Here is a 54,775-nt window from a genome sequence, read left to right as displayed (position 1 = left end):
GCTCGCCATCCACCTCGCCCAGATCGAGGCCGGCGCAGAAATGGTCGCCTTCGCCGTGGAGGACCACCGCGCGGATCGCCGCAGGCAGGCCGGACACAGCCCGCGACAGGCCCGCCACCATGTCTTCGCTGAGGGCATTGCGCTTGGCGGGGCGTGCCAGCCGGATGACGGCGATGGCTCCGTCGGTCTGGACGTTCAGACCCGGGCAGGATGAAAGGTCAGGCACGGACGCCGCTCCCACGGAACCATTATTGGTTATTTGATATAACTATTTTCCAGCGCGAGGCTTGTGTCAATGGGGAAAGGGCCTATACCGCTCCCGGTCGCGCCGCGACCGGGGATCACGAGGTGGTGATGGCGCTCGATCTGGGGCCTCTCGACGGCCATGTCGGCTACCTCCTGCGCCGGGCGCAGCTCGCCGTCTTTGCCGATATCGGCGCGGTGCTCGCTGCACACGGCATGTCGCCGGCGGACTATGCGGTGCTCACCGTCATCGACAGCAATCCCGGCGCCGGACCCTCGCAGGTCGCCGAAACGCTGGGCATCCAGAAGACCAATTTCGTGCCCCTGATCCGCCGGATGGAAGCGCGGGGCCTGGTGCTGCGGACGCCGTCCGCCCGCGACAGGCGATCCGTGGATCTGACACTGACGGATGAAGGAAAGACCTTCCTCGCCACCCTGCACGCCATGGCACAGGCCCATGTCGATCGCGTCCGCGACCATCTCGGCCCGGCCGAATATGAAGCGCTGCTCGCGCCGCTGCAGCGGCTCGCGACGCTCATGCGGCCGTTGTGACGGTAGCGCGGGCGACGGGCGTCGTCCGCTGGATGCCAGGGCTGCCGTCCGCCTATTCGGCGGCCGCGTGGAGCTTCGTTCCGGCCAGCTCACGGAAATCCGGCATCGGCGCGAGCCAGCGCCGTGACAGCGCTTCGGCGCGGGTCGACCAGGTGAAGTCGTCGCGGCCATGGACACGCCAGAGCACCTGATCCGAAAGCTCCAGCAGCGCGAATGCGCCCGCCGGTTCGCCCGCCGTCGCGAAGGTTTCGGTCAGCGACTGCAGCGTCAGATGGGCGATGCCGTCCACCATGGTCAGCGTGTTCCAGTGGACGTGGCCGGAGATCCAGACGACCGGCACCTTCGCAAGGCGCAGCGCCGCCCGGACGCGCTCGGCCGTCGGATAGGTCGAGAAGCGCGCATTGTTCTCGAACCAGCGGTTGCCGACCTGCGAATGGCCGGAGACCGGGACGTGGCTGACAATGGCGAGCGGGCGGTCGGCGGCGCCGATGGTCGCGGCGAGCCACGCGAGATCGGCATCCTGCAGCGCGAAGCCGTCTGGCCGGTGCAGCTTGGCGTCGGCGCGCCAGACGACGATGCGCCAGGCGCCGATATCGATGGTCTCATGGCCGACCTGCCTGCCAAGAATGGCGTCGTTGTCGGCGACCTCCAGATGGTCGCGGTCGTGGTTGCCATCGAGATGGAAGCGCCGCTGGGCGATGGGGGCGAAGGCCTCCGCCACTTCCTTCTGCAGCACGAGATCGCTCTCCCGTGCCTCATCCGAGATGCGGTCGCCGAGATCGAGGACAATGTCGGGATCGGCTTCGGCGACGAAGCGTCGGAACTCTTCCATCAGACCGAGTGCGGCCGGACCCGCCTTCGAGAAGGACGGCTTGCCGTGGTGGATGTCGGTGACGATGCAGAGGCGGGCGGCGCGGGTCATGGGCGGTTCTCGACGGGCAGGGGACGGAGCAAGGCCCGTCCCGCCGGGGCGGGACGGGCCAATGGCGTGGATGGAGATCAGCTGGCGCGGCGCGGCAGCAGGGGCTGCACGGCGGCCGCCATGGCGGTCAGCGCCTCGTCGGCGCCCTTCGACTTGTTCACCACCGACTGCAGATGATCGTTGATGACGTCGGTGATGCGCAGGGCGTTCTGGCCCGGGAAGGCGTACCAGCCGTTGATCACGTCCTGCTGGCGGATGGCGACGAGGTGGTTCGGATTGTTGCGATAGAAATTGCCGAGCATGTCCTCGCGCTGTGCCGGGATGGTGGTTCCCGGCATGTAGCCGGTGGCATTGACCATCGCCGTCGCGCCGATCGGGCCGGTGGCATATTTGATGAACTTCCAGGCCGCTTCCTGGCGGGCGCGGTCCTTGGTGAACATCATGGCGACATTGCCGCCGGCGGGCAGGCGCGGATTGGCGGCCGAGAGCGGGAATCGGCCACAGACCAGCTTGAAGCGCCCGCCGATCTCGCGGTTGTAGCGGCCGAGCTGGGCGGTGGACTGCATCGACATGCCGAGGCGGCCTGAGAAGAAGTCCTGGAAGGCCGTGTCCGGGCGGATATCGGGCATCTTGCCCTCGTCCACCATCTTGCGCAGCACGCGGATAGCCTTCTGTCCCGGCTCTTCGCTGAAGGCGACGCGGCTCTCGTCGGCATTCAGCATCGTTCCGCCATGCGACATGACAAGGGCCTGCCAGGCCCAGTTGCCGGTGATGGTCCAGTCATAGAACAGGCCGGTGCGGTTCTGGGCCGGAGCCTGGATGGCGGCGGCAAGGCGGATGACCTCGTCCCAGGTGGTCGGCAGCTTGTCCGGATCGCCACCGGCGGCCTTCAGCAGGTCGACGTTATAATAGAGGATCGGCGTCGACATGGCGAAGCCGATACCGGTCTGCTTGCTGCCGGTCTGGCCGAGCGACAGAAGCGAGGGCGAAAAGCCGAGCGAGGCAGTCTCCGGATCGGCGTCCATGAAGGGCTTGAGATCGACAGGGATCCGGCGCTCGTCGAGGGTGCGCTGACGGTTGAGGCCGTGGAAGGCAATGTCCGGCAAAGTGTTGGTGACGACGTCGCGCAGGTTGCGCTGGAGGATTTCCTCATAGCCCACCTCCGGCGCGCGCAGCGTCACCTTGATGGTCGGGTTGGCCTTCTGGAAGTCGGCGACGATCTTTTCCATCAGGTCCTTGAACAGGACCGGAATGGAGTACTGCACCTGCAGTTCCACCGGCGTGGACTGGGCGCGCAGATAGGAGGGCAGGGCCACCGTAGCGGCGGCGCTGGCAATGAATGTGCGGCGGGACGTGGTCATGGTCGCTCCAGGGGTCAGAGGCATGCATCAGGAAAGGGCGAGCCGGGGGCCGGCATCGCAGGTCGTCGGAGCGGCCGCCGGGGGATGCTCGGCCGTCCCGTAGATCGTCGTGAAGGCTGCGGTGTCGAAGGCGCTGGCTGGCCCGTCGAGGACGACCCGTCCGGCCCTCAGGGCGACGACGCGGTCGGCAAAGCGGCGCGCGAGGTCGACCTGATGCAGCGCGCAGAGAACCGCGATGCCGCTTTCGCGCGCCACCGTCCGCAGAACCGTCAGGACATTGTCCGCCGATTGCGGATCCAGGCTTGAGACCGGCTCGTCAGCGAGCAGGATGCGTGAGCGCTGCGCCAGGACCCGGGCGATGGCGACCCGTTGCTGCTGGCCACCGGAGAGGGAATCGGCGCGCTGATAGGCCTTGTCCAGGAGCCCGACGCGATCGAGGCAGGCGAGCGCCAGTTGGCGGTCCTCACGCGGGAACAGGCGGGTGACGACCCGCCATGTCGCGACATGCCCCATGCGGCCGGCGAGCACATTGTCGATCGCCGACATGCGGCCGATCAGGTTGAATTGCTGGAAGATCAGGCCGACGTCGCGGCGCGCCCGTCGCAGTTCGCTGCCGCCGAGGCCGGCGAGATCGCGTCCGAGGACCTCGACCGTCCCCTTGTCCGGGGCGACGAGCCGCGTCACGCAGCGGAAGACCGTCGACTTGCCGGCACCCGACGGGCCGACCAGGGCAACGACCTCGCCCGGCCGGAGGGCGAGCGACACGTCGGCCAGCGCCGTCGTCGCCCCATAGGTCTTGGTGACGCCGGTAAGGGCGAGAACCTCCGCCATCAGACGAGCCTCCGCCGGAGCCAAGCCGAGAACTGGTCGATGGCCGTGACCATGACGAGCACGATGACCGAGAGCGTCAGCAGCTTTTGGAAGTCGAGCAGGTCGATCGCCGCCTTGATCTCGATACCGATGCCGCCGGCACCGACGATGCCGAGGATGGTCGAGGTGCGGACATTGGCCTCCCAGACATAGAGGGAGACCGAAGCGAGGTTCGGCAGGACCGAGGGCAACATGGCATAGGTGACGATCTTGGTGCGGTTGGCGCCCGACAGCGCCGCGGCCTCGAGAGGCGCCGGCGGAATGGTCTCGATGGCCTCGGCATTGAGCTTGGCGATGACTCCCAGCGAATGGACGATCATCCCGAGCACGCCGGCGAAGGGACCGAGGCCGACAGCCGCGACGAAGAGGATAGCGAACACGACGGTGTCGATGCCGCGGAAGGCGTTGACGACCGCTCGCACCGGAACGGACAGCAGCGGCGATGGCGTCATGTTGCGGGCGATGAAGATCGACAGGGGAAAGGCCAGCAGCGTCGCCACCGTCGTCCCCACCGTCGCGATCGCCACTGTCTCCAGGGCGCGGTAGACGAAGGCGTCGAAGTCGCCCGTATAGGGCGGCCAGGCCGTCGAGGCCCAGGCCCAGAGCCGCGGCAGGCCGGTCACGAGCTTGGCGGGGTCGACCTCGGCGATCCGCACTGAGGCCACCACGAAGGCGACGACGGCAATCCCGACCGCCACCCGCGCCAGGAAGGCGCGGGACCATAAGGTGACCGGCGGCTCCACATAGGAGCCGTCGGTGCGCCGGGTCGGGGTCGCCGAAGGGGTCATGGTCAGGAGGTCCGGATGACGCCGAGATCGCGGCCCATCTTCTCGAGGACCTCGTAGGGTGCGTGGGTGGCGGTCACGAAGCCGGTATAGGGCCAGGGCAGGAGCTTCTTCTCCTCGTCGGAGAGACCGGCGAGCGCCGCCGCCAGGACCTCGGCGCGGGCCTGCGGGAAGCTCTTCGACACGACCACGCACTCGTTCGGCAGCGGATCGGATTCCCAAACAACCGTGTTGGACGTCGCCTGGATCGTGCCGTTGCGGATCATGGTATTGCGATGGGTGTCCCAGCCAGTGGCGAGGTCGACCTGGCCGTTGACGGTCGCCATCTGGGCGGCGGCGGCGGAAGCACCCTCCGCATAGCGACCGAAGAAGGTCTTCGGCTCGATGCCCTTCGAGCGGAGGAAATGGGTCGGCACGAGCCAGCCCGAGGTCGAGCCGACGTCGAGCATCTGCATCGACTTGCCCCTGGCGTCATCCGGGAATTTGGCGATGGTGAGCCCGGGACGGCCGACGATGATGGCCTTGTAGGTGGGGATGCCGTTGACCAGCATCGTGTTGATGATGCGCGCCTCGCCGCGCACCTTGGCGAGGATGTAGCCCCACGGGCCCATCTGCGCGACGTCGATCTGCTCGTTGGCGAGCGCCGTCGCGATGCCGGCCCAGTCGTTGGCCACCTGCAGTTCGAGGTTGAAGCCCGCCTTGTCGGCGATGGCCTTGTAGACCGGCTCCCAGACGCGGCGGGTGTCGGCCTGGGTCGGCTGCTGCGGGCCGAGGCCGATCTTCAGCGTCGGGCGGGCCTGTGCAAGGGCGGGGGCGGCGATGGCGGCGCCTGCGGCGGCGAGAAGGATGCGGCGATCGATCAGGGTCATGACAGGTCTCCTTGGGGGGTCGAGATCACTTGACGGCGGTCATGGTGACGCCGTCGATGAACCAGCGCTGGGCAGCGAGGAAGGCGATGACGAGGGGGGCGGTGATGGCGGTGGCCGCCGCCATGAGCGGGCCGTAATTCGTGCCGGCCTCGGCATTGGCGAAGAAGACGACGCCGAGCGGCGGGGTGGCGAGGTGCTCGGACTGCACGACGATGAGCGGCCAGAAGAACTCGTTCCAGTTCCACACCAGCGACAGGACACCGAAGGCGATCACCGCTGGCATGGCCGTCGGCATCATGATCCGCCAGACGATGGCGAACTCGCCGAGCCCGTCGAGACGGGCGGCGTTGATGAGATCGTCCGGCACGGTGAGGAAGAACTGCCGCATCAGGAAGATGCCGAAGACCGAGATGGTCGAGGGCAGGATGATGGCGGCATAGGTGTTCAGCAGCCCGACCTGCCAGAGCAGGATGTAGAGCGGGATGGCGGTCACCTGCGGCGGGATCAGCAGGCCGAGCAGGACCAGCATGAACATGGTCTCGCGGCCGCGCCAGCGCAGCTTCGCCAGCGCATAGGCACAGGGCAGCGCCGTCAGCAACTGGCAGGCGAAGATGGACCCGGTGACGATGAAGCCGTTGAGGATGTAGCGGGCAAGCGGCTGCTTGGTGAAGGCATCGGCATAGTTCTGCCAGGCGTGCCACTGTTTCGGCAGCAGCGTGAATTCCGGTGCGAAGATCTCGCCCGACGGCTTCAGGCTGACCGAGATCATGATGACGAAGGGGGCCAGCATCAGGAAGGCGCCGAGGCCCAGCACCGCATGGCGGAAGAGCTGGAAGCCGAGGCCGGTCGCGGCGATGGAGCGCGTGCGCATGGGGCCCCTCAACCGTAATGGGTGTTGCGTTCCTGGAGGCGCACCTGGATGACGGTGACCAGCAGGACGAAGCCGAGGAAGACGACGGTGAGGGCCGCCGCATAGGCCGAGCGCAGGAAGGAGAAGCCCTCCTGGTACATCTGGAACAGCAGCACGTTGGTCGCCTTGTTCGGGCCGCCGTCGGTCAGCACCTGCACCGTGTCGAAGACCTGGAAGGCGCGGATCGCGGTGATGGTGACGACGAAAAGCATGGCCGGGCCGAGCATCGGCCATGTCACCCGGCGGAAGCGCTCGAAGGGGCCGTCGGCACCGTCCACCGCGGCGGCCTCGTAGAGATCCTTCGGGATCGCCTTCAGCCCGGCGATGAAGAGCACCATCGACAGGCCGATCGCCTGCCAGATGCCGATCACGCCGAGGGCGAAGAGCGCAGTGTCCGGGTTCTTCAGCCAGTCGGTCGTGGGAATGCCGACCAGGGCGAGGGTCCTGTTGATGGCTCCGACCGTCGGATGGAAGGCGAACTGGAAGACCAGGGCCATGGCGAGCAGGGTCGAGACCACCGGCAGGAAGAAGGCGGCGCGGTAGAAGCCTCTGAGGCTCTCTCCCGCCTCGATCAGGATGGCGGCGCCGAGCCCGAGAAAGACCGAGAGCGGCACCACGAAGGCCACATAGGTCAGGGTGTTGCGCAGGGTCTTCCAGAACACCGCGTCGCCGGCCATCTCGCGGTAGTTTTCGAGCCCCGCCCAGGCGATCTCCGGCATGCCGAAGGTCCAGTCGGTGAAGGACAGCACGAAGACGGCGACCGTCGGCCCCAGCAGCAGGATCCAGATCAGCGCGAAGGCCGGTCCCGCCAGCACCCAGGCGGCGAGCTGCTCGGCCGTCTCGCCCGCCCGCGCGTGCGCGCGATGGTCGAGGCGTGTCGGTGCGGCGAGGGCGAGGTCAGACATGGACCGTCACCCCCCGCGCGGCCGGCGTCAGAGCCGGGGTGGACTGGCGGACCGCGATCCGCTTTCCGTCCTTGCCGAAGACCAGGACCCGGCGCGGGTCGGTCGACAGCGCGACCGGGTCGCCCTTTTTCAAGGCCGCTGCCGCCGACGGTTCGATCCGCGTGACGAGAGGCCGGGTCAGCGGGCTGGCGACGACATGGACCAGCGTCTCGGCGCCGAGCATCTCGACATGACGGATCGTGCCGACGAGGGCGATGGCGTCACTGGCGGCCCCGCGCGTCACCATCAGCGCCTCGGGGCGGATGGCAACCGTCACTTCGGCACCCGGCTGGCCCTCGACCGTGACCGGCCAGGGCGTCCCGATCACCTCGACGCGTCCGTCGGCGCCGATCCGGCCCGGCAGCGTGTTGATCTCCGGCGTCCCGATGAACGTGGCGACGGCGAGATCCTGCGGATCGTCATAGATGACCTGCGGCGGGGCGACCTGCAGAAGGTGGCCCCCCATCATGACAGCCACCCGGTCCGACATGGTCATCGCCTCGGCCTGGTCGTGGGTGACGTAGACGAAGGTGGCGCCGAGCGAGCGGTGAAGTTCGGAAATCTCGGTGCGCGCCTGGACGCGCATCTTGGCGTCGAGGTTGGACAGCGGCTCGTCCATGAGGAAGGCCTTGGGCCGCCGCACCATGGCGCGGGCGAGCGCCACGCGCTGGCGCTGGCCGCCGGAGAGCTGGGCCGGCTTGCGGGCGGCGAGATGGCCGATGCCGAGCCCATCGGCCACGGCCTTGACGTCCCGGTCGATGCCGGCACGGGCTGCCCGCGCCCCTGGCATGAAACGTCCCGCCAGGGGCAGACGCTGGAGTGCCGACAGGCGCCGCATCTCCAAAGGCAGGGCGATGTTCTCCGCCACCGTCATATAGGGGTAGAGGGCATAGGACTGGAACACCATGGCGACGTCGCGGGCCTTCGGCGGCAGGTCGTCGACCATGCGGTCGCCGATGAGGACATCGCCGGAATCCTGGGTCTCGAGGCCGGCGATGATGCGCAGCAGCGTGGTCTTGCCGCAGCCCGAGGGACCCACCAGCGTCAGGAATTCGCCATCGGCGATGTCGAGCGAGACGCCGTGCAGGATCTGCGCGTCCTTGAAGCTCTTCCGGATGTTCCGAAGCGATATGCCGGCCATCGTCCCGCCTCCGCCGTCGAGGCGACGGCTTCACTTGTCGCCTTTAAGCCGACAAGTTAACGGGCGTGTGACGGTTCGCCGGAAATGCCGCAGTGCGGCGAAGCGCTTCAGAGAGTGTCGATGCGCAGGATGAGGCTGCCGCTGGGGATGACGGCATTGCCATAGAGCAGCGGCCGGCTTTCGGCGTCGCTGTCGACATACATCATCACCAGAACCGGGGCATCGAGCGGGATGGCCAGCGCTTCCGCCTCGCGCGGCCGGGGCATCCGGCAGTCGATCCACGTCGAGGTGCGGAAGAACTGGTCGACGCCGAATTCTGCCAGCGCCTCGGTGAAGCTGCCTGTCCGGCGCACCGCCGCGTCGATCCCGGCAAAGCGGACATGTTCCAGCACGTGGTAGGAATAGATCAGGAGGGCAGGGGCAGCGCCGCGCACGCTCTCGACGAGCAGAAGGGGCGTTCCCTCGGCCAGTCCCAGCAGCCCGCCGACGGAGGAACTCGCCGCCCGCTCGCTGGCATCGATCACGCGTGCCGATGGCGCCGCATTCATCTGCCGCTCGATCTCGCTCCATTTGGAATCGCGGTTGATGCGATATTCCGGCGGCCGGTCCTCGACGAAGACGCCGCGCCCGCGCCGCGCCCGCACCATGCCCACCATGGCGAGATTGGCGAGAGCCGTCCGCACCGTGTGGCGGTTCACGGCGAACCGCTCGGCGAGGTCGTTCTCCGAGGGCAACTGGTCGCCAGGACCGATCAGGCCGGAGCGGATCTCCGCTTCCAGTTCGCTTTGAATGAGCCGCCAGACGGGAAAACGGTTCTTGCCCATCAGGGTCGCATTGGGGAGGGGGCTGGGCCATGAGGCCGTGAGGAAGACGTCAGGCACATGACGCCGGCCGCTCGGGCCGCGCCGGCGCGGACCTTGTCCTATCCGGACCTGTCGGCGTCGGCGCCGAACACCGCGTGGTCGCCGCGTTCGACCCGCGCCTCGCCGCGGATGACGCTGGCGTAGAAGTCGACCAGCCTGTCGGCGCCGGTCGAGGGGGTCGCATCGTCATCATAACGCCCGTTCACGGGATCCCAGACCAGCATGGATTCGGTGGCATAGTAGCGACCGATCCGCGCCAGTTCAGCCTTGGCAGCCAGGGACGGCACGACACGCCCGAGCAGTGCGAGGGCCGCGATGACGGTGTCGAGGACGCCGATCGGTACCCGCCGGTAGCGCTGCGGGCGTCCGGTGAGGGCGAAGAGCGCCTCACCCTGGTCGTGGGGGGTAAGGGCCGGCCCGGGCCCGCCGATCGGCAGGATGGCGTCGTGCTTGTCCGGGTCGTCGAGGCAATCGCAGAGGAAGGCGGCGAGATCGGCGTCACTGATCGGCTTGCAGGCCGTCAGGGTCCCGTCGCCGAACATCAGAAAGGGCTTGCCGGCCTGCACCCGGGCGATCTGACCAGACAGCGACTTGAAGAAGGCGGTGGGGCGGACGATTGAATAGGTCAGCCCAGAGTCGATCAGCGCCGTCTCGAAGGCGAGCTTGGCCTGCTGGAAGGCGAGGAGCGGCTTCTGCACGCAGATCGCCGAGAGCAGGACCATCTGGCCGGCGCCCGCCTGCCGGGCGATGGCGAGAACGTTCATCTGTGCCGCATGGTCGATGGCCCAGGCATCGTCCGGCGCCCCGGTTCGCGATGCGAGGCACGAGACGACCACATCGAAGCGGTCGTCCGGAGCGAGGAGGGGGCCGGGATCGGTGATGTCGCCGAAACGGATCGTCGCGCCCGCCAGGAGGCGCGCGATCTGCTCCCCGTCCAGACGCCCGCCGACCCCGGCGCGCGGCCTGACCAGGCACGTCACGGCATGTCCGCGTGCGACGAGGGCCGCCGCGGTTGCCTGGCCGATCGTGCCGGTTGCGCCGAACAGCAGGACGCGTCGCGGCCGCGGTGACGCGGCTGCGGCGGGACGGGTTCCGGTAGCAAGGGAGGCGTGAGGAGGTGGGTCCATGAGGGTCGTGTGATCAAGGCTGGTTCGGTGGCGGGAATCAAGCCGGGCACCGCCCACCTGAACGCTGGCGGTGCCCTCCGGTTCACCCGCATTCAAGACGTGCCGCAAGTCATCGTCTGGTCAGCCACAAGGAGGAAACGCATCGCCATGATCATGCCAGACTCCGGCATGGTGAACCGCCGGGCGCTGCTCGCCACTACGCCGGGCGCCGCCGCCGTGATGGTGACCGCCGGGCTCGCTCCCGCCGCCGCGCAGCCCTTGCCGTCCATCGCCCCGGTGACGGCCCCCGCCACCACCGCCATCTCGGTCGCCTCACCGGAGGAGATGCAGTGGGGCTGGCGCCGCCGGATGTCGCGCCGCTGTCGGATGTGGCGCCGCCGCCGCTATGACTGGTGACGATGCGCCGGTCGCCCGGCCAAGGACACGAGGTCCGCCGTCTCAGGATGGCGGGCCTCTGCGTTTGGGGAGCTCACATCGTGTCGGGTGTCTGGATCGGATCTTCCGGTTGCGGCGGAATGGGAACCGGCTCCGGCTGGTCGGGCTGGGGCGGGACAGGCGGCGGGCCTGGTTGGGGGAAGGGCTCGGGCATGGGCGGCTGCGGAGTGCCGAAATAGCATGTACCGAGAAGGATGGGCGAGTTCTGCATCATCGTGGTGGCCTCCGGGGTGACGCGTCAGGACAACGCCCGTCACAGGCCATCGTTCCGCGACCGGCGCCCGGTCCGGCAGCCATGCACCGTGCATCACCGGCATGTCTCGCCGGATTCCGGCGCTCAGAAGATCACCGGCTCGGCCACCGGCCCGCCGAAGCTCTCCTCAAGGAAGTCGAAGTCGCAGCCCTCATGGGCCTGCTTGATGTGCTTGGTGAAGATCCAGCCGTAGCCGCGCTCGTAATGGGCTTTCGGCGGCTGCCATGCGGCCTGGCGGCGTGCAAGTTCCTCGTCCGTGACCCGCATGTTCAGCGTGCGCCCGTCGACATCGAGATCGATGATGTCGCCGGTCTGCAGCAGCGCCAGCGGCCCGCCGATATGGGCCTCCGGTGAGACGTGCAGGATGCAGGCGCCGTAGCTGGTGCCGGACATGCGCGCATCGGAGATGCGGACCATGTCGCGGATGCCCTGTTTCACCAGCTTCTTCGGAATCGGCAGCATGCCCCATTCCGGCATGCCCGGCCCGCCATGCGGCCCGGCATTGCGCAGGACCAGAACCGTATCGGCGGTGACGTCGAGATCGTCGCGGTCGATCGCCGCCTTCATGCTGGGATAATCGTCGAAGACGAGGGCGGGGCCGCTATGCTTGAGGAAGCGCGGCGCGCAGGCGCTCGGCTTGATGACGCAGCCGTCGGGGGAGAGGTTGCCCTTCAGCACGGCCAGCGCGCCTTCCGCATAGATCGGGTTCTCGATCGTCCGGATGACATCGTCATTGTGGACTTCGGCACCGGCCAGATTCTCCGCCAGCGGCCCGCCGGTCACGGTGATGGCATCGAGATGAAGGTGGCCGGTCAGCCGCGTCATCAGCGCCGGCAGACCCCCGGCATAGTAGAAGTCCTCCATCAGATAGGTATCGCCGCTCGGCCTCACATTGGCGAGGACCGGCACCTTGCGGCTGGCCTTGTCGAAATCGGCGAGGCTGATGTCGACGCCGGCCCGCCGCGCCATGGCGATGACGTGGATGATGGCATTGGTCGAGCAGCCCATGGCCATCGCCACCGTGATGCCGTTCTCGAAGGCCTTGCGGGAGAGGATGTCGGTCGGCTTGAGGTCGTCCCAGACCATGTCGACGATGCGCCGGCCAGAGGCCGCGCACATGCGCTTGTGGTTGGCGTCCGGCGCCGGAATGGCGGAGGCGCCGGGCAGTGTGATGCCGATGGCCTCGGCGATGGCCGTCATGGTCGAGGCGGTGCCCATGGTCATGCAGACGCCGTAGGAGCGGGCGATGCCGCCCTCGACATCGGTCCAGTCGCGGTCGGAAATGTTGCCGGCGCGGCGCTCGTCCCAGTATTTCCAGGCATCCGAGCCTGAGCCCAGCGTGTGGCCCTTCCAGTTGCCGCGCAGCATGGGGCCGGCCGGCACGTAGATCATCGGCAGGCCGGCCGAGGTCGCGCCCATCAGCAGGGCCGGTGTGGTCTTGTCGCAGCCGCCCATCAGCACGGCGCCATCGACCGAATGGGAGCGGATCAGTTCCTCCGCTTCCATGGCGAGCAGGTTGCGGTAGAGCATGGTCGTCGGCTTGACGTTGCTCTCGGACAGCGACAGCGCCGGCAGTTCGATGGGAAAGCCGCCGGCCTGGAAGATGCCGCGCTTCACGTCGGCGACGCGGTCCTTGAAATGGGCGTGGCAGGGCTGGGCGTCGGACCACGTGTTGAGGATGGCGATCATCGGCTTGCCGACCCAGTCCTCCGGCGCGTAGCCCATCTGCATCCAGCGCGAGCGGTGTCCGAAGGACCTCAGGTCGTCGGGGGCGAACCAGCGGGCGCTGCGGAGATCCGCAGGGGTCTTGCGGCGGGTCATGGGCATCTCGTGTTGGGCGTTTCGACAGGGATGATCGGCTCTTCGCGGCCGGGGGCACATCCAAGGACGGGTGGCAGCCAATGGCAAGACGCACTGTCGAGGACAGCGGCGATTCCAGCCAAGCCGGCCATCCCGGGGCCTTGCCAGAAGCAGGATGATCGGTCCAGGGGCATCCTGGCGCCGGTGGGGCACCCGACGGGCAGCCGCATCGCGCTTGCGAAAACTCCCGGCGTGGCTAGGCTCCGCGACGCGCAGGGGGACTCAACGCGGGATCCCGGCGCCCGGAGAATCGACCATGCGCCGTATCGCCCTCGTTGCCGTCGTTGCACTCACCGCGCTCGCGGCAGGCGAGGCCCAGGCCGTCCGCATCCTCGGTCATGGGACCGATGCCTGCTCGGTCTGGCTGCGCGTGCGCACCACCCCGCAGGCGGCCGAATATCGCGAGTGGATGCTGGGCTACCTTTCGGCGTCGGCCTTCCACAAGAACAAGGATATCCTGCGCAACATGACCTATACGCAGGTCCTCGCGCGCGTCACGACCGAGTGCCAGCGCACGCCGACCAGGCGCCTCGACGACGTGCTCGACGCCTTCCTGCGCTGAGGCGAGCCACGCCGGCTGCGTGCCGCTGACGCTCCGCTTGGGAGCAGCGCTGTCGCGCGCCAACATCCGATCATGCAGCAAGTCCTGGCCCTCGGAGCTGTCGAACCGGGACGTTAGCGATTCAGCAAGAGAAAGAGAGACAAAATACGAATGATATTTACGTTATTTTTCCGGTATTTCGCATGTTTTATCTTCTTTTTTTGCACAGTCTCGTTCGGCGATTTCGCCGCGATACGCGTGGAAGCGTTGCGATCATCTTTGCCATTTGCCTGATTGCGATCTTCGGATTCATCGGTTCTGCGGTCGACTATTCGCGCGCCTCGCGCCTCCAGGCCAAACTCCAGTCCGCACTCGACGCGGCGGCAGTCGCGGCCTCGTCCCGCGCCTCGGGCAAGACCGCAGACGAGATCCGGGCGGATGCACTGACCTATTTCGCCGCCCAGTTCAGGGAACCGGGCATACCGACACCTCAGGTCGTCGCCACCGTAACGGATTCGACGCTCGAACTGACAGCCACGTTCCAGATGCCGGCGAGCTTCCTGCCCGTCATCGGGATCGATTCGGTCGGAGTGGGCGCCGTCGCCAAAACCGCCTGGGGCATCACCCGCCTGAGGGTGGCCCTGGCGCTCGACAATACCGGCTCGATGGCGAGTGCCGGCAAGATGGACGCCCTCAAATCCGCGACGCTGAGCCTGCTTTCCCAGTTGCAGGCCAATGCCCGCAACGACGGTGACGTCCTGGTCTCCATCGTCCCCTTCGCCAAGGTGGTCAATGTCGGCACGGCCCATCGCAATGCGCCCTGGATCCGCATGGCGGATGCGACGGTCTGCACATGGTGGGGATGTTCGACGACCTGGAGCGGTGCGATCCAGGATCGCGACAGGAACAATGACATTACCAATGCCACGCCGATCGGCTCGTCGACCTATTTTCCGGCAATGCACGAGAGCTACACCGGCGGCACGCCTGTGGCGATCCAGCCTCTGACGTCGAACTGGGGCCAGTTGCGTTCGACGGTGGCGCAGATGCGGCCACAGGGGAACACCAATCAGGTCATCGGCCTCGCCTGGGCCTGGCAGACCCTGACGCAGGGATCGCCGATGCACGCCCCCGTCGAGGATCCGAAGTTCACCTTCAAAAGAGCGATCATCCTCATTTCCGACGGTTTGAATACGGAAAGCCGGCACTCCAGCCGTCAGAGCGAGATCGACGCGCGACAAGCCCTGCTGTGCCATGCGGTCAAGGCTGCCGGGGTGACGCTCTTCACCATTCAGGTCAATACCGGAGGCGATCCCACTTCGGCAGTGCTCAGAGCCTGCGCCAGTAGCAGCGACAAGTTCACCCTGATGACCAACCCGACGCAACTCCTGACAACGCTGACGGATATTGGCGGCCAGTTGACGCGGCTGCGCCTGACGCGCTGATCGCGCCGCAGCGGAAGACCCCGGACGGATCCGGGGCCTTCGCCAGCGGTGAAGGGCGCGGGCGCTAGCGGCGTGCGAACCGGCCGCCGTGACCGCGCCCACCCATCGCAAAGCCCGGACGGGGTCCCGGACGGCCCATGAACGGACCCGGGCGCGGGCCGGGCCGGCCGACGACGGGACCCGGGCGCGGGCCCGGGCGGGCGACGAAAGGCGCGGGTCGCAGCAGGCGCACCTGGCGGCAGGCCGGATGGCCGGGGTTACGGGCGCAGATGCTGCCGAGCGGGCCGGACGTTGCACCGGCGGGAAGCTGGACACTGCCGGCGAAGGGACCGGGACGGCGGCATCCGGGTGCAAACGGCCGGGTTGCGCATCGCGGGCTGCACCAGGACGGGCGGATGCCTGTCGCGCATGACGGCGGCAGTCCGACATGACCGGGACGGCAGCCGAAGGCCCAGGGATGGCGACGGCAACGGTCGATGATGACGATCCCGCCGCCGGGAATGAAGGCGGGGCCGACGGGGATGATCTCCGGGCCGCCATGGGCGAGGACCGGACCCGAGGGCGCCATGCGGGGCGGGGCATAGCGTGCCACGGGCGCCGGCGGGGCGGCGGTGCGGCAGCCCTGGTTGAATGCGGCCTGGTCCTGTGTCTGCCAGCCGTCACGTGGCGGCTGGTTGCCATGCTGCTCGGGCAGCATCGGCGCCCAGCTCACCTGATGCGGCTCGGCGCGCCAGACCACCCAGCCGGGGCCGAAATTGGCGTCGGCCGCCCAGATCCAACCATGCTGGGGATCATTGGCCCAGCGGCCGTGACGGTGGACGATGGCGCCCCAGGGCGTCGGATCGTTGAACACCCAGGTCCGTTGCTCGCGGTCGAACTGCCAGTGGCAGCGCGGATAGGGCGACCAGCCCGGCATGGCGATCCGCTCGGACGGTTTCCACACCTCGCCATAGAGCGGGTGGGCGTGGAAGTCGCCGAACTGCTGCAGAGTGGCGCGGAAGGCATCCATCGGGCTTGGCATCCGCTGCTGGATGGCGGCACCCGGGCTGCCCTCCTCGGGCGGTGGCGGAGGCGACCCCGTGCCGGGGGCGGTGGCAAGGGCCTGGCCGATCGACAGGCTCATGGCCAGCGCGAGCGTCGAGACGACGGATGCAATGCGTGAATGGAATGTCCGGGACATGACAGCTTTCCTCGCGGGCGCCGGGTGCGCTCCCCATCCGTCGTTCGGCGCGGGGGAAAGGTTCACGCATGGCGGTGAGAAGGGTGGCCTTGGTGATCCCGGTCAGGCCTTTGATCGGACAAGATCTTCGGCTACACACGCTGCATGTGGCTGAACCAGCGAACCGTCGACGCAATCAGGCTGATGGCAGAGCTGTCGGCCCGCTGGCCCCATGCGGTCAAGGCGGCCGAACTGGCGGCCATCACCGGCATCACCTTCCTCAATGTCCAGAAGACGGCCCATGCCCTGTCGCGCGCCGGACTGCTGGAGGCCGAGCGCGGCCGCTACGGCGGTCTCAGGCTGGTGCGGGCCGCCGACGAGATGAAGGTGGCCGAGATCGTCCGCGCCTTCGAGCCGGCGGACTGCCCGGTCAATTTCCTCGACGCCGATCAGACGCGTGACCCCGTATCGACGCTGATGTTCCGCGCCCATCGCGGCTTCTTCCAGCCGCTGGAAGAGACGACGCTCGCCGATATCGAGCCCCGCGCCATCGCCCGCAAGGATGGTCAGGCAGCGCCGCGGGCGAGCCGCATCCCGGCATAGTGCTGCGGCAGGACCACCGGCAGACCGCCAGTGCCGTCCGCCTCGCGGCAGAGGTCCACGCCGAACACCTCGCGCACCGCCGCCCGCGTGATCACCGCCCCCGGCGCGCCGAGCGCATGCAGCCGGCCGCCGCTCATCACCAGGATCCGGTCGGCGAAGGTCGCCGCGAGGTTCAGGTCATGCAGGACGGCGATGACTGCAACGCCCGCGCGCGCAAGGCCCGTGGCGCTCTCCATCAGCGCGATCTGGTGGGAAAGGTCGAGATTGGCCACCGGCTCGTCGAGGAAGAGGACCTGCCGCGTGCTGGTCTGCCGGCCCGCCTGAAGTTGCGCGAAGGTACGGGCGAACTGGACCCGCTGCTGCTCGCCGCCCGAAAGTGTCTGGTAGCTGCGGGCTGCCAGGTGGGCGATGTCGGCGGCATCCAGCGCGTCGGCGATGATTCGCTCGCGCAACGGCCTTGCCAGGGCGCGCCCGACGCTGTCGATGCCGATCCGCACCACTTCGGCCACCGTGAAGGGAAAGGCGAGTCGGCTCGCCTGCGCCATCACCGCGCGCTGCGAGGCGAGCTTCCAGGCGGGAATCGTGGCAAGGGGGACGCCTTCCAGCCGGATGGTTCCGGCCGATGGCGCCAGTTCGCCGGTCAGCAGCTTCATCAGCGTGGTCTTGCCGGCGCCGTTCGGGCCGACCACGACCAGGATCTCGCCGGCCGCGACGCTCAGCGATATCGCGTCTACGGGTTTGTGCCGGCCATAGGCGACACCGATGCGGTCGGCCTCAAGCAGGGTGTTCATGCATCGAGCGTCCGGTCGCGGCGCAGCAGCAGCCACAGGAAGAAGGGCGCGCCGATTGCCGCCGTGAGGATGCCGATCGGCAGTTCCGCCGGGGCGACCATCGTCCGCGCCAGGAGATCGGCTCCGGTCAGGAGGATGGCGCCGAGCAGGGCGGACAGAGGCAGCAGCACCCGGTGATCCGGGCCGAAGAGCAGCCGGATGAGATGCGGCACGACGATGCCGACGAAGCCGATGACCCCGGCTGCCGCGACGCCGGCGCCGACCGCGACCGCCACCATCAGGATCGCGGCGCGCTTCACCGCCTGCACTGGGATGCCGAGGTGATAGGCCTCGGCCTCGCCGAGCAGCAGCGCGTTGAGACCCCGCGCCAGGAAGGGCACGGCGAGGAGGATCGGCAGGATCAGCGGCGTCACCGTCGCTACCTTTGTCCAACTCGCTCCGGACAGCGAGCCGAGCGACCAGAAGGTCAGGTCGCGCAACTGGCGATCGTCGCTGACGAAGGCGAGAAGACCGGTCAGCGCCCCGGCGAAGGCACCGAGGGCGACGCCCGCCAGCAGCATGATCGCCACCGAGGTCCGCCCGTGGCGGGTGGCAACGGCATAGAGGATCAGGGTCGCGGCCAGGCCGCCAAGGAAGGCGCCGAACGGCAGCAGCACGAAGGGCAGCTGCGCGGCGACCGTGCCAAAAAGGTGGTCGCCGAGCACGATGGTGAAACCCGCTGCAAGCGCGGCCCCTGACGACACGCCGACAAGGCCGGGATCGGCGAGCGGATTGCGGAACAGGCCCTGCATCAGCGCGCCGGAGACGGCCAGGGCCGCGCCGATGAGGCAGGCCAGGACGAGCCGCGGCACCCGGATCGACAGGATGATCAGGGCATCGCGCCCGGCGAGCCCATCGCTGTCGCCGGTGGCCCAGGCCGTCATCACCCGCACGACCTGCCCGGGTGCGATCTTCACCGCGCCGCTGCCGAGAGACAGCACAGCCAGCAGCACGAGGAGGGCGACAAAGACGCCGACACCGATGGCCAGCCGCCGCCGCCGCGAGGCGAAGAGTCCCGCGACGGAAGGCGCTTCGGCGGCGATCGTCACGGCCGCGCGCCTGCGTAGACCGCTGCCATCAGGTCGCGCGCCGCTTCCGGCGTGCGCGGGCCGAAGCCGAGCAGATAAAGCCCGTCCATGGCGACCAGGGACCGGGTTCGGGCGGCCGGGGTCGCCGACAGCGCCGCCTGGCTGAAGACCTGCTCGGGGGATGCCGCATGGGCGTTATGCTTCATCATCAGCACCACGTCGGGCGCCGCGGCGATCAGTCCCTCATCGGTGAGCGGCTTGTAGCCCTCCACCGTCTCGGCGGCATTGACCGCACCGGCGAGGCGGATGATCGCATCCGCGCTGCTGCGGGCACCGCCGACCATGACGCGGCCATTCTGCAGCGACAGCACGAAAAGCACCCGCTTGCGCGCGGCGAGGGCGTCGCGCTGCTGTTTGAGTGCGGCAAAGCCGGCCTCGACCCGGGCCGCCAGCGCCTCGGCCCGGTCCGTGGCATCGGCGATGCGGCCGATGGTGCGGATGCGGGCGGCGACGCCGGCCTCGGACGTGTCCTCCGAAATCCGGACGACGTTCACCCCCGCTTCGGCGATGAGTTTGATTGTGTCGGGCGGGCCGGCGCCTTCGACGGCAAGGAGGTCGGTCGGGCGCAGCGACAGCACGCCCTCGGCGGAGAGTGCCCGGACATAGCCGACATTGGCCTTTTCGCGCATGGCCTCGGCAGGATGAAGGCTCGTGGTATCGACGCCGACCAGCAGGTCTTGGCGGCCGAGCGCATAGAGAATCTCGGTGATCACACCGCCTGCGGCAACGATACGGCGCTCGGCGGACGATCCCGGGCGGGCGCCGACCATGAGGCCGACCGCGGCGGTGAGGAGCGTCCGGCGCGACGGCCCCCGGGCGGCGAAAAGGACGGGCCGGGTCATTTGGTCAGGATCAGTTTGTCGTTGGCGGTGACGCGAAGCCGGTAGCGCTCCCCCTTGTGGAGGATGACCGCCTCGCGCCCCGTCCCGAGGATGGCTCCGACCTCGACCACAGGAACCGTCGCGACGCTGCTGCCGGTCGCTGTGAGCAGGTCCATGCGATCGTCGGGAGGATAGCTGGAGGGGGAGGGGATCATCGGATGGCCCAGTTTAGAATGATAACAATCGATCAGATCTCTCTGGAAACATTAAAAAGTGCTTCTCTGTCTCTGATTGTTGACATTGATAGTCAGCATAATTAGCAATCGTCAACAGCGTCGCGTCGGGCATGACCGGACGGCGCCCATGCCAGCCAGCCGGACGCCCCTTGCGTCGAGCCAGCCAGCCTCATGAAACCTCTTCAGGCTCGCGGTCTCGAACATGTTCCTCCGTCACGCTCGTCAGGCGCTCATGGCGTCGGTTTCCCTTCTGGTCCTCACCACCAGCCCCGGTCTTGCGCAGAGCGAGGCGCGGCCGGCCGATGGTCGCACGCCCTCCGCCCAGGACGAGATCACCGTCTCCGCCGAACGCACGCCCTCCACCGTGTTCAACTCGCCCGGCACGGTGACGGTCATCAACGAGCGGCAGATCCAGGAGAACCTGATCCAGGGCCCCCGTGATCTCGTCCGCAACGAGCCGGGGCTTGCGGTGGGCAATTCGCCGCTGAGGGCCGGCACCGGCGGCTTCAACATTCGCGGCATCGGCGAAAACCGCGTGCGCATGGAGATCGATGGAGTCCGCATTCCGGAATATCCGGGTACCAACCTCACTCCAGGCCTCTACACCCGCGACCTCGTCGACTTCGACAGCCTCAAGCGCATCGAGATCATCCGGGGGCCGGCTTCGGCCCTCTACGGGTCAGATGCGATCGGTGGGGTCGTCGCCTTCGTCACCAAGGATCCCGGCGACTACCTCCGCGAAGTGGGCCGCGACTGGTACGCAGGGACGAACCTCTCCTACAACAGCGTCGACCGCTCGTTCTCCCAGACATATACGGGCGCAGCGCGGCGCGGTCCCTGGGAAGCGCTGTTCCAGTATACCCGCCGCGACGGCTCCGAGACGCAGATCAACTCCGCCACCCGCCGGGCCAATCCGCAGAACTTCCAGGTCAACAACTTTCTTGCGAAGCTGATCTACGAGACGCCCGATTCCGGCCGCTGGCGTCTGACGGTCGAATCCTTCAACCGCACCGCGGGCATCAACCTCCTGTCCGACCGCGTCGGCAGGTCACCGGGAGGCGGCCCCCCGACGCCGAACGCCAACCTCATCGCCTCGTCGATCGCCCACGACATCAACCGCCGTTTCCGGGTCAGCCTGGACTGGACGCAGCAACTGTCCTGGGCCCTGGCCGACGAGGTCAAGGTTCTGCTCTATGCGACCGATTTCGATCGTCAGGAGCATCGCCAGCAGCTCCGGCGCACGCCGGCGGCTCCCGATCCGGCGCCCGCCAACCGTCGGCGCATTGCCGATTACGATTTTCGCCAGCAGATCTTTGGCACCGACATCCAGTTTTCGGCCTTGCGTGACTACGGTGGCTGGGAGCACCGCTTTGTCTATGGCGTGAACGTCGATTTCACGAAGACGTCCCGGCCGCGCACGGCGACCGAGACCAATCTCGTGACCAACGTCACCGTCCCGGTCGTGGCCGGCGAAGTCTTCCCCAACAAGAACTTCCCCGATTCGTCGACGATCCAGGCGGCCGCCTTTGTGCAGGACACGATCCGCTTCGGTGCGTTCCGCCTCATTCCGGCGCTCCGACTCGATTTCTATCATCTGACGCCGCATCCCGACGCGGCCTTCTTCAACTCCAATTCCGGCGGCTTCGCCATCGGCAGCAAGTCAGCCTTCTCCGTCTCCCCGAAGCTTGGCGCGACCTATGACCTGAACGAGAACCTGCGCGTCTTCGCCCAATATGCCCGGGGTTTCCGCGCCCCGCCCTATGACAACGCGAACTTCGCCTTCACCAATCTCGTCTCGTTTTACGAGGTTCTTCCCAACTTCAATCTGCGCCCGGAGACGAGCGACAGTTTTGAGGGTGGCTTGAGGGGGCGCTTCGCTGATGGGTCCAGCTTCCAGCTGACGGCCTTCTACAACCATTACCGCGACTTCATCGACCAGGTGACCATCGGAACGCGTCCGAGCGGCGTGCCGGGCTTGCCGATCTCGCAGTTCCAGTTCCAGAATATCCCTTCGGCCCGCATCTTTGGATTTGAGGCGCGCGGCGAGTGGCGGATGACGCCGGAATGGACGCTGACGGGTGCGCTGGCCTATGCCAACGGTCGCAACCTCACCCTGAACCAGCCGATCGAATCGGTCGATCCCTTCACCGCGACAGCGAGCCTGCGCTATGCCAGTCCGCAGAACTGGATGATCGAGGGCCGCGCCAAGTTCGTGGCTGCGAAGACCGAGGTCATCGATCCGATCCCGACCACAGGTGGCGCGCCCCAGCCCGCCCTGAAGCCGGGCGCCTATGCGGTTTTCGATCTGATCGGCGCCTACCAGATCTCACCGAACGTGACGCTGCGGGCCGGGATCTTCAACATCTTCAACGCCCGGTATTTCAACGCCATCGACGTTCGCGGCCTCGCATCCACCAATCCCAATCTTGAGCTCTTCCGGGCTCCCGGTCGTTCGGTGTCGGCGAGCCTGTCCGCCAGGTTCTGAGGTCAGCATGGCGTTCCCTTCGACCGCGCGCAGGACACCGGAACAGGCAAGGGCCCATGCCAGCCGCTCCCGGAGCCGAAGCGCTGTCGAAACGCCTCCGGCCTTGGGACGGGCGGGGCCTGTCAGAGACGTCATGATGCTGGCCATCCCGCCAACCGCGGCCGATGACGGCGATGCCGCTCCGGCCGTGATGGTGGCGAGCCAGTCGGACCCGCGTGCCGAGGTGCCCGAGATCCAGCTGGCGCCACCGGTCACGGGCCAGGCCGACATCCCGCAGATCGCCCATGCAGCCGACGCTCCCGCTGCCCCGGCGCGCACGTCTGCCGCCGCCGGGCGCATCTTGCTGTCGGTCATCGCCTCCCTTGTGATGCATGTCGGCGCCGCCGCGGCGATCGTCTGGTTGAGTTGGGCCGCGCCGCTGCCGATCTCGGCCGGCGAGGAGGGCATCCCGGTGGAACTCGTCGTCGCCTCCGACACCGGCGCTGCCGCGCAGCAGGATGCGGCGAGCGGCCGGCACGAGTCGGGAGACTCCACGACCGACAGTCAGGCAGCGCAGCAGGTCGAGGCCCCGCCCGTCGAGCCGCCGCCCGCGCCATCCGCAAGCGATCCCGTCGAGACGGCCTCCGAGGAGCCGCCCGTCGCCCAGCCAGATCCGCTGACCACGGCCGAGCGCATTCTCGACCAGCTGCCGCTGCCGCCCATGCCCGAGCTCCTGCCGATTGACGACCGGCCTGCCGGCCCGGTCCTGGCGGAGGCCCAGGCCGAGCCCGTGACAGAGGCGCCGGCGCCTCCACCCATGGCGCCTGCAGCACCTGCTCTCGAGCAGCCTCCGGTGGCGGCCGCGCTTCCGCCCCCGCCCGCGCCCCAGGACGCGCCGCCGCAGCCCTCGACGCTGCCCGAAGCCGCACAGATGATCGACACGCCGGAGCCTGCCGAGGTTCAGGCCACGGTCGAACCGCGGCCGGCCGAGCCGCCGCCGGTCGTCCCGGAGACAGCCCCGCAGTCTCCCCCGCCGCCGCCTGCCGTCCAGCAGAGCGAGACGCCCCCTGCGCCACCGGTTCGCCGCGAGGCGACCCGCCCGCCACCGACCCGCCGCGAGGCGCCGACGACGCAGGAGCGCCGCCGCCCGACGCGCCAGGTTGCCGCAAACGCGCAACCGGAACACCCGGCCCGCGCCGCCCCGCAGGCCGAGTCCCGCGCCAGCCTCGCGGAGCGCGGCCAGGGGATCGGCCAGCGCAACCGTCAGCAGTCGAACGCGACGGGGCCATCCGGGGCGTCCAATGTCGCCGCCGTCGCCGCCTGGCGCCAGCGCGTCCTCGCCCATCTCGCCCGCTACAGGGTCTATCCGGAACAGGCGCGCGAGCGCGGAATCCGCGGCCGTACCGGCGTCGCCTTCACGCTCACGGGCAATGGAACGGTGGCCTCCGTGTCGATCGCCTCCTCGTCGGGGGCGGCCATTCTCGATCAGGCGACGCTCACCATGGTGCGTCGCGCCCAGCCCTTCCCGCCGAATCCGGCCGGAGGTTCCGCCAGCTTCACGGCGGGAATAAACTACAGTCTGTATTGATGCCAGCCAGTCCGCGGGACGAGCCAGAAGGAAGACCTGCCATGTATATCGCCATGAACCGTTTCAAGGTCATCAAGGGCGCCGAGGCCGATTTCGAGACCATCTGGCGGACCCGCCAGTCCTATCTCAACGAGCTCAAGGGCTTCGTCGAGTTCGCCCTGCTCAAGGGCCCGGTCCGCGACGACCACACGCTCTACGCCTCGCATACCGTGTGGCAGAGCAAGGCCGATTTCGAGGCCTGGACCAAGTCCGAGCAGTTCCGCAAGTCGCATGCCCGTGCCGGCATGGCCGATGCAAAACCCACCTCCCTCGGCCATCCCGAGTTCGAGGGCTTCGAGGCTGTGCTGGTCGACGATAACCGTGGCAAGCCCTCCCTCGCTGCCGAGTGATGCCATGGCAGTGCAAATGTCTGCGGAACTGACCGCGCCCGAGGACCGTCTGGCGGCCGCGCGGGCCGCACTGGCCGCCAAGCCGGACGGCGTCATCGAGAATGTCGCGCGCGAGCACGGCCTCTCGCCCCGCCAGGTGCTGGCCATGCTCCCCCCCGGCGAGAGCATTGCCGCGCCCGCGGCGGCCTTCGAGGCGATCTGGACTGACGTCACCGGCTGGGGCGAGGTCCTGTTCATCGTCAACACGCCGGACATCGTGCTGGAGTGCCATGGCCCTCTGGTGGCGGGTTCGGCCGGCCACGGCTGGTTCAATGTCCATGGAGACAGCCCGATCGGCGGTCACATCAAGGCGTCGAACTGCAGCGAGATCTGTTTCGTCGACCGCGTCTTCCACGGCCGCCGTTCGCTGTCGATCCAGTTCTACAACGCCGCCGGCGAGGCCATGTTCAAGATCTTCGTCCGCCGCGACAGGGAGCGGGCCCTGCTGCCCGACCAGATCGTGAAGTTCGAGGCGCTCAGGGCGACATACGCCTGAAGACGGTGAACCGAGCGGATGAAGAAGGGCGCGGCCTCGGCTGCGCCCTTTGCCTTTGGTCTTCGCCGATGATGAAGCCGGAACCCGGCAGCCTGCGCTCAGAAATTGACCTTGTCGCCGCCCTTCAGGTCGAGGATCTCGCGGGCATCGTCGGGCGTGGCGATCTCCAGGCCCATGCCCTCGATGATCTGGCGCACCTTGGTCACCTGCTCGGCATTGTTCTTCGCCAGCTTGCCGGGGCCGATCCACAGCGAGTCCTCGAGGCCGACGCGCACGTTGCCGCCCATGGCGAGCGACATCGCGGCGATCGGCATCTGGTTGCGTCCGGCGCCCAGCACCGACCACTGGTACTCGTCGCCGAAGAGCCGGTCGGCCGTGCGCTTCATCATCACCACGTCCTCGTAGTGCCCGCCGATGCCGCCGAGGATGCCGAAGACCGATTGGATGAAGAACGGGGGTTTGATCACGCCGCGGTCGGCGAAATGCCTGAGCGTGTAGAGGTGGCCGATATCGTAGCACTCGACCTCGAAACGCGTGCCGTTATTGGCGCAGGTGGTGAGGATATACTCGATATCGGCCAGGGTGTTCTTGAACATGCCGGCGCGGGAGCCCTCGAGATAGGGCTTCTCCCAGTCGTATTTGAACTCCTTGAAGCGGTCGAGCATGGGGTAGAGGCCGAAATTCATCGTCCCCATGTTGAGGCTCGCCACCTCCGGCGCGTAATGGGCCGCCGGCTTGACGCGCTCCTCGACGGTCATGGTCTGCGACCCGCCGCTGGTGATGTTGATGGCGACGTTCGAGCTTTGCTTGATGACCTTCAGGAATGGGGCATAAGCCTCGATCGACTGGTCGGGGCGCCCGTCCTTGGGGTCGCGCGCGTGCAGGTGGACGATGGCGGCGCCCGCTTCCGCCGCCGCAATTGCGTTGTCGGCGATCTCCTGGGCCGTGATCGGCAGATGCTCCGACATGGACGGGGTGTGGATGGAGCCGGTGATGGCGCAGGTGATGATGACTTTCTTCGACTTCGCCATGGTGGGCTCCTTCGTCGGACTGCGGGAGAAATGAGGATCAGATCGGTTTCTTCTTCGCGCCGCGCTTGTGCGCCTTCAAGGCCGCCAATCGGCCGTCGCGCCATTTCGACAGGCGGGCTATGCGTTCGGGCGACTGCTCGCCCGGCCATTCCGCCATGATCGCGGTCTCGTTCGCCTGGGTGAAGACCTTGCGGCCGGTGAGGCGGGTGAGGCTTGGCCCGTAGCGCTGGTTGTAGTCGGGAATGCCGCCGGGGGCGTTCAGTTCGATGGTCTCGAAGGGTCCCATGAAGCTCCAGCGCAAGCCGAGCCCGTCCCGGATCGTCTTGTCGAGGTCTTCCGGAGACACCACGCCCGAGCCGACGAGATCGAAGGCTTCCGCCATCAGCACCGCCTGAAGGCGGTTGAGCACGAAGCCGTCGATCTCCTTTTTCACGGTGATCGGCACCTGGCCGACCTTCTCGTAGATGGAACGGGCCTTCTCGACCACCTTTGGATCGGTCCACGGCGCCGGGCAGAGCTCGACGATGGGCACGAGATGAGGGGGGTTCACCGGATGGGCGACGAGCACGCGGGAGCGGTGCTTCAGGTCCTTGGCCCAGAGCGAGGAGAACATGAAGGAGGTCGAGGAGACGACGATCGCGGAGGGCGGGGCGAGTGCGTCGATCGCCTTGTGGATGGCGATCTTGTCCTCGACCTTTTCCGGTCCGTTCTCCTGCACGAAGGCACAGCCTTTGAGGGCGTCGGCGAGAGTGGCGCAGGCGACGAGATTGCCAGCGGAGCCTTTCGCGTCCTTCACCAGATCCAGGTCCGCCAGTTCCTTCAGGTTCTTGGCGATATGCGCTTTCGCGGCTTCGGCAACGCCGGGTACCGGGTCATAAAGCGCGGTTGTCCAGCCGTGGCTGCAGAAGACCGTAGCCCAGGCGCGGCCGATCAGGCCCGATCCGACGATGGCGATGGTGGGCATGTCAGGAACCTCGTGTCGTGTTTGTCATCGGGCGCCAAGCGCATGGATTCCCGGGAGCGTCGGCGGATGTGGCGCTTTCCCCTCCTCCCGCTTGCGGAGGGGAGGGGGCAGGGGTGGGGGGTAAGGAAGCGGCACGCCTCAGGCAGGCAGCCAGGATGGTCTCGACCGCGCCGTCGAGGCTTTCGGCAATGTGCTGGTTGGTGACCCGCACCACCGCATAGCCGTGTGCGGCGAGATCGGCGTCACGCCTCTGATCCTTCCGCGCCTGCGCGCCATATCCATGGTGATCCACGTCGATCTCGATGACCAACTTCAGTCCGTGGCATGCGAAATCCACGATGTACGGTCCGATCGGCGCCTGCCGCCGCGGATGGAAGCCGGGAATGTCCAACTGCCGGATGGTATTCCAGATCAGCCGATCCTGAAAGGTCGCTTCCCGCCTCAGCCGGCGGGCGATGGGAATGCGGCGATCGCGGCGTCTGTCCATCGCGGCCCCCCACCCCTGACCCCTCCCTTCCGCAAGCGGGGGGAGGGGAATGGAGCCACTGCTTGGGACGGAGAGCAAGTCTGCTGCCGCGGCCGAGAGAGGGGGCCTTTCCCCTCCCCCCGCTTGCGGAGGGGAGGGGGCAGGGGTGGGAGGCATGAACGCTCCGGCCCGAAGCTTACCGCTGCGCCTCACAGCCACAGCACCTTGCGCCGCAGCTCCTGATCCTCGCGCAACTCCTTCGATGCGCCGTGCCAGGTGACCGCGCCGCGTTCCAGCGCCACCGTGCGGTCGGAGATCGCCAGTGCCAGATCGAGGTGATGGTCGACGATGATGATCGACACCTCGTGCCGCAACTTGTCAAAGGCCTCGAAGAGTTCCTCGGTGATCGCCGGCGACAGCCCCTCGAAGGGCTCGTCGAGCAGCAGAAGCCGCGTGTCGCCCACCAGGGCCCGGGCGACAGCCACCATCTGCTGTTCGCCGCCCGAGAGGAAATCGGCCGAGGTCGACCAGCGCTCCTTCAGCCGCGGGAAGAAGGCGAGGACCCGGTCCTCGTCCCAGTGGCGTCCGGCCCCGGTCCGACGTCGCAGCCGGCCGAGCATCAGGTTGTCCTTCACCGACAGCCCGGCGAAGAGACCGCGTCCCTGCGGCACATAGCCGACCCCGAGTCGCGCAACCTTGTCGGCAGGCAGGCCGGACAGCACGTCGCCGGCCAGCGCCACAGTGCCGGTCGCCGGCGGCGCGATGCCGGTGATGGTCTTCAGCACCGTCGACTTGCCGGCCCCGTTGCGGCCGAGCAGGGCGATGATCTCACCCGTTTTCACATCGAAGGAGACATCGTTGAGGATGTGGCTCTTGCCGTAGAAGGTGTTGACCCTGTCCAGGGTGAGCAGCGTCTCAGGCGTCGCCGCCGAGGCGCGTTCCTTCGCCGCCACCGCATGGGCGCCCGAGCCGAGATAGACCGCCTGGACGCGTTCCGACGACCGGGCCTCCTCGACCGTGCCGTCCACCAGCACGTCGCCGTCATTCATCACCGTCACGTGGTCGGCGATCTGGAAGACGCGGTCGATGTCATGCTCGACCAGCAGCACCGGGATGTCGCCCGAAATGGTCTTGATAATGTCGCCGACGCGCTTGCGTTCGGCCGCGGCGAGGCCCGCCAGCGGTTCGTCGAGCAGGAGGATGCGCGGCCGCGTCGCCAGCGCCAGGGCCATGTCGACGAGGCGTTGGCCGCCATAGGAGAGCGCGCCCGCCTCCGCCTGTTCGATGCCGCCGAGGCCGAGATAGCGGATGAGCGTATCGGTATCTGCGGCGAGGCCGGGCAGGGCACCGGCCTCCGCCCAGACACCGAACCGGCCGGCATGGCGTGCCTGGACCGCGAGCCGGACGTTCTCGTGGATGGTGAGACCGGGAAAGAGGTTGGTGATCTGGAACGAGCGGCCGACCCCGGCCTGGGTGATCGCCTGGGGTGAGAGGCCGCCGACCTCGCGGCCATCCAGCTTCACCGTGCCGCGGTCGGGCGGGAACATGCCCGACAGGAGGTTGAAGGCTGTCGTCTTGCCGGCGCCATTGGGTCCGATCATCGCATGCAGCGTGCGGTCCCTTACCGCGAAGCTGATGCCGCGCACCGCCTTGATGCCGCCGAAGCTCTTGGCAATGTCGTCGACCACCATGACCGCGCCGTCGCCCTGCCGGCCTTCGCGCACGAACTGGGGCGGCACGGGGCCCACCGCCTCGACGCGCCGCGCCGCCATGGCGGCATCGGTCTCGATGCGTTTGCGGAAGGGGGCGAGCACGCGCTCGGCGACGCCGATCAGGCCGGTGGGCGAGAAGACGATGAAGCCGACGAAGAGCAGGCCGAAGAACAGGAGCCAGCTCGAGGTGAAGAGCGAGAGATATTCGCGGAACAGCATGAAGAACAGCGCGCCCAGCGCCGGCCCCATGAAGCTGCGCATGCCGCCGATCACCACCATCGCCAGCAACTCGCCCGAGAACTGGATGGCGATCGTGTCGGCGGAGGTGAAGCGATGGTGGAAGGCCGAGAGGACGCCGGCAAAGCCGGTCAGCGTCGCCGAAATGGTGAAGGCGATCAGCTTGTAGCGGTCGGTATCGTAGCCGACGAAGCGGGCGCGCACCTCGTTCTCGCGCACCGCCACCAAGACGCTGCCGACCGGGGAGCGGTGGAACCGCTGCAGCAGGAAGACCACGGCAAAGCCAATGACCGCGACGAGGATGTAGAAGGCCCAGGGATTGTTGAGATCGGCGATGCCCCAATCCGGCCGGACAACGCCGCCGAGGCCGTTCTCGCCGCCGGTGAGTTCGGTCCAGCGGAAGGAGACGGTATAGGCGACCGCCGTCATGGCGAGGGTGAGCAGCGAGAAATAGACCCCGCGACGGCGGAGGATCAGCAGCCCGAGAAGGGTGGAGACCACGCCGACGAACAGAATGGAAAAGCCGGCAGGCAGCAGGATCTGTCCGGGAAAGAAATGGCGCTGCGCCAGCACGGCCGCATAGGCGCCGATGCCGAAGAAGGCGCCGTGGCCGAAGGAGACGAGGCCGGTATGGCCGACCAGGATGTTCAGCGCCAGGGCTGCGATGGCGAAGATCACGACGTCGGTCGCCGAGGTCAGCGTCAGGCCGATCGACAGCATGAAGACGGGCAGAACGACGAGCGCCGCGATGGCCGCCAGAAGGGTGCGGAAGGTCGGGGTCATCGGATCACTCGAATTTCTGGATGCGTTCGCCGAAGAGGCCGCGGGGGCGGGTGAGCAGCACGAGCACCATCAGCAGATAGACCGAGGCTTCCGTGGCGGCGGGGTAGAAATGCGCGGCGACGCCGCGGGTCATGCCGACGATGGCGGCCGCGGCCACCACCCCCCAGAAGGAGCCGAGGCCGCCGATCACCACGACGACGAAGGCGAAGGTGATGATCTCCTGGCCCATGGCCGGATGGACGCCGGCGATGGGTGCGATGAGCACGCCGGCAAGGGCGGCGAGGCCGACGCCGATCATCACCACCGCCGTCATGTAGGGCTTCAGCGAGATACCCAGCGCGCCGACCATGTCCGGGTTCTGCACGCCGGCGCGCACCACCTTGCCGAAGGCGGTTTTGGTCAGGAGGATCCACAGGCCGAGGACGGCCAGCGCGGTGATCCCCAGGGTGATCAGCCGGTAGCGCGAATAGACGAAGTCGCCGAGGAACACCTGACCGCGCAGCTCTTGCGGGATCGAGAAGGGGATGGGCGCCGCGCCATAGAGAATGCGCAGCGTCTGTTCCGTCACCATCGCGAGGCCGAAGGTGAGGAGAAGGCCGAGGATCGGATCGGCATTGTAGAATCGCCGCAGCAGGAAGCGTTCCACCACCATGCCGATCAGCGCCACGATCAGCGGCGAGGCGACCAGCGCACCGCCGAAACCGATGCGTTCGGCGAGCGTCACGGCAAGATAGGCGCCGATCGCATAGAAGGCGCCGTGGGCAAGGTTCACGATCCCGCCGAGCGAGAAGATCATCGACAGCCCGAGCGCGATCATCAGGTAATAGGACCCGGCAAGCAGGCCGTTCAGGATCTGCGAGAGCAGCGGGATCAGGTCAGGCACGGGATCCGTCCGGATTGCGGGATGGCATGGGTGGCCGGCATGGCGAGAGGGCGTCCTGCGGGGCATGGCGAGAGCGACAGCGGACGCCTTTCGGGTCCGCCAGACGTCAGACTGCACCCCGCAGGGCACATGTCAGAGGGCAGGGCGACCGGAGCGCGGTGGACGCTCCGGTCTTCCGGAGCGTCTCACGCGCGGAACGTGCACTTGTTCTCGTCGTCGGTCGCCGCGATCACCTCGAGGCTCTCGTTGGCGGCCGGAACCGGCGGCGACGAGGTGAAGATGTCGTACTGGTTCTTGATCTGCGCCGCCGGCAGGGCGGTGATCGCGTACATTTCCATCATCATCTGATGGTCCTTGGCCCGGAAATAGCCTTCGCGGGTCTTCAGGAGGTCGAACTTGGCCCCCTTCTCGAAATGTTCGACGATCTTCATGCCATCGGTCGACTTGGTCTCGGCAATGGCCTGGGCCACGATCTTCATCGAGCAATAGTCGCCCCAGGCCTGGTTCTCCGGCATGCGGTTCCACTTCTTCTGGAAACCGGCGACGAAGGCTTTGGAACCGGGCGTGTCGATGAGATGGTGCCAGACCACCGGCCAGGTGCCGCCGAAATTCCCCCGGCCGGCGCCCCAGGCCAGCGCGGTGTCGAAGCCGAAGCCCGCGACCGGGAAAGTCAGGCCGAATTCGGCATATTGCTTGAGGAAGTTGGTGATCTGCGTGCCGGCAAGGTTGAGGCAGACGACGTCGGGGCGCGCCTGGCGGATCTTCAGCAGGAACGGCGAGAAGTCGGCCAGATCGGTCGGGATCAGGTCGTCGCCGGCATGGTTGCCGCCATTGGCCGCCATGTAGCGCTTGGCGACGTTGAGGAGGTCGTGGCCGAAGGCGTAGTCGGCCGTCAGCGAGTACCATTTCTTGCCGGAGACCAGACCGTCACGGATGAGCGACCGGCCCACCGCCTTCACATACATCGAGTTCTGCGCCTCGATGTGGAACATGAAGCGCTGGCAGTCCGAGCCGCGCAGCGCGTCCGAATTGGCGCCGGTGTTGATGAACAGCACCTTCTCGCGCTGGACGACCTGGGCGATGGCCAGCGCCGAGGCCGACGAGATCTCGCCAAGCAGGGCGACGATCTTGTCGCGCTGGACAAGGCGCTCCGCCTTGGCGGAGGCCTGCTGCGGATTCGGGCTGTCGTCGAGGATGAGCTCAAGCCTGCGGCCCATGATGCCGCCGGCGGCATTGATTTCCTCCGCCGCGAGCTGGGCGGCCTGTGCGGCAAATTCGCCCAGCGGGCCGAGGAAGCCGGTGCGTGGCGTGATATGGCCGATCTTGATCGCGTCGGCCTGCGCATAGCTGATGGCGGGGGCACCCAGCGTCCCGAGCGCGGCGGCGCCCGCGGAGGCCTTGATGAGGGTGCGGCGTGACAGGCTCTTGTCGAGCGGCATCGGACGTCTCCTTGGCAGTGGTTCCAGGCCCTATTCACCCAAGCGGAGGCGTTGACCGCCCCTCGCTGACGGCAGCCGACGGGTTGCCGTGATCTGTGATCACAGTTATGGTTTCTCATATGACTGGATTTGTCCAGCCCCCTTCGCGACACTGGAGCGCGATCGCAGGGAACGCGGTCGGGTTTGAACGGAACGCTTGTCATGAGTGACGCGCCATGAGCGTCGCAATAGCCCTCACCACCATCAGACCGCTCGAGCGGGAGACGCTCGGCGACCGTGTCTATGGTCACCTGCGTGAACTGCTCATGGCCGGGCGTCTGGCTCCCGGCGACAAGCTGTCCCTGCGCGGCACGGCCGAGGTCATGGGTGTCAGCATGATGCCGGTACGCGAGGCCGTCAGCCGGCTCGTCGCCGATCGCGCCCTCGAGGTCGCACCGAACCGGGCCGTGCGGGTGCCGATCATGACGGTCAGCCAGTTCCGCGAACTCACGACGGTGCGCATCGAGATCGAAGGGTTCGCAGCCCAAAGGGCGGCCACGGCAGCGTCCGCAGACGATATCGCGCGGATCGCGACGCTGGAATCCGCGTTCCGCGCCCTCAGCCTGCTGGTCCGTCCCGATCTGGCCGAAGCCGTCCGGCTCAACAAGGACCTTCACTTCGCCATTTACGAGGCCACCGGCCTGCCAACCCTCGCCGAGATCATCGGCGCCCTCTGGCTGAAGGCCGGTCCCGTTCTCAATCTCGACCTCGGCGCCAATCCCGACCGGCTCGCCACCGGGGGCGCCGTGCGCTTCCATGCCGATGCCCTGGCGGCGATCCGCGCCGGCGACGGGCCCGCCGCCCGCGCCGCCATCGCCGCGGATATCCGTGGCGCCGCCGACTTCATCATCGCCCGGGGCGGTCTCGCCGCGGCCTAGACACCAAAGACATCAGGGAGACGGTTCGATGGATCTCGGCATCAAGGGCCTGCGCGTCCTCGTCACGGCGGGCGCGGGCGGCATCGGCCGCGAGGTGGCACGCGCCTTCGTGGAGGAGGGCGCGCGGGTCCATGTCTGCGATGTCGACCGCGAGGCCATTGCCGAGCTCGCGCGCACCGATCCGGCGATCTCCTCCTCCTTCTGCGACGTGGCCGACCGCAGCCAGGTCGCCGACCTCTTCGCCACAACCATCGACCGGCTCGGCGGGCTCGACGTCCTCGTCAACAATGCCGGCATCGCCGGCCCCACGGGGCGCGTCGAGGAGATCAATCCGGAAGACTGGGACCGCTGCATCGAGGTCTGCCTCACCAGCCAGTTCAACTGCGCCCGCCTCGCCGTGCCGCATCTGAAGGCGAGCACCAACGCCTCGATCATCAACCTGGCATCCGTCGCCGGCCGCTTCGGTTTCGCCCTGCGCACGCCCTATGCGGCGGCGAAATGGGGCGTCGTCGGCTTCACCAAGTCGCTGGCCATTGAGCTCGGCGAGTTCGGCATCCGCGTCAACGCCATCCTGCCCGGCCTGGTCGAGGGCGACCGAATCCGGCGGGTGCTGGAGGCCAAGGCCCAGTCGCGTGGCGTCTCCTTCCGCGAGATCGAGCAGCAGGCCTCGTCCTATACCTCGCTGAAGACCTTCGTTACCGCGCGCCAGCTCGCCGACCAGATGCTCTTCCTGTGCTCGCCGAAGGGCAAAACCATCTCCGGCCAGGCGCTCTCCATCTGCGGTGACATGCAGATGTTGACCTGACGGGGAGGCGGCGGCGCTCCAGCCGTTGTCGCGTACCTCTCGTTGTGGCCAGGCCAAACGCCGGCACGACGGAAAGCGCTGGCCTTGGCGACATGGCGGTGGCGATCTCCCGCCCTTGGAATCGCCGCCCATCCATGCGAGGTCAGCGGGCGTGACCGTCATCGCCCATGTCTCGGACCTGCACCTGACGCCAGTGCCCTTTCCCCTCGGCGAGGGCCTGAAGCCCGCGCTCGGCTGGATCAACTGGGCGCGCAAGCCCGGTGCCCATGACGGCGCCATCGCCGCGCGGGTGATCGCCGCATTGCGCGCTGCGCGGCCCGATCACGTGGCGCTGACCGGCGATCTCATCGAACTTGGCCTGCCGTCGGAATTTGCCGCCGCCGGTGCCGTCCTCGGCGAACTCGGCGATCCCGAGCATGTCTCCTGGGCCCCGGGCAACCACGATGTCTACACGCGACGCGCCGAGGCGAGGCTTCGGGCGGTCCTTCCCGCCTGGCTGGCGGCACCGACAGGCGAGGGTGATCTGCGCGCCTGTTTCCCGCGTCTGGCGCTGGCGGGTCGCGCCGCGATCGTCACGCTCTGCTCCGGCACCCCGACCTGGCTCTTCTCGGCCGAGGGCGAACTCGGTGCCGCCCAGCTCGCCCGCCTCGACGCCCTGCTCGCCGGCCTCGACCGCAGGGCCCACCTGCCGGTTCTCGCGGTCCATCATCCGCCCCACGCACCGGGACTGTCGCGGCTGAAGCGGCTGCGCGACGGCGCGGCGCTCATGGCGCTGCTCGCCCGCCACGGCTGCCCCCTGGTGTTGCATGGCCACCTCCACCGCGCCTGCGACACGGTCTGGACAGGGGCGACGGGCACGATCACGCTCGCCGGTGCGCCGTCGGCCTCGGCGGCCGGCAAGCATGGCGACGATGCCGCCGGCTTCAGCCTGATCCATGTGGCACCGGACCTCTCCTGGCGCCTGGAGCGCCGGACACTCTCCTGATTTCGCAACCGCCCCCTGCGTTAAGCCGGTTGGCATCGGCGCGGCTTGATGCTCTTGATGACGGCCCCCGCGTCCCGCCCAACCCGGTTGAGACCCATGAACGCTCCCCTCGCGGCCTCTGCGATCGACCCCGTCCTGCTGGACGGCCTGCGCGCGCTCCTCGGCAGCCGCGTCTCGACCTCCGAGTCGGACCGCGCCCAGCACGGCCGCGACGAGTCGCGCCATGCCGCCCGCCTTCCCGATGCGGTGTGCCGCGCAGTGACGACGGAAGAGGTCGCGGCCATCGTCCGGCTCTGCGCCGCCCACGACACGCCGATCGTCGCCTATGGCGCGGGATCGTCGCTGGAGGGCGCCCTGATCCCGGTCAAGGGCGGGGTGTCCCTCGACCTCACCGGCATGAATCAGATCCTCAGCGTCCGCGCCGAAGACCTTGATGCGACGGTGCAAGCCGGCGTGACGCGCAAGCAGCTCAATGCCCATCTGCGCGACACCGGCCTGTTCTTCCCCGTCGATCCCGGCGCCGACGCTACCATCGGCGGCATGGCCGCGACGCGGGCCTCCGGCACCAATGCAGTGCGCTACGGCACGATGCGCGAGAACGTCGTCAACCTCACCGTGGTCCTTTCCGACGGACGCATCATCCGCACCCGTTCGCGGGCGAAGAAGTCGTCAGCCGGTTACGACCTGACCGGTCTCTTCGTCGGTCAGGAGGGCACGCTCGGCATCATCACCGAGGTCACCGTCCGGCTCTATGGCATTCCCGAGGTCATGGCCGCGGCGACCTGTTCGTTCCCCAGCGTCGATGCCGCGGTCGACACGGTGATCCAGACGATCCAGATGGGCATCCCCATCTCCCGGGTCGAATTGCTGGACGACCGAGCCATCGAGGCCGTCAACGCCTATTCCAAGCTCACCCTGCCGGTGACGCCGACCCTCTTCTTCGAATTCGCCGGCAGCCAGTCGGGCGTCGAGGAACAGGCGTCCATCGTCGAGGACCTCGCCAAGGGGGAGGGCGCCAGCAACTGGCGCTGGTCCACCGATGCCGATGAACGGGCAAAGCTCTGGCAGGCCCGCCACGACATCCACTGGGCCATCCGGGCCCTACGTCCGGGTGCCAAGGGCTGGGGCACCGACGTCTGCGTGCCGATCTCGGCGCTGGCCGAGGTCATCCGCGAGGTGCGCAAGGAGACCTCGCAGCAGAGCTTCGGCACCACCCTCGTCGGCCATGTCGGCGACGGCAATTTCCATCTCGGCATGCAGATCGACCCGGACGATCCGGCCGAATGGGCCAAGGCCAACGAGATCAACGACCGGATGGTCAAACATGCCATCGCGCTCGGCGGCACCTGCACCGGCGAGCACGGCGTCGGCATCGGCAAGATGAAGTTCATGCGCGAGGAACACGGCGAGGCACTCGACGTCATGCGCCTGATCAAGAACGCCCTCGACCCCAAGGGCATCTTCAATCCTGGCAAGGTGCTGCCGGCCTGATCGGCTGCTGCGCGGAAAACCGCGCGGAATAAATCGGACTCGGCTGCGGCAAAGTGCTACCGTGTCCTATGTCTCAGACCGATTTCACCGCTGCAGCGGAGCTCTTCGCCAACAAGCGAAAGTCATTCCGCTCCCGCGTCCCGCTCAAATACAAGCGCTTCGACAGCCTCGCGCTGGCGGTTCAGTTCGCGGTCGAGGAACTGGGTGCCGATCTCAACGGCATCAACATCCGCACCGAAAACGACGACGTCTCGGGCGCTGCGATCCGCACGCTCTACGACGATACCGCCTATCCCCTTGAGCGAAAGGCGCTTCGGCAAGCCTCATGACCCATCCCCAGATCGCGCCCGCGCCCGCCGGCGTCGCGGCTCTCGTCGAGGTGCGCAGCATGGGCGGCGTCAATTTCATCCGCCCCGACCGGGTCATCGCCATCCAGACATCGCCCACCGGCACGTCCCTGATCGTCATGGAGGGGGGCACCACCGTCCATTCCTCGGAGACGACCAAGGTCATCGCCGAGCGCATCGCAACTGCCGACAGGGATCGCTAGCCGGTCCCCGCATGGTCATCCCGGCACCGGCCCATCGGCCTTGCGTGCCACCTCCAAGACAACAGGTGAACAGAACATGGCCCAGCACAGGTTCAAGGTCGGCGACGTCGTCACGCTCGGCCGCTCCTTCATCAAGATGCCGGAAGGCCCCTTCGAGGTGATCCGCCTGCTACCCTCCGATTCCGCCGATCCGGCCTATCGGATCAAGAGCCGCTCGGAGTCCTACGAGCGCGCCGTGCGCGAATACGAGATCAAGGCGGCCTGACCGGCCCCTGCATGGCTCCCATGGTCGGCCGGCCTTGCAAGGCTGCCGCCTTCCGCCGCTGACTGTCGCCCGCCACGCGACGCAGCGAACGAGACGGACATGCAGGACCTGACCCCCGAAGCGCTTCTCGAGGCCGTCCGCCGCTGGGTGGCCATCGAAAGCCCGACCCAGGACGTGGCGGCGGTCAACCGCATGGCGGACCATGCCGAGGGCCTTCTGAGGGCCGCCGGTGCGCGGATCGAGCGCATTCCCGGAACGATGGGCTATGCCGACATCCTGATCGGCCGCATCGCCGGCGAGACCGAGGGTCCCGGAATCCTGCTGCTCGGCCATATCGACACGGTCCACCCGGTCGGCACACTGGCGGCGGAGCTGCCCTGGCGCATCGACGGCGACCGCGCCTATGGCCCCGGCATCTACGACATGAAGGGCGGCAACGCGATCGCCATGGCGGCGCTTGCCCATCTCCATGCCGGCGGTCGGCGGCCGCACATGCCGGTCACGGTCATGTTCATTCCCGACGAGGAGGCCGGCAGCCCGTCCTCGCGCGCCCGCATCGAGGCCGAGGCGCGCCGCCACGCCATCGTGCTGGTGGCCGAACCCTCGGGGGAGGGCGGCCGGCTGACCGTCGCCCGCCACGGCATCGCCCGCTACCACCTCAAGACGACCGGCATTCCCGCCCATGCCGGCGCCTATCACGCCAAGGGCCGCAGCGCGATCCGCGAGATGGCCCGCCAGATCCTCGCCGTCGAGGCGATGACCGACTATGGCCGCACCATCACGCTGAATGTCGGGACCATGGCGGGCGGCACCCACGAGAACATGGTGCCGATCCATGCCGAGGCCTGCGTCTATGTGCTGGTGCCGACGGCCGAGGCCGAGGCCGAGGTGCGTGCCAGGCTCCTGGCACTGACGCCGCACGATCCCGACGTGAAGCTGGACGTCACGCTCGGCCTCTTCCGCCCGCCTTACCGCAAGACGCCGTCCATCCAGGCGCTCTACGACCATGCCGCCGCGCTCGCCGGCGAACTCGGTTTTGCGCTCGCCGGCGAGCGCGTCGCCGGCGGCGGATCGGACGGCAATTTCACCGGCGCGCTCGGGGTGCCGACCCTCGACGGCCTCGGGGTGATCGGCGACGGCCCCCATACTCACCACGAGCATCTGCTCGTGTCCTGCCTGGTGCCACGCACCCGGCTCTATCTGCGGCTGTTCGACACCCTGAGGCCGGGCCTCGTCGCCGGTTGAGCAACGTGGGGCGGGCCGGGGCGGCCTTTACTCGGCGGCTGCCGGCAGGGCGAGCCCTGACCACCAGCCGTCGAGCGCTGTGCGCGTGCAGGGCAGCTTGACGTCCATGCCGTCGGCGAAAGCGTCCCATGCCGGCAGGAAGCGCAGGGGAACACCGATCACCAGCGGCATCTCGGCTGCCACCGCAGCGCCGATCTCGGCGATCAGGCCGCCACCTTCCGCTTCCATCCGCCCGAACTTGTTGACGACAACGAGATCGGCCGGCCGCTCCAGGGCCTGCCGCAGCGCGGCCGCTGCCTCCGCCAGCCCTGCCGGATCCAGCCGGCAGGCATTGGCGCTCCCCGGGCCGAGGTCCTGGCAGATGTTGATCCGCCGGCCGGTCCCCAGTGCCTCGAGCTCCATGTCGAGCTCCGCGCAGCCGGCGCCCGCATTGATCTGGATGAGCCCGGCGACCTTGACGCCTGCCGCCTCGCGCTCATGGGCAAACACGGCGAGCAGGGCGTCGCAATCGTCGTCGGGGCCGTAGGTGACGGCGGCAATGAGGCTCATGCGACTGATCTCGGTTGAAACTGCGAGGATGGGACCTGACCGCCGCCAGGTAAAGGTCCGCGATGGGTCGGGTCGCCGGGGCTCGGCAGGAGGGCCAAGTCGTGGTTTGATGGTGCCGACTCAGGGCGGGCCGGTTTCGGCTCCATGGCAGGGATGGATGGACATGCTCAAGATTCCGGTGGTCGCACTCATGGCCGCGATGGTCCTGGTCGTCGCAACCTCAACCAGCGCCGAAGCCCGCCATCGCGGGCGGGACATGCATGGCTGGTGTCGTGCCGACGCGGCCCAGATGATGGGCCTCAGCCGCCGCGCCGTTGTCCTTGAGCGCCAAGTCGTCCGCACTGCCGGCGGACGTTACGAGATCCGCGGCCTCGCCGCCCACGGCCGGTTCGGCAACCGCCCCTTCACCTGCCAGTTCAACCGGCACCGCGTCCTGCAGGGCGCCGTCTGACGCGTCTCACGCCTTGCGGACGAGGAAGGTCAGCGTGCCGTCACCCTTCTGCTGATCCTCCAGCACATCTCCGGTCTCCCTGAGGAGATTGGGGATGTCGATGCCGGCCATCGGGTCGGTACAGACGACAGAAAGGCGCTCGCCGGAGGCGATCCGGCTGAGCGCTTTCCGCGTCTTGAGGGCGGGCAGGGGGCATTTCAGCCCCTTGAGGTCGAGCAGAACCGCGTCAGCCGGGGCGACGCCCCGATCGGTGAGGCCCTGGACGGGGCTGGTCACGGCGCGCCGTCAGCGCGTCGCGGAGGGCGCGCCCATGCCGTCCCAGGACTTGCCGACGAGATTGTAACCGGCCTCGGTGCCGCGCAGCTGCGCGCCCGAGCCGACGAAGCGCGCATCGGCCGTCTGCTGGTAGGTCGTGTTGAGAAGGTAGCCGGCTCCGACCGCCATGACGATGGCGACAGCGAATGCGAGCATGATGGCTTTCATGACGTTCCCCTCTAGGAAGCTCTTGTTTCGTCGCGCATTTTATCATGCGTCTGGAACCGTTCAAGCGTCGTGGCGTCGCGGCCCGCGCTATTCGATCACGATGGCCGGTGGCGGCTTGATGGTGACGTCGCCGGTGCCGGACAGGCTTGCCCAGACCTGCCTCGCGATATCGCGATACACCAGAGAATGCGGGCTGGACGGATCAGTGGCGACGATCGGCCGACCCGAATCGGACCTTTCGCGCAGGGCCATGTCCAGCGGCACCTCGCCGAGGAACGGGACGCCGAGACGCGCCGCTTCCTTGCGCGCACCGCCATGGCCGAAGATGTCGTAGCGGTTGCCGGTGTCGGGCGCGATGAAATAGCTCATGTTCTCGACGATGCCGAGAATCGGCACCTCGGTCTTGCGGAACATGGCGACCCCACGCCGGGCATCGATCAGGGCGAGATCCTGCGGTGTCGACACGATGACCGCGCCGGCCAGCGGCGTCGCCTGCGCCATGGTGAGCTGGGCGTCGCCCGTCCCGGGGGGCATGTCGACCACGAGCACGTCGAGTTCGCCCCAGGCGACTTCCCGCAGCATCTGGGTGATGGCGCTCATGACCATCGGCCCGCGCCAGATCATCGGCGTCTCTTCCTCGACCATGAAGCCGATGGACATGACCTTGACGCCATAGCCCTCCAGCGGCGCGAGGGTTCGGCCGCTCACCACCCGCGGCTTGCCGTGCAGGCCGAACAGCTTGGGCAGCGACGGACCATAGATGTCCGCATCGAGGATGCCGACCCGCAGGCCGTTGGCCGCGAGCGCCAGGGCAAGGTTGCAGGCGGTGGTGGACTTGCCGACGCCGCCCTTGCCGGAAGCGACCGCGATGACGTGCCTGACGCCGGGGATCGTCGCGACCTTCGGGGAGGGCGCCTGCGAGGGACGGCCGGCAGCGACATGGGGCTGGGTGGACGGCGGCGGCCGCATCCCGCCCGCGCCGGGGCCCGGGGCGCTTGGACGGTCGGCGGTCAGAGAGACCAGGGCCTGGCCGACGCCTGGCACGCCGCCGATCGCCGACTGTGCCGCGGCGCGGACCGGCTCCATGGCAGCCGCTTCGGTGGCGTCAATGGCGATGGTCACCATCACCTTGTCGCCGTTCACGAGAATGTCCGAAAGGCGACCCGAGGCGGTCAGCGACTGGCCGCTCGCAGGGAGCTTCACCTGTTCGAGTGCCCGCGCAATTTCTTCGCGTGTGACCATGATGCCCCCATCCGACACGCGGTCACATAGGGCATCCCGCCGGGTTCCGGAAGGGTGGCCGTGGCGTCAAGGCGTCACGGTCAGGCGCAGCACATAGGTATCGAGCGGCATGGCCCGGTTGACCGTCGACAATTCCCGCGGCGGCGAGACCAGTTCCCCGAAGGCGACGAAGCGGCCCTGGACCGGAACGAAGGGGGCGCCGAGATGGGCGGCCGGCGAAAGCCGGTAGGTGGGTGCCGCGGCCCCGACAGCCTCGATCTCGACGACCGGCGCGCCGGTGCGGGCGCAGCCGCGCGGCGAAAGGCAGACGCCGTCGGCAACGACCCGGCTGAACCGCAGCTTGATGACGCGGCCACCTGCACCGGGAACCTCGACGGTCTCACCGCCGCGGATCTCGACCTGCTGCGGCTGTGGTGCCTGGGCCTTGGACGGTCCCGTCACCAGGAGGAGCACCGTGCTCGCGGCGAGGAACATGAGGGTGGGGGCGGCGATCATGGTGAGGTTCGCGATCGTTGGACTGGTCGCAGGCATATGCGGCTCCGGGTGTTGCTCCCGTGTGTCGCCATGACTGCGCGAATGGTTCAACCGCCGATATGGGCTCACCGATGCCACCGCGCCGGGGGTGCGGCGCTCACGAATGCGCGAGCCAGGGGGCGGCGCCGGTGGGCGTCGACGGCCGCGCATGGCAGGTCCGTCCGATTCGGCGGGTTTGTCGCAATTCCATGTTGGACCTGTCACCGAGTCGTGGTAGCAGGCATCGCCAACCCAGAAGCGAGCCGACACCCATCCTCCCGCCGAGTCGAGAGGCGGACAAGGCTTTACCTGCAGCGGAGTTGGCCATGGCCGTCATCAAGTCCATCGAGGAAGCCCTCACCTTCGACGACGTCCTGCTGCGGCCGGGCCTCTCCGACGTCATGCCAGGCGATGTCGACGTCAAGACGCGCATCACCCGCACCATCGCCCTCAATATCCCGCTCATCTCCTCGGCGATGGACACCGTCACCGAGTACCGCATGGCCATCGCCATGGCGCAGGCCGGCGGCATCGGCGTCATCCACCGCAACCTCGATCCCGAGATCCAGGCCGATCACGTGCGGCAGGTGAAGCGTTTCGAGAGCGGCATGGTGCTCAACCCCATCACCATCCACCCCGACGAGACGCTGGCCGATGCCCAGGCGCTGATGCGCAAGCACAATTTCTCCGGCTTCCCGGTCGTTGAGCGCGGCCCCAACGGCAAGGCGGGCAAGCTGGTGGGCATCCTGACCAACCGCGATGTGCGCTTCGCCTCGCGGCCGGACCAGCCGGTCTCGGAGCTCATGACGCGCGACAGGCTCATCACCGTGGGCGAAGGCGTGACCCAGGACGAGGCCAAGCGCCTTCTGCACCAGTTCCGCATCGAGAAGCTTCTCGTGGTGGACGAGCACTACCGCTGCACCGGCCTGATCACCGTCAAGGACATCGAGAAGCAGGTCGCCAATCCCAATGCCTGCAAGGATGAGCAGGGACGCCTGCGGGTGGCCGCTGCAACCACCGTCGGCGAACAGGGCTACGAGCGTACCGAAATGCTGATCGACGCCGGAGTCGATCTCGTGGTGGTCGATACCGCCCACGGCCATTCGCAGAAGGTCCTGGACCAGGTGACGCGCATCAAGCGTCTGTCCAACAAGGTCCAGGTCGTCGCCGGCAATGTCGCGACCGGGGCCGGCACGCGGGCGCTGATCGATGCCGGTGCCGATGCGATCAAGGTCGGCATCGGGCCGGGCTCGATCTGCACCACCCGCATCGTCGCCGGAGTCGGCGTCCCCCAGCTCACGGCCATCATGGAGAGCGTCGAAGCGGCGCAGGCGAGCGGCACGCCCGTCATCGCCGACGGGGGCATCAAGTTCTCCGGCGATCTGGCCAAGGCCCTGGCGGCCGGTGCCGAAGTCGCGATGATCGGCGGCCTGCTGGCCGGCACCGACGAGGCTCCCGGGGAGGTCTATCTGTGGCAGGGGCGCTCCTACAAGAGCTATCGCGGGATGGGGTCCGTGGGGGCGATGGCCCGCGGCTCTGCCGACCGCTACTTCCAGGCCGAGGTCAAGGATGCGCTGAAGCTCGTGCCCGAGGGCATCGAGGGTCAGGTCGCCTATAAGGGGCCGGTCTCCACCGTCGTTCACCAGCTTGTCGGCGGCCTGCGCGCGGCCATGGGCTATACCGGGGCGCGTGATCTCGCCGATTTCCGTGCCAAGACGGAGTTCGTCAGGATTTCCGGAGCGGGCCTGCGCGAAAGCCACGTCCATGACGTGACCATCACCCGCGAGAGCCCGAACTACCCCAATGGCGGCCGCGTCTGAGCCGTGTCGCACGGCCGCCCATTGCAAGCGGCCGGAATCGAAAAAGGCGGCCTCGTGGCCGCCTTTTGTGTCTTGCATGGCGCCCGATCAGTCGCAGACGCGCACGCGCCGGACCTCCGGGCCCCAGGGCGTGTCGACCCAGCGGCGCTCGGACCAGCATTCGCGGTAGGGCTGGGACGCCGCTGCCGCCGCGGCGCCGCCGATGATGAGTGCCGCAGCGCCGGCTCCGACCCAGGGACCCGGACCGCGCCAGCCACGGCCGCGATAGGGACCGTGGCCGGGACGGAAGCCCGGCCGTCCGGCGGAACGCGGACCGCCGCGGAATCCGCCGCCACGAAAGCCACCGCCGCGGCGCTGCATCTCGATCGGCTGGCCATGACCGAGCGTGGCGCCGATGGCCGACCGCTCGGCGGGCGGCGCTGCCGATGCCGTAGAGGGGCTGAGGACTGCGCCGCCGAGCGCGATCGCGCCGATGGCAGCCGAGAGCGCAAGGCTCCTGAAGGAAATCTGACGCATGATGACGTCTCCCCGAATGCGCGGCGGGCTGCCCCCCCCGCCGGTGCTGAAGCGATGGGTCGCACCTCCACCCATCTGATCGGTCAAAGCCGATTGTCTCTTGACCGAACTCGACACAGCATGCTCGGTTCCACGTCGCTGGCAAGCCTGCGCACCGCATCGCAGTGGCGGATGGAAGGTTTTTGATGGGTTCGATGAATGCCGGTAGCCTCTCACTGGTCTGGCCCGTTCTTGCACAGGTCGCGCTGACCATCGTCGTTCTCTTTGTCCTCGGCTATTTTCGCCGCCAGGCTCTCAGTTCACGCGAGGTGCGGCTGAAGGATATTGCCTTGTCGGGTGACACCTGGCCGACCAGGGCCAAGCAGGCCGCCAACAATTTCACCAACCAGTTCGAGACGCCGATCCTGTTCTACGTGCTGGCGATCATGGCGATCCATGTCGGCGCGACGGGCTGGCTGATGACCGCATTCGCCTGGCTCTTCGTCGCCACGCGGATCGTCCACGCCTATGTCCATATCGGGTCGAACGATCTCCGCATCAGGCCGCTTGTCTTTCTCGTCGGCTGCATCGCCCTCATCGCGATGCTGATCGGTGTCTTGATCGCAGCCCTCTGACGAAAGGGACCCCGGTCTCGCGACCGGGGCCGAGGTCAGGAACGGGAGAGGAATCGGCTGCGGCTCACCAGCCGCAGACGTTGATCATGCGGCGCTGCAGGCCATAGGGCGTATCGACCAGGCGGTAGCGGTAGCAACTCGCCCCGACCGTCGCGATGCCGAGCCCGCCGACCCATACGCCGTGGCGCCAGGCACCGTGCCGGCCACGATGGCCGTGATGCCGATGGAAGCCGAGATGACGGCCGCCGAAGTGACGACCGCCGCCGAAATGCATGCCGCCACCGCCGCCGCGATGGAAGCCGCCACCGCCACCGCCGCCGCGATGGCCACGGGCTTCGGCTTCGGCCGTGGCGTAGAAGCTGAGGCCGGCAACGGCTGCGCCCGCGAGCGCCATCGTCTTGAGAGAGAACATGATCGTCGATCCTTGAGCTGGGGTTCGAGGGAGGAAGCCGCCCTTCCACCATGGGTGTCCCCGGCGCCCTGAAAGGTTCATGGAAAAATCTCGGCGGGGCCTGCGCGGCCCCCGGCCATCTGCAGTGCGGCCATTGCTACCTTTGCGCGAAATATCTACGCCAGGTTAAGGGCCTGTTCAGCGCCAGCGCGCATCCTTCCCGCACTCTGAATGCCCAACCTTGGCAAGACATGGCTCATGAAACCGCGATCACGGAGCAGGACATTGCGAGGGCGAGGCAAGCCCGTCGCTGGGACCTGACCTTTCCGGAGCCGATCGAGGCCCTTTTCGAGCACGAGATCGAGTCGCGGCGCGCGCGGATCATGCGGAAGGTCATGCCGCGGACGATCGTCATCTACAATCTGTTCCTGGTGGGTGACTATTTTCTCGTCCCGGACGTTTTCGGCCTGGCGGTGATCGTCCATCTGACGATCGTCACGCCTTGGATGATCGCCGCGACGGTCCTCATCGGACGCACCGAGGTGGCGGCCTTGCGGCACTACCTGGTCGCCAGTATTCCCATCTCGATGGTCGCGGGGATCATTGTCGTCTTCTCGGCTTCTCGTGCGCCCTATGCGGAGCATTACCAGTACTTCGTCATCATGGCGCTGATCTATGCGAACGCCACGCTGAGGCCGAGCTTCCGGCATGTGGTGCTGTGCTCAACCCTCGCCCTTGCCGCACATACAGTCGCCCTGGCCCTGCATCCCGGCATCGATCCCATTATCGCGATCGCAGCCGCGAGCTGCCTGGTCGTTGCCACCTATGTCTCGCTCCTCAACAACGCGTCGATCGAGCGGGACCTGCGCCGCATCTTCCTGCTGCGGCTGTCCGAAAGCCTTGCCGCCAGCGATCTCCAGCGCGCTGCCGCCGACCTCCATCGCATGTCTTTGGTTGATCCGCTGACTGGCCTCGCCAACCGCCGCGGCATCGATGCCCGCGCCGAAGGCATTGCGGCGGCTGCGGCAGGTCCCAAAGCCAGCGTCGCCGTTCTGATGATCGACGTGGATCGGTTCAAGCCCTTCAACGACTGCTACGGACATCCGGCGGGAGACCAGTGCCTTGTCGAGGTGGCGCGCGGCATCCGCGGATCGGTGCGCGACGGCGTGGACCTTGCCGGTCGCTACGGTGGCGAGGAATTCCTCGTCCTTCTGCCGGGCACGGAACCCGAGGAAGCCCTGCGGGCCGCGGAGCGCATCCGCGCCAGCGTGGAATCGCTCGCCCTCCCGCATGCCGCTTCAGAAGCCGGAATCGTCACCGTCAGCATCGGCGTGGCGATCGCGGAGCCGGCGCAGGTCGACGGCCTCAACCGTACGATCGCCGACGCGGATGCCGCGCTCTACGTGGCCAAGCAGGCCGGTCGCAACCGCGTCCGCGCTGCCCTTCCCGGCCTGCACACCCGGCGTCAGCCGGCAGCGGCCAAGGGCGTGCCGGACGCCGCCTGAACGCCGTTGTCCTTGCGGCGGAGGCCCGTCAGCGGCTAACACCACGGGCTCTGGCGGGCGAAGACCCGCCCCGGAGCCGCCGTGACCCCTTCAGCCCGCCTGTCCGCCGCCATCGAGGTTCTCGCCGATATCGAGGCGCGCCGGCGTCCGGCGCCCGATGCCTTGAAGGATTGGGGCCTCGCGCACCGCTTCGCCGGGTCGAAGGACCGAGCCGCGATTGCCAGCCTCGTCTATGACGCGCTGCGCCGCCGCGCCTCCAGCGCCCATGTGATGGGGGAGGCCTCGCCGCGCGCCATCCTGCTCGGGGCGCTGGCCCTGGCGCGCGGCCTGTCGCGGGCCGAGATCGTCGCCCAGTGCAGCGGCGAGCGCTTCGCTCCCGCACCGTTGATGCCGGCCGAAGCCGCGGCCCTTGACCGGCTCGATCTCTCCGACGCCCCGCCGGCCGTCGCCGGCGACTTCCCCGACTGGCTGGCCGAGGACCTGTCCGCTGCCTTCGGCGATGCGGTCGTCAGAGAAATGGCGGCCCTTGCCGACCGCGCCCCTATCGACATCCGCGTCAACACGCTGAAGACCGAGCGCATGCGGCTGATACCTGATCTGGCCCATCTCGGCCCCCAACTCACGCCCCATGCGCCGACCGGGCTGCGTTTCGGCCATGGCGAGGATGGCCGCGGTCCGACGCTGCAGGTGACGCCGGAATTCCTCAGGGGCCTGTTCGAGATCCAGGACGAGGGCTCGCAACTCGTCGCCGCCATGACCGGCGCTGGCCCCGACATGCAGGTGGTCGATCTCTGCGCCGGTGGTGGTGGGAAGACGCTCGAACTCGCGGCGTTGATGGACAATTCCGGCCAGATCTACGCCACGGATTCGGATGCCCGGCGTCTGGCGCCCATCCACGACCGGCTGGCGCGGGCCGGCGTCCGCAACGTCCAGGTCCGCACGCCGAAGGGCAGGGGCGACGAGCCACTGGCCGATCTCGCCGGCAGGATCGACCTCGTCGTCGTCGATGCGCCCTGCACCGGCATCGGCACCTGGCGGCGCAATCCCGACACCAAGTGGCGCGTGCGCCCCGGCGCCCTCGACGAGCGCATGAAGGACCAGGACCTCGTCCTCGCCCGTGCCGAGCGGCTGGTGAAGCCGGGCGGACGCATCGCCTACATCACCTGCTCGGTCATCCCACGCGAGAACGATGCGCGGGTCGCCGCCTTCCTGAAGGCACACCGGGATTTTACCGCCGTCGACCCGCGCGAGGTTCTGGCGCTCGCCCCCGACACCCTGTCCGAGCGCGACGACCTCGTCTCGCCGGCCGGCCTCGGGCTGCAGCTCTCGCCGCTCAGGACGGGGACGGACGGGTTCTACCTCGCCGTCATGCGGCGGCGCCGGTGACCTGGGGCCGCGCCGCGGCGGGTTTCCCGCCCGCCCGCTGACGCCCTGCTGCCATCTCTGTGTTGATGGCGCGGTGCTTGGGCTTGCGCCGTGCCCGGCATGGTCGTAACGCAGAAAAATGAACCAGCACGACACCATCCTCATCATCGATTTCGGCTCGCAGGTGACCCAGCTGATCGCGCGCCGCGTGCGCGAGGCGGGGGTCTATTGCGAGATCCATCCCTTCCAGTCGGCGGAAGCGGCCTATCGCAAGCTGAGGCCGAAAGGGGTCATCCTGTCGGGCGGGCCGGCCTCGGTGACCGAGGACTTCTCGCCGCGTGCCCCGCAGCTGATCTTCGACGAGAAGCTTCCCGTCTTCGGCATCTGTTATGGCGAGCAGACCATGGCCGAGCAGCTCGGCGGCAAGGTCGAGGCCGGCCATCACCGCGAGTTCGGCCGTGCCTTCCTTGACGTGAAGAAATCCTCGAAGCTGTTCGAGGGAGTCTGGGAGCCCGGCTCCCGCCACCAGGTCTGGATGAGCCACGGCGACCGCGTCACCCGTCTGCCCGAGGGTTTCGAGGTCGTCGCCACCTCCGACAACGCGCCCTATGCCGCCATCGCCGACGAGGCGCGCAACTATTACGCCGTGCAGTTCCACCCCGAGGTGGTCCATACGCCGGATGGCGCCAAGCTGATCCAGAACTTCGTCCACAGGATCGCCGGTGCCAAGGCCGACTGGTCGATGTCCGCCTATCGCCAGGAGATGATCGCCAAGATCCGAGCCCAGGTCGGCAAGGGCCGCGTCATCTGCGGCCTGTCCGGCGGTGTCGATTCCTCCGTCGCCGCGGTGCTGATCCACGAGGCCATCGGGTCGCAGCTCACCTGCGTCTTCGTCGACCATGGCCTCATGCGGCAGAACGAGGCCAAGGAGGTCGTCGACCTCTTCCGCGGCCATTACAACATCCCGCTGGTCCATGTGGATGCCGCCGACCTCTTCCTCGGCGAACTCGCCGGCGTCATCGACCCGGAAACCAAGCGCAAGACCATCGGCCGGCTCTTCATCGAGGTCTTCGAGAAGGAGGCCAAGGCGGTCGGCGGCGCGGAATTCCTTGCCCAGGGCACGCTCTATCCCGATGTGATCGAGAGCATTTCCTTTTCCGGCGGCCCCTCGGTCACGATCAAGAGCCACCACAATGTCGGCGGCCTGCCCGAGCGCATGAACATGAAGCTCGTCGAGCCGTTGCGCGAACTGTTCAAGGACGAGGTGCGGGCGCTGGGCCGCGAACTCGGTCTGCCCGACAGTTTCGTCGGCCGCCATCCCTTCCCGGGACCGGGCCTCGCCATCCGCATTCCCGGCGCGATCACCCGCGAGAAGCTCGACATTCTGCGGCAGGCCGATGCCATCTATCTCGACGAGATCAGGAAGGCCGGTCTCTACGACATCATCTGGCAGGCCTTCGCGGTGCTGTTGCCCGTGCGCACTGTCGGCGTCATGGGCGACGGGCGCACCTATGATCATGTCTGCGCGCTGCGCGCCGTCACCTCGGTCGACGGCATGACCGCCGACTTCTACCCCTTCGACATGAATGTCCTCGGCCGCACTGCCACCCGCATCATCAACGAGGTGCGCGGCATTAACCGGGTCGTTTATGACGTCACCTCGAAGCCGCCGGGGACCATCGAGTGGGAATAATTTTTGCCCATCCGAGGGTATCCGAAACTACGCCAGAATACGACGTAACCACCTGAAAAACAAAAATATTCCAGCCGAGACCTATCGAGAGCTATCGGTGGGCATCAAACGCGTCTGTCGTGCCCGCTGACGGACCCTGCCCCCGTTGATCATCCGGAAAATCGAAAGTACCGTCATAGCGACCGAGGCTAATGACGGTACTTTTTTCAGGCTAACACGCTGAAAATAAACAGATATTACCGTGAAAAGCCTCCAAAAAACCGCGTGACGGTACTTTTCCGCGAGGAGGCCCAGAATGTTGACGGATGCGGCACTCAAGTGCCTGAAACCAAAAGCCAAAATGTACAAGGTGACCGATCGTGACGGCATGTATGTGCGTGTCGCGCCGACAGGCGGCATCTCGTTCAGGCTCGACTATCGGCTGAACGGCAGGCGGGAGACCGTCCATCTCGGCAAGTACGCCCGAGATGGGATCTCGCTCGCCCGGGCGCGGGAATTGTGCCTGGACGCGAAACGCATGATCGCCGAGGGGCGGTCCCCCGCCATCGAGAAGCAGCGGGAGAAGCGCCGGATCAAGGAGGCCAAGAGCTTCGGCGAGTTCGGCGAGAAGTGGCTGACGGGCGCGCCCATGGCGGACAGCACGCGCGCCATGCGCCGCGCCATATTCGAGCGTGAACTCAAGCCGGTCTGGCAGAACCGTTTGCTGACCGAAATCACGCCTGATGACCTGCGCGCCCACTGCGCCAAGATCGTGGAACGGGGCGCGCCCGCGACGGCCATCCATGTGCGGGATATCCTGAAGCAGATCTACGCCTTCGCCATCCTCCACGGCGAGAAGGTCGCGAACCCGGCCGATGACGTTGGTCCGGCTTCGATTGCCACGTTCACGCCCAAGGACCGGGCGCTTTCGCCGACCGAGATCCGCATCATGCTCAAGCAACTGGAGCATGTCGCGACGCTGCCGACGATCCGGCTCGGCATGAAGCTCTACCTCCTCACCATGGTCCGGAAGAGCGAACTACAGGACGCGGTCTGGGATGAAGTCGATTTCGAAAACGCCGTCTGGACGATCCCGAAGGAGCGCATGAAGCGATCGAAGCCGCACAATGTCTACCTGTGCCGGCAGACCCTCGACATCATGATCGCGCTCAAGACCTGCGCCGGTAATTCCCGGTATCTGCTGCCTTCCCGCTACGATGCGGATGCGCCGATGTCGCGGGCGACCTTCAACCGGGTCACTTACGCTGTCGTCGAACAGGCCAAGAAGGAGGGGCTGCCGCTGGAGCCGTTCACCGTGCATGACCTGCGCCGCACGGGCTCGACGCTGCTCAATGAGCTGGGCTTCAACCGCGACTGGATCGAAAAGTGCCTGGCGCACGAGGACGGGCGTTCATCACGCGGCGTCTACAACAAGGCCGAATACGAGGTTCAGCGTCGCCACATGATGCAGGAATGGGCCGACACTGTCGATGCCTGGGTCGAGGGGCGGAAGTATGTTCCGACGCTGCTGCCGACAGTCATGCCGTCTATCACGCTCGATCCTGCCCTTTGACTGGGCGGGACTTGCGCTTGGTGACGTCGGGATGCTGTGCGCGAGGGATTGGCTTCGCGCGCCGCGCCAGCAACCAGGCGTGGACCTCGGCGAGGTCCCAGACGATGCAGCGCGGCGACAGCGCGAAGCGGCGTGGGAATTCGCCGCGCTGCTCCATCTCGTAGATTGTGCTGTCGGCCAGGGGCACCATCTCGCGCAGTTGGTGCCGCCGGATGGTCTTCCTGATCTCCAAAGGCTCGCTCTGACCCATACCCAATCTCCTTAGCGGCTGTCGCTGGCGATTGAGAACGATAGGTGCCGATGCCGGAAGTCCCTCCCGAGTGGCGTGCGGCAATTTCGGGCTCTGGCGTAGAAATCGGCGGGTCATTTTCAGTCCTGACAGCGCGGCCGGACATCCGTCAGCCCACAGAATCTGCACGACTCGCCGCACCCGTTCCGCGCCATAATTGCGCTGTTCAGATCACGCACCATTTACTGCTTGCACCGGCGAGATGCGATCCGGAAGTCCGCTAGCGACGTAACAACAGTCGAATGTGTGACACTTAAGGATTTCGTGGGCGGCGGTAGCGAGGAGACGGAGAAGAACCATAATCTGATCGGAACAGTTCTCGGGGGCTGACGGGGCTACGTTTGCAAAGACCTTTGCATCATGGGGAACCATCGTGCCGAGATCGAAGATCGAGCTACGCCATGTGCGTTACATCATCGCCGCTGCGGAAAGCGGCAGCTTCCGGCGCGCGGCGCAAGATCTCGGCGTCGAGCAGTCGGCGATCAGCCGCCGCATCCGGGATGTCGAGGATGAGATCGGCGCACAGCTGTTCCGCCGTCATCCTGCCGGCGTCGACCTGACGGACATCGGCAAACAATTCCTGAATCAGGCCGCCCCTGGGGCTCGCCAGATCGGATCGGCGCTCGACGGCGCAAGAACGGTGGCGAACAGAGGACGGCATCTTCGGATCGGCGTGTTCGGGCCTCTGACCATGGGCTTTCTGTCTGAGCTCTTCGGGGCCTTTCGGGGTGATCGCCCGGGGGTCAAGCTGCGTTTCAGCGAGGGCAGCTGTCCCGAACTTATCGCGGCGGTGCGGCGGGGGCAGCTTGATGTCGGTGTCGTCGCCGAAGCATCGCCCGGGAAGGGCTTTGACGTGACGCATTTGTGGGCCGAGCCCGTGTACGCGGCATTGCCGGACGGCGACCCACTCGCCGATCAGAAGGCGCTCCGGTGGGATGACCTGCGTGATCGGCACTTTGTGGTGACTGATTTACCGACCGGCGATTTCGCGAAGGGTTACCTGATGCGAAACCTCCAGACTTCGCCCGGAGACCTCCAGATCGAGCAATTGTCCGTCACTCGGGAATCTCTGATGCAGATCGTCGCGCATGGGGACGGCGTCACCATCGCAGGCAGCGCGCATGTCCGTCACGGTCTGCCAGGCATTGCTTTTCGCCTGATCGAGGATGCTGTTCTCCGCTATGGTGCTGTCCACCCGCGAGGGGCGCTCCATCGGAACCTCGAGCGCCTGCTGGCGCTGGCAAAGTCTTTCTCGGAGCGAGATGACGCTTGGTTCGCCCGGCAACGGCTCATGCGCCCTGAGCATCGGCGCGTGCCGCACGTTGACTGCCATCGCGGCGCGCGCGGGCGAACCCCCGATCGGTTGCAATGAAGCGCTCGAGCATGGGCACAATCAGCTTGGTCGGGTCGCCGATGGTCTGGCCTTGTTCGCGGCCGAGTGCTGCGGCGTAGGCGACGAGGTCCCGATGCAGCGGCGCAGGGAGTTCAATCGTCACCTTCACCGGCTTGTCGTCGATGATCGGGCCGAGCTTCAGCTTGGTCATCACAACCCTCCATAAGGTTCGAGCACGAGGTCGCGGGTGACGATGACGCGCACAGGGAACCCCGGTCTGATCGTGAGGGTCGGCGCGACATTGAGTTGCCGACGGATGATCTGCTGGCCTGCGTCGTTGATGGTGTCCTGTCCGCCATTGCGGATCGCCCGGAGCAGCCGATCCTGATCGTCAACGGCGAGTTCGGCGCCGACCGACAGCAGTGTCGACAGGCCGGCAGCCTTGGCGAGATCCCACCAGTGATAGTCGACGCCATCCTGAAGACCCGCATAGCCTTGCGCGTCGGCTCCGGGTTGACGTTCCAGGACGATCGAACGGCCATTCGGAAGGATGAGCCGCTTCCAGACGAGCAGCACCCGGCGCTGACCGAAGCCGACATCGTTGCTGTACTCGCCGATCAGCCGCGTGCCTTGGGGGACGAGCAGGATGCGCCCGGTCGGGCTGTCGTAGACATGCTCCGTGACCTGCGCGGTGATCTGGCCCGGCAGGTCGGATCGGATGCCGGTGATGAGCGCCGCGGCGATGACGGCGCCGGTCTGAAGCACATAGGGCGATGCCGGACCCATCACGCGATCTGGCGAGACCGTGCGGCGGTCCACGCCCGCATTCAGGAACGCGAGCTGGCGATCCTGCGCCGTCGCTGCACCTGGCTGGCCCGGAAGACCTAGCCCAGAGAGGCTCGGACTGCCTGGTCCACCAACTGTCGCAATCGGAGCTGCGACGCGCGCCTCCGTCTGGAAGAAGACGCGGCTCGTTCGGGCAGCTTCTTCTTCCGCGCGCCTGCGTTGCTCGACTGGATCGACGGTGGGCGCTGCTGCCATCGGCGGCGTGACGGGCTGGCCACGATTCTGCGCATCGAGGATGGGTCGCCCCAGATCCCCGGGCAGCGGAGGCCCAAGCACCGGACCGGTGTAGTCGCGTGGCAGGCCGGCGAGCCCGTCCGCGGTTCGCCGATTTTGCGTCGAGTAAAGCTCCTCACTGCCAGGGCCGATACTGCGCGTCTGAAGCGCATAGATGAGCGCACCACCGACCCCAAGGGCGGCGATGAGACTGATACCGCCCAGCACCTTTCGCGACAGTCGGGTGACCCGGGGCGGTTCGGCGCGCAGCCGCATTGGCGCAGCAGCGTCGCCAGGCTGTGTGCCGACCAGCGGTGCGTCGGCTTCGTTGGGCGTGTCGCGCTCGCTCATGACGCGGGCCTCCCATCGGTGCGAACGATCCGGACCGTCTGCTGGCGCTCGCCACTGCCGAGACGGAGCTCGGCGGCGCCGAACAGGCGGTCGACGATCAGGATGTTCTGGTGGATCCGGCTGTTGGCGATCTGCGGTTCGCCATCTGCGCCGATGACGAAGAGCGGGGGCATCTCGCCCTGAACGATCCCGCGCGGGAACTCGACATAGACGCGGCGCCCGTCGTCGTAGACCGAGATTGGCCGCCACGGCGGCGTGTCGCCGGTGAGGCCGTAGCGATAGTTCCGTGCCGCAACGGCCGGGATCACTGGCGTGGCGGGTACTGCCTGTCTCTGCGAGGCGGGCGGCTGCGGATAGGCCCAGGCGACGGCCGGCATATAGGGGCGTTCGCCCGAGCGCAGCTCGATCATGTAGATGCGACGGTCAGTGGTGATGACCAGAT

59 protein-coding genes (1 of these 59 cut by a window edge) are annotated in these 54,775 nt (G+C 67.5%); 25 read left to right on the top strand and 34 right to left on the bottom strand.

Features of this window, described 5'->3' with window-relative positions; translation table 11 throughout:
* Positions 1–226, bottom strand: partial view of a crotonase/enoyl-CoA hydratase family protein gene (locus Q0C57_RS07630; protein WP_296574444.1) — the start only. It extends 566 nt beyond the left edge of the window; 226 of the gene's 792 nt are visible here — the first part of the coding sequence; it begins with the start codon at positions 224–226; its stop codon lies off the left edge, out of view.
* Positions 227–354: 128 nt separating this feature from the next.
* Between Q0C57_RS07630 and Q0C57_RS07625 the strand changes: the two genes are divergently transcribed.
* On the top strand, positions 355–795 hold the full coding sequence (locus Q0C57_RS07625; protein WP_296574441.1) for a MarR family transcriptional regulator: 441 nt from the start codon (positions 355–357) through the stop codon (positions 793–795).
* 52 nt (positions 796–847) lie between these two features.
* Here the strand turns inward: Q0C57_RS07625 and Q0C57_RS07620 are convergent, their stop codons facing one another.
* From Q0C57_RS07620 to Q0C57_RS07575, 10 genes are all read right to left on the bottom strand, one after another.
* Complete coding sequence (locus Q0C57_RS07620; protein ID WP_296574437.1) at positions 848–1,717, bottom strand: metallophosphoesterase; 870 nt, start codon at positions 1,715–1,717, stop codon at positions 848–850.
* 77 nt (positions 1,718–1,794) lie between these two features.
* On the bottom strand, positions 1,795–3,078 hold the full coding sequence (locus Q0C57_RS07615) for an ABC transporter substrate-binding protein (RefSeq protein WP_296574434.1): 1,284 nt from the start codon (positions 3,076–3,078) through the stop codon (positions 1,795–1,797).
* A 27-nt stretch (positions 3,079–3,105) separates the two neighbouring features.
* Positions 3,106–3,909, bottom strand: coding sequence for a phosphonate ABC transporter ATP-binding protein (gene phnC / locus Q0C57_RS07610; protein ID WP_296574431.1), 804 nt, complete (start codon positions 3,907–3,909; stop codon positions 3,106–3,108).
* Positions 3,909–4,736, bottom strand: a complete 828-nt coding sequence (phnE, locus tag Q0C57_RS07605) for a phosphonate ABC transporter, permease protein PhnE (RefSeq protein WP_296574428.1) — start codon at positions 4,734–4,736, stop codon at positions 3,909–3,911. The genes phnC and phnE overlap by 1 nt, the downstream gene beginning before the upstream one ends.
* 2 nt (positions 4,737–4,738) lie before the next feature.
* On the bottom strand, positions 4,739–5,602 hold the full coding sequence (gene phnD, locus Q0C57_RS07600; RefSeq protein WP_296574425.1) for a phosphate/phosphite/phosphonate ABC transporter substrate-binding protein: 864 nt from the start codon (positions 5,600–5,602) through the stop codon (positions 4,739–4,741).
* A 25-nt stretch (positions 5,603–5,627) separates the two neighbouring features.
* Positions 5,628–6,473 (bottom strand): carbohydrate ABC transporter permease, encoded by an 846-nt coding sequence (locus tag Q0C57_RS07595; protein WP_296574419.1) that lies wholly within the window; start codon positions 6,471–6,473, stop codon positions 5,628–5,630.
* 8 nt (positions 6,474–6,481) lie between these two features.
* Positions 6,482–7,417: a carbohydrate ABC transporter permease gene (locus Q0C57_RS07590; protein WP_296574416.1), complete on the bottom strand. Its 936-nt coding sequence runs from the start codon at positions 7,415–7,417 to the stop codon at positions 6,482–6,484.
* A complete protein-coding gene (locus Q0C57_RS07585) occupies positions 7,410–8,597 on the bottom strand; it encodes an ABC transporter ATP-binding protein (protein ID WP_296574413.1) in 1,188 nt (395 codons plus the stop codon). Before Q0C57_RS07585 ends, Q0C57_RS07590 begins: the two co-directional genes overlap by 8 nt.
* A 107-nt stretch (positions 8,598–8,704) precedes the next feature.
* Positions 8,705–9,421 (bottom strand): phosphonate metabolism transcriptional regulator PhnF, encoded by a 717-nt coding sequence (gene phnF, locus Q0C57_RS07580; protein ID WP_296574411.1) that lies wholly within the window; start codon positions 9,419–9,421, stop codon positions 8,705–8,707.
* 98 nt (positions 9,422–9,519) lie between these two features.
* Positions 9,520–10,506, bottom strand: coding sequence for an NAD(P)H-binding protein (locus Q0C57_RS07575; protein WP_296574669.1), 987 nt, complete (start codon positions 10,504–10,506; stop codon positions 9,520–9,522).
* A gap of 228 nt (positions 10,507–10,734) precedes the next feature.
* Between Q0C57_RS07575 and Q0C57_RS07570 the strand changes: the two genes are divergently transcribed.
* Positions 10,735–10,983, top strand: a complete 249-nt coding sequence (locus Q0C57_RS07570) for a hypothetical protein (RefSeq protein ID WP_296574408.1) — start codon at positions 10,735–10,737, stop codon at positions 10,981–10,983.
* Positions 10,984–11,359: 376 nt separating this feature from the next.
* On the opposite strand, the gene araD is transcribed toward Q0C57_RS07570, so the two are convergent.
* On the bottom strand, positions 11,360–13,096 hold the full coding sequence (gene araD, locus Q0C57_RS07565; RefSeq protein WP_296574405.1) for an L-arabinonate dehydratase: 1,737 nt from the start codon (positions 13,094–13,096) through the stop codon (positions 11,360–11,362).
* A 295-nt stretch (positions 13,097–13,391) separates the two neighbouring features.
* Between araD and Q0C57_RS07560 the strand changes: the two genes are divergently transcribed.
* Both Q0C57_RS07560 and Q0C57_RS07555 read left to right on the top strand, forming a co-directional pair.
* A complete protein-coding gene (locus tag Q0C57_RS07560) occupies positions 13,392–13,697 on the top strand; it encodes a hypothetical protein (protein WP_296574400.1) in 306 nt (101 codons plus the stop codon).
* Between the two features lie 182 nt (positions 13,698–13,879).
* Positions 13,880–15,121, top strand: coding sequence for a pilus assembly protein TadG-related protein (locus Q0C57_RS07555; protein WP_296574398.1), 1,242 nt, complete (start codon positions 13,880–13,882; stop codon positions 15,119–15,121).
* Positions 15,122–15,185: 64 nt separating this feature from the next.
* Here Q0C57_RS07555 and Q0C57_RS07550 read toward each other — a convergent pair whose 3' ends face one another.
* Positions 15,186–16,301 carry a DUF6600 domain-containing protein gene (locus Q0C57_RS07550; protein WP_296574395.1) on the bottom strand — a complete coding sequence of 372 codons (1,116 nt, stop codon included), beginning with the start codon at positions 16,299–16,301 and terminating at the stop codon, positions 15,186–15,188.
* A gap of 144 nt (positions 16,302–16,445) precedes the next feature.
* Here Q0C57_RS07550 and Q0C57_RS07545 point away from each other — a divergent pair, with 144 nt between their 5' ends.
* Positions 16,446–16,883, top strand: a complete 438-nt coding sequence (locus Q0C57_RS07545) for an Rrf2 family transcriptional regulator (protein WP_296574392.1) — start codon at positions 16,446–16,448, stop codon at positions 16,881–16,883.
* Here Q0C57_RS07545 and Q0C57_RS07540 read toward each other — a convergent pair.
* Genes Q0C57_RS07540 through Q0C57_RS07525 form a run of 4 tightly spaced genes read right to left on the bottom strand, consistent with a single transcriptional unit; the run spans position 16,847 to position 19,798 of the window.
* Positions 16,847–17,674: a heme ABC transporter ATP-binding protein gene (locus Q0C57_RS07540; RefSeq protein ID WP_296574391.1), complete on the bottom strand. Its 828-nt coding sequence runs from the start codon at positions 17,672–17,674 to the stop codon at positions 16,847–16,849. The two genes, Q0C57_RS07545 and Q0C57_RS07540, sit on opposite strands and share 37 nt — an antisense overlap.
* Positions 17,671–18,702 carry an iron ABC transporter permease gene (locus tag Q0C57_RS07535; protein WP_296574667.1) on the bottom strand — a complete coding sequence of 344 codons (1,032 nt, stop codon included), beginning with the start codon at positions 18,700–18,702 and terminating at the stop codon, positions 17,671–17,673. Before Q0C57_RS07535 ends, Q0C57_RS07540 begins: the two co-directional genes overlap by 4 nt.
* A gap of 56 nt (positions 18,703–18,758) precedes the next feature.
* On the bottom strand, positions 18,759–19,643 hold the full coding sequence (locus Q0C57_RS07530) for an ABC transporter substrate-binding protein (protein ID WP_296574389.1): 885 nt from the start codon (positions 19,641–19,643) through the stop codon (positions 18,759–18,761).
* Positions 19,640–19,798: a hemin uptake protein HemP gene (locus Q0C57_RS07525; protein WP_296574386.1), complete on the bottom strand. Its 159-nt coding sequence runs from the start codon at positions 19,796–19,798 to the stop codon at positions 19,640–19,642. The genes Q0C57_RS07530 and Q0C57_RS07525 overlap by 4 nt, the downstream gene beginning before the upstream one ends.
* A gap of 292 nt (positions 19,799–20,090) precedes the next feature.
* Here Q0C57_RS07525 and Q0C57_RS07520 point away from each other — a divergent pair, with 292 nt between their 5' ends.
* From Q0C57_RS07520 to hutX, 4 genes are all read left to right on the top strand, one after another.
* The gene (locus tag Q0C57_RS07520) at positions 20,091–22,343 is read left to right on the top strand and encodes a TonB-dependent hemoglobin/transferrin/lactoferrin family receptor (RefSeq protein WP_296574383.1); all 2,253 of its coding nucleotides are present in this window, start codon (positions 20,091–20,093) and stop codon (positions 22,341–22,343) included.
* A 133-nt stretch (positions 22,344–22,476) separates the two neighbouring features.
* Entirely contained in the window at positions 22,477–23,910 is a 1,434-nt protein-coding gene (locus Q0C57_RS07515; protein ID WP_296574381.1) for a TonB family protein, read from the top strand.
* 41 nt (positions 23,911–23,951) lie between these two features.
* Complete coding sequence (locus Q0C57_RS07510; protein WP_296574378.1) at positions 23,952–24,299, top strand: antibiotic biosynthesis monooxygenase; 348 nt, start codon at positions 23,952–23,954, stop codon at positions 24,297–24,299.
* A gap of 16 nt (positions 24,300–24,315) precedes the next feature.
* The gene (gene hutX / locus Q0C57_RS07505; RefSeq protein ID WP_296574664.1) at positions 24,316–24,834 is read left to right on the top strand and encodes a heme utilization cystosolic carrier protein HutX; all 519 of its coding nucleotides are present in this window, start codon (positions 24,316–24,318) and stop codon (positions 24,832–24,834) included.
* A gap of 98 nt (positions 24,835–24,932) precedes the next feature.
* On the opposite strand, the gene Q0C57_RS07500 is transcribed toward hutX, so the two are convergent.
* From Q0C57_RS07500 to Q0C57_RS07475, 6 genes are all read right to left on the bottom strand, one after another.
* The gene (locus Q0C57_RS07500) at positions 24,933–25,865 is read right to left on the bottom strand and encodes a 3-keto-5-aminohexanoate cleavage protein (RefSeq protein ID WP_296574375.1); all 933 of its coding nucleotides are present in this window, start codon (positions 25,863–25,865) and stop codon (positions 24,933–24,935) included.
* Positions 25,866–25,902: 37 nt separating this feature from the next.
* Complete coding sequence (locus Q0C57_RS07495) at positions 25,903–26,829, bottom strand: 3-hydroxyacyl-CoA dehydrogenase (protein ID WP_296574372.1); 927 nt, start codon at positions 26,827–26,829, stop codon at positions 25,903–25,905.
* A gap of 1 nt (position 26,830) precedes the next feature.
* Positions 26,831–27,316, bottom strand: coding sequence for a DUF559 domain-containing protein (locus tag Q0C57_RS07490; protein WP_296574366.1), 486 nt, complete (start codon positions 27,314–27,316; stop codon positions 26,831–26,833).
* Between the two features lie 188 nt (positions 27,317–27,504).
* A complete protein-coding gene (locus Q0C57_RS07485; RefSeq protein WP_296574363.1) occupies positions 27,505–30,027 on the bottom strand; it encodes a branched-chain amino acid ABC transporter ATP-binding protein/permease in 2,523 nt (840 codons plus the stop codon).
* A 4-nt stretch (positions 30,028–30,031) separates the two neighbouring features.
* Positions 30,032–30,910: a branched-chain amino acid ABC transporter permease gene (locus Q0C57_RS07480; protein ID WP_296574353.1), complete on the bottom strand. Its 879-nt coding sequence runs from the start codon at positions 30,908–30,910 to the stop codon at positions 30,032–30,034.
* A gap of 185 nt (positions 30,911–31,095) precedes the next feature.
* Complete coding sequence (locus Q0C57_RS07475) at positions 31,096–32,349, bottom strand: ABC transporter substrate-binding protein (RefSeq protein WP_296574350.1); 1,254 nt, start codon at positions 32,347–32,349, stop codon at positions 31,096–31,098.
* A 215-nt stretch (positions 32,350–32,564) separates the two neighbouring features.
* On the opposite strand from Q0C57_RS07475, the gene Q0C57_RS07470 reads away from it, so the two are divergent.
* From Q0C57_RS07470 to Q0C57_RS07435, 8 genes are all read left to right on the top strand, one after another.
* Positions 32,565–33,266 (top strand): GntR family transcriptional regulator, encoded by a 702-nt coding sequence (locus Q0C57_RS07470; RefSeq protein ID WP_296574347.1) that lies wholly within the window; start codon positions 32,565–32,567, stop codon positions 33,264–33,266.
* Positions 33,267–33,294: 28 nt separating this feature from the next.
* Positions 33,295–34,071 carry an SDR family oxidoreductase gene (locus Q0C57_RS07465; protein ID WP_296574344.1) on the top strand — a complete coding sequence of 259 codons (777 nt, stop codon included), beginning with the start codon at positions 33,295–33,297 and terminating at the stop codon, positions 34,069–34,071.
* Positions 34,072–34,222: 151 nt separating this feature from the next.
* Complete coding sequence (locus Q0C57_RS07460) at positions 34,223–35,056, top strand: metallophosphoesterase (RefSeq protein ID WP_296574341.1); 834 nt, start codon at positions 34,223–34,225, stop codon at positions 35,054–35,056.
* Between the two features lie 96 nt (positions 35,057–35,152).
* Positions 35,153–36,547 carry an FAD-linked oxidase C-terminal domain-containing protein gene (locus tag Q0C57_RS07455; RefSeq protein WP_296574339.1) on the top strand — a complete coding sequence of 465 codons (1,395 nt, stop codon included), beginning with the start codon at positions 35,153–35,155 and terminating at the stop codon, positions 36,545–36,547.
* Between the two features lie 68 nt (positions 36,548–36,615).
* Positions 36,616–36,876, top strand: coding sequence for a hypothetical protein (locus Q0C57_RS07450; RefSeq protein WP_296574337.1), 261 nt, complete (start codon positions 36,616–36,618; stop codon positions 36,874–36,876).
* Positions 36,873–37,097 (top strand): hypothetical protein, encoded by a 225-nt coding sequence (locus Q0C57_RS07445; RefSeq protein ID WP_296574335.1) that lies wholly within the window; start codon positions 36,873–36,875, stop codon positions 37,095–37,097. The genes Q0C57_RS07450 and Q0C57_RS07445 overlap by 4 nt, the downstream gene beginning before the upstream one ends.
* Before the next feature lie 76 nt (positions 37,098–37,173).
* Complete coding sequence (locus Q0C57_RS07440; protein WP_296574332.1) at positions 37,174–37,362, top strand: hypothetical protein; 189 nt, start codon at positions 37,174–37,176, stop codon at positions 37,360–37,362.
* 99 nt (positions 37,363–37,461) lie between these two features.
* Positions 37,462–38,607 (top strand): M20 family metallopeptidase, encoded by a 1,146-nt coding sequence (locus tag Q0C57_RS07435; protein ID WP_296574330.1) that lies wholly within the window; start codon positions 37,462–37,464, stop codon positions 38,605–38,607.
* 27 nt (positions 38,608–38,634) lie between these two features.
* Here the strand turns inward: Q0C57_RS07435 and Q0C57_RS07430 are convergent, their stop codons facing one another.
* The gene (locus tag Q0C57_RS07430; RefSeq protein ID WP_296574327.1) at positions 38,635–39,156 is read right to left on the bottom strand and encodes a DUF2478 domain-containing protein; all 522 of its coding nucleotides are present in this window, start codon (positions 39,154–39,156) and stop codon (positions 38,635–38,637) included.
* Positions 39,157–39,319: 163 nt separating this feature from the next.
* On the opposite strand from Q0C57_RS07430, the gene Q0C57_RS07425 reads away from it, so the two are divergent.
* Positions 39,320–39,607 (top strand): hypothetical protein, encoded by a 288-nt coding sequence (locus tag Q0C57_RS07425; protein ID WP_296574324.1) that lies wholly within the window; start codon positions 39,320–39,322, stop codon positions 39,605–39,607.
* Between the two features lie 6 nt (positions 39,608–39,613).
* Here Q0C57_RS07425 and Q0C57_RS07420 read toward each other — a convergent pair whose 3' ends face one another.
* From Q0C57_RS07420 to Q0C57_RS07405, 4 genes are all read right to left on the bottom strand, one after another.
* Positions 39,614–39,883, bottom strand: coding sequence for a sulfurtransferase TusA family protein (locus tag Q0C57_RS07420; protein ID WP_296574321.1), 270 nt, complete (start codon positions 39,881–39,883; stop codon positions 39,614–39,616).
* Positions 39,884–39,892: 9 nt separating this feature from the next.
* A complete protein-coding gene (locus Q0C57_RS07415) occupies positions 39,893–40,090 on the bottom strand; it encodes a hypothetical protein (protein WP_296574318.1) in 198 nt (65 codons plus the stop codon).
* An 87-nt stretch (positions 40,091–40,177) separates the two neighbouring features.
* Positions 40,178–41,335 (bottom strand): Mrp/NBP35 family ATP-binding protein, encoded by a 1,158-nt coding sequence (locus Q0C57_RS07410; RefSeq protein ID WP_296574661.1) that lies wholly within the window; start codon positions 41,333–41,335, stop codon positions 40,178–40,180.
* 63 nt (positions 41,336–41,398) lie between these two features.
* On the bottom strand, positions 41,399–41,863 hold the full coding sequence (locus tag Q0C57_RS07405; protein ID WP_296574315.1) for a hypothetical protein: 465 nt from the start codon (positions 41,861–41,863) through the stop codon (positions 41,399–41,401).
* 308 nt (positions 41,864–42,171) lie between these two features.
* Here Q0C57_RS07405 and guaB point away from each other — a divergent pair, with 308 nt between their 5' ends.
* Positions 42,172–43,665 carry an IMP dehydrogenase gene (gene guaB / locus Q0C57_RS07400; RefSeq protein ID WP_296574310.1) on the top strand — a complete coding sequence of 498 codons (1,494 nt, stop codon included), beginning with the start codon at positions 42,172–42,174 and terminating at the stop codon, positions 43,663–43,665.
* An 87-nt stretch (positions 43,666–43,752) separates the two neighbouring features.
* Here the strand turns inward: guaB and Q0C57_RS07395 are convergent, their stop codons facing one another.
* Entirely contained in the window at positions 43,753–44,181 is a 429-nt protein-coding gene (locus Q0C57_RS07395; RefSeq protein ID WP_296574307.1) for a hypothetical protein, read from the bottom strand.
* A 185-nt stretch (positions 44,182–44,366) separates the two neighbouring features.
* Between Q0C57_RS07395 and Q0C57_RS07390 the strand changes: the two genes are divergently transcribed.
* On the top strand, positions 44,367–44,795 hold the full coding sequence (locus Q0C57_RS07390; protein WP_296574303.1) for an MAPEG family protein: 429 nt from the start codon (positions 44,367–44,369) through the stop codon (positions 44,793–44,795).
* 64 nt (positions 44,796–44,859) lie between these two features.
* Here Q0C57_RS07390 and Q0C57_RS07385 read toward each other — a convergent pair whose 3' ends face one another.
* The gene (locus tag Q0C57_RS07385) at positions 44,860–45,207 is read right to left on the bottom strand and encodes a sulfur globule protein precursor (protein ID WP_296574301.1); all 348 of its coding nucleotides are present in this window, start codon (positions 45,205–45,207) and stop codon (positions 44,860–44,862) included.
* Between the two features lie 230 nt (positions 45,208–45,437).
* Between Q0C57_RS07385 and Q0C57_RS07380 the strand changes: the two genes are divergently transcribed.
* From Q0C57_RS07380 to Q0C57_RS07365, 4 genes are all read left to right on the top strand, one after another.
* Positions 45,438–46,691 carry a diguanylate cyclase gene (locus tag Q0C57_RS07380; RefSeq protein ID WP_296574299.1) on the top strand — a complete coding sequence of 418 codons (1,254 nt, stop codon included), beginning with the start codon at positions 45,438–45,440 and terminating at the stop codon, positions 46,689–46,691.
* An 81-nt stretch (positions 46,692–46,772) separates the two neighbouring features.
* On the top strand, positions 46,773–48,077 hold the full coding sequence (locus Q0C57_RS07375) for an RsmB/NOP family class I SAM-dependent RNA methyltransferase (protein WP_296574297.1): 1,305 nt from the start codon (positions 46,773–46,775) through the stop codon (positions 48,075–48,077).
* 118 nt (positions 48,078–48,195) lie between these two features.
* Positions 48,196–49,749 (top strand): glutamine-hydrolyzing GMP synthase, encoded by a 1,554-nt coding sequence (gene guaA, locus Q0C57_RS07370; RefSeq protein WP_296574295.1) that lies wholly within the window; start codon positions 48,196–48,198, stop codon positions 49,747–49,749.
* Between the two features lie 295 nt (positions 49,750–50,044).
* A complete protein-coding gene (locus Q0C57_RS07365) occupies positions 50,045–51,301 on the top strand; it encodes a site-specific integrase (protein ID WP_035599894.1) in 1,257 nt (418 codons plus the stop codon).
* Here the strand turns inward: Q0C57_RS07365 and Q0C57_RS07360 are convergent.
* The gene (locus Q0C57_RS07360; RefSeq protein WP_035599892.1) at positions 51,279–51,551 is read right to left on the bottom strand and encodes an AlpA family transcriptional regulator; all 273 of its coding nucleotides are present in this window, start codon (positions 51,549–51,551) and stop codon (positions 51,279–51,281) included. The two genes, Q0C57_RS07365 and Q0C57_RS07360, sit on opposite strands and share 23 nt — an antisense overlap.
* Before the next feature lie 442 nt (positions 51,552–51,993).
* Between Q0C57_RS07360 and Q0C57_RS07355 the strand changes: the two genes are divergently transcribed.
* Positions 51,994–52,962: a LysR family transcriptional regulator gene (locus Q0C57_RS07355; protein ID WP_296574283.1), complete on the top strand. Its 969-nt coding sequence runs from the start codon at positions 51,994–51,996 to the stop codon at positions 52,960–52,962.
* Here the strand turns inward: Q0C57_RS07355 and Q0C57_RS07350 are convergent.
* The 3 genes from Q0C57_RS07350 to Q0C57_RS07340 form a co-directional block, all read right to left on the bottom strand.
* Positions 52,880–53,134: a DUF2274 domain-containing protein gene (locus Q0C57_RS07350; RefSeq protein WP_011579845.1), complete on the bottom strand. Its 255-nt coding sequence runs from the start codon at positions 53,132–53,134 to the stop codon at positions 52,880–52,882. The genes Q0C57_RS07355 and Q0C57_RS07350 overlap by 83 nt on opposite strands.
* Complete coding sequence (locus Q0C57_RS07345; RefSeq protein ID WP_296574275.1) at positions 53,134–54,333, bottom strand: TrbI/VirB10 family protein; 1,200 nt, start codon at positions 54,331–54,333, stop codon at positions 53,134–53,136. Before Q0C57_RS07345 ends, Q0C57_RS07350 begins: the two co-directional genes overlap by 1 nt.
* The coding region (locus tag Q0C57_RS07340; RefSeq protein ID WP_296574272.1) for a TrbG/VirB9 family P-type conjugative transfer protein at positions 54,330–54,775 on the bottom strand (446 nt) is incomplete at its 5' end. The genes Q0C57_RS07340 and Q0C57_RS07345, both read right to left, overlap by 4 nt.

Origin of the sequence: Phreatobacter sp. (genome assembly GCF_022843985.1) — a bacterium.
Lineage (GTDB): Bacteria > Pseudomonadota > Alphaproteobacteria > Rhizobiales > Phreatobacteraceae > Phreatobacter.
Note: the sequence above shows the minus strand (reverse complement) of the source record. Positions and strands in the feature narration are given on the sequence as shown.

Coding starts and splice junctions, on each gene's coding strand:
- Q0C57_RS07625 (WP_296574441.1), top strand. CDS start 355: ATGGCGCTCGATCTGGGGCCTCTCGACGGCCATGTCGGCTACCTCCTG.
- Q0C57_RS07620 (WP_296574437.1), bottom strand. CDS start 1,717: ATGACCCGCGCCGCCCGCCTCTGCATCGTCACCGACATCCACCACGGC.
- Q0C57_RS07615 (WP_296574434.1), bottom strand. CDS start 3,078: ATGACCACGTCCCGCCGCACATTCATTGCCAGCGCCGCCGCTACGGTG.
- phnC (WP_296574431.1), bottom strand. CDS start 3,909: ATGGCGGAGGTTCTCGCCCTTACCGGCGTCACCAAGACCTATGGGGCG.
- phnE (WP_296574428.1), bottom strand. CDS start 4,736: ATGACCCCTTCGGCGACCCCGACCCGGCGCACCGACGGCTCCTATGTG.
- phnD (WP_296574425.1), bottom strand. CDS start 5,602: ATGACCCTGATCGATCGCCGCATCCTTCTCGCCGCCGCAGGCGCCGCC.
- Q0C57_RS07595 (WP_296574419.1), bottom strand. CDS start 6,473: ATGCGCACGCGCTCCATCGCCGCGACCGGCCTCGGCTTCCAGCTCTTC.
- Q0C57_RS07590 (WP_296574416.1), bottom strand. CDS start 7,417: ATGTCTGACCTCGCCCTCGCCGCACCGACACGCCTCGACCATCGCGCG.
- Q0C57_RS07585 (WP_296574413.1), bottom strand. CDS start 8,597: ATGGCCGGCATATCGCTTCGGAACATCCGGAAGAGCTTCAAGGACGCG.
- phnF (WP_296574411.1), bottom strand. CDS start 9,421: ATGGGCAAGAACCGTTTTCCCGTCTGGCGGCTCATTCAAAGCGAACTG.
- Q0C57_RS07570 (WP_296574408.1), top strand. CDS start 10,735: ATGATCATGCCAGACTCCGGCATGGTGAACCGCCGGGCGCTGCTCGCC.
- araD (WP_296574405.1), bottom strand. CDS start 13,096: ATGACCCGCCGCAAGACCCCTGCGGATCTCCGCAGCGCCCGCTGGTTC.
- Q0C57_RS07560 (WP_296574400.1), top strand. CDS start 13,392: ATGCGCCGTATCGCCCTCGTTGCCGTCGTTGCACTCACCGCGCTCGCG.
- Q0C57_RS07555 (WP_296574398.1), top strand. CDS start 13,880: ATGTTTTATCTTCTTTTTTTGCACAGTCTCGTTCGGCGATTTCGCCGC.
- Q0C57_RS07550 (WP_296574395.1), bottom strand. CDS start 16,301: ATGTCCCGGACATTCCATTCACGCATTGCATCCGTCGTCTCGACGCTC.
- Q0C57_RS07545 (WP_296574392.1), top strand. CDS start 16,446: ATGTGGCTGAACCAGCGAACCGTCGACGCAATCAGGCTGATGGCAGAG.
- Q0C57_RS07540 (WP_296574391.1), bottom strand. CDS start 17,674: ATGAACACCCTGCTTGAGGCCGACCGCATCGGTGTCGCCTATGGCCGG.
- Q0C57_RS07530 (WP_296574389.1), bottom strand. CDS start 19,643: ATGACCCGGCCCGTCCTTTTCGCCGCCCGGGGGCCGTCGCGCCGGACG.
- Q0C57_RS07525 (WP_296574386.1), bottom strand. CDS start 19,798: ATGGACCTGCTCACAGCGACCGGCAGCAGCGTCGCGACGGTTCCTGTG.
- Q0C57_RS07520 (WP_296574383.1), top strand. CDS start 20,091: ATGGCGTCGGTTTCCCTTCTGGTCCTCACCACCAGCCCCGGTCTTGCG.
- Q0C57_RS07515 (WP_296574381.1), top strand. CDS start 22,477: ATGATGCTGGCCATCCCGCCAACCGCGGCCGATGACGGCGATGCCGCT.
- Q0C57_RS07510 (WP_296574378.1), top strand. CDS start 23,952: ATGTATATCGCCATGAACCGTTTCAAGGTCATCAAGGGCGCCGAGGCC.
- hutX (WP_296574664.1), top strand. CDS start 24,316: ATGTCTGCGGAACTGACCGCGCCCGAGGACCGTCTGGCGGCCGCGCGG.
- Q0C57_RS07500 (WP_296574375.1), bottom strand. CDS start 25,865: ATGGCGAAGTCGAAGAAAGTCATCATCACCTGCGCCATCACCGGCTCC.
- Q0C57_RS07495 (WP_296574372.1), bottom strand. CDS start 26,829: ATGCCCACCATCGCCATCGTCGGATCGGGCCTGATCGGCCGCGCCTGG.
- Q0C57_RS07490 (WP_296574366.1), bottom strand. CDS start 27,316: ATGGACAGACGCCGCGATCGCCGCATTCCCATCGCCCGCCGGCTGAGG.
- Q0C57_RS07485 (WP_296574363.1), bottom strand. CDS start 30,027: ATGACCCCGACCTTCCGCACCCTTCTGGCGGCCATCGCGGCGCTCGTC.
- Q0C57_RS07475 (WP_296574350.1), bottom strand. CDS start 32,349: ATGCCGCTCGACAAGAGCCTGTCACGCCGCACCCTCATCAAGGCCTCC.
- Q0C57_RS07470 (WP_296574347.1), top strand. CDS start 32,565: ATGAGCGTCGCAATAGCCCTCACCACCATCAGACCGCTCGAGCGGGAG.
- Q0C57_RS07465 (WP_296574344.1), top strand. CDS start 33,295: ATGGATCTCGGCATCAAGGGCCTGCGCGTCCTCGTCACGGCGGGCGCG.
- Q0C57_RS07455 (WP_296574339.1), top strand. CDS start 35,153: ATGAACGCTCCCCTCGCGGCCTCTGCGATCGACCCCGTCCTGCTGGAC.
- Q0C57_RS07450 (WP_296574337.1), top strand. CDS start 36,616: ATGTCTCAGACCGATTTCACCGCTGCAGCGGAGCTCTTCGCCAACAAG.
- Q0C57_RS07445 (WP_296574335.1), top strand. CDS start 36,873: ATGACCCATCCCCAGATCGCGCCCGCGCCCGCCGGCGTCGCGGCTCTC.
- Q0C57_RS07440 (WP_296574332.1), top strand. CDS start 37,174: ATGGCCCAGCACAGGTTCAAGGTCGGCGACGTCGTCACGCTCGGCCGC.
- Q0C57_RS07435 (WP_296574330.1), top strand. CDS start 37,462: ATGCAGGACCTGACCCCCGAAGCGCTTCTCGAGGCCGTCCGCCGCTGG.
- Q0C57_RS07430 (WP_296574327.1), bottom strand. CDS start 39,156: ATGAGCCTCATTGCCGCCGTCACCTACGGCCCCGACGACGATTGCGAC.
- Q0C57_RS07425 (WP_296574324.1), top strand. CDS start 39,320: ATGCTCAAGATTCCGGTGGTCGCACTCATGGCCGCGATGGTCCTGGTC.
- Q0C57_RS07415 (WP_296574318.1), bottom strand. CDS start 40,090: ATGAAAGCCATCATGCTCGCATTCGCTGTCGCCATCGTCATGGCGGTC.
- Q0C57_RS07405 (WP_296574315.1), bottom strand. CDS start 41,863: ATGCCTGCGACCAGTCCAACGATCGCGAACCTCACCATGATCGCCGCC.
- guaB (WP_296574310.1), top strand. CDS start 42,172: ATGGCCGTCATCAAGTCCATCGAGGAAGCCCTCACCTTCGACGACGTC.
- Q0C57_RS07395 (WP_296574307.1), bottom strand. CDS start 44,181: ATGCGTCAGATTTCCTTCAGGAGCCTTGCGCTCTCGGCTGCCATCGGC.
- Q0C57_RS07390 (WP_296574303.1), top strand. CDS start 44,367: ATGGGTTCGATGAATGCCGGTAGCCTCTCACTGGTCTGGCCCGTTCTT.
- Q0C57_RS07385 (WP_296574301.1), bottom strand. CDS start 45,207: ATGTTCTCTCTCAAGACGATGGCGCTCGCGGGCGCAGCCGTTGCCGGC.
- Q0C57_RS07380 (WP_296574299.1), top strand. CDS start 45,438: ATGGCTCATGAAACCGCGATCACGGAGCAGGACATTGCGAGGGCGAGG.
- guaA (WP_296574295.1), top strand. CDS start 48,196: ATGAACCAGCACGACACCATCCTCATCATCGATTTCGGCTCGCAGGTG.
- Q0C57_RS07365 (WP_035599894.1), top strand. CDS start 50,045: ATGTTGACGGATGCGGCACTCAAGTGCCTGAAACCAAAAGCCAAAATG.
- Q0C57_RS07360 (WP_035599892.1), bottom strand. CDS start 51,551: ATGGGTCAGAGCGAGCCTTTGGAGATCAGGAAGACCATCCGGCGGCAC.
- Q0C57_RS07350 (WP_011579845.1), bottom strand. CDS start 53,134: ATGACCAAGCTGAAGCTCGGCCCGATCATCGACGACAAGCCGGTGAAG.
- Q0C57_RS07345 (WP_296574275.1), bottom strand. CDS start 54,333: ATGAGCGAGCGCGACACGCCCAACGAAGCCGACGCACCGCTGGTCGGC.